This is a genomic window from Microbacterium sp. HJ5, assembly GCF_054824025.1.
In genome coordinates this window covers 57672-112814 of record NZ_JSYE01000019.1, presented here as the reverse complement: position 1 = coordinate 112814, position 55143 = coordinate 57672, and the positions used below count along the sequence as shown (strand labels likewise).

The 55143-nt window shown below is 68.1% G+C and carries 60 protein-coding genes (1 of these 60 cut by a window edge); 19 read left to right on the top strand and 41 right to left on the bottom strand.

Features of this window, described 5'->3' with window-relative positions:
- Window positions 1-76: 76 nt before the first annotated feature.
- Complete coding sequence (locus OB08_RS10650) at window positions 77-574, top strand: nitroreductase family deazaflavin-dependent oxidoreductase (protein WP_461474518.1); 498 nt, start codon at window positions 77-79, stop codon at window positions 572-574.
- Between the two features lies 1 nt (window position 575).
- Here the strand turns inward: OB08_RS10650 and OB08_RS10645 are convergent, their stop codons facing one another.
- Entirely contained in the window at window positions 576-1931 is a 1356-nt protein-coding gene (locus OB08_RS10645) for a multidrug effflux MFS transporter (protein WP_461474516.1), read from the bottom strand.
- On the opposite strand from OB08_RS10645, the gene OB08_RS10640 reads away from it, so the two are divergent.
- The 3 genes from OB08_RS10640 to OB08_RS10630 all read left to right on the top strand — a co-directional run bounded on the left by OB08_RS10640 (window position 1843) and on the right by OB08_RS10630 (window position 3640).
- Window positions 1843-2046, top strand: a complete 204-nt coding sequence (locus tag OB08_RS10640) for a hypothetical protein (RefSeq protein ID WP_461474561.1) — start codon at window positions 1843-1845, stop codon at window positions 2044-2046. The two genes, OB08_RS10645 and OB08_RS10640, sit on opposite strands and share 89 nt — an antisense overlap.
- A 188-nt stretch (window positions 2047-2234) precedes the next feature.
- Window positions 2235-2951, top strand: coding sequence for a DUF3105 domain-containing protein (locus OB08_RS10635; RefSeq protein WP_461474514.1), 717 nt, complete (start codon window positions 2235-2237; stop codon window positions 2949-2951).
- An 8-nt stretch (window positions 2952-2959) separates the two neighbouring features.
- Window positions 2960-3640, top strand: coding sequence for a DUF305 domain-containing protein (locus tag OB08_RS10630; protein WP_461474512.1), 681 nt, complete (start codon window positions 2960-2962; stop codon window positions 3638-3640).
- A 90-nt stretch (window positions 3641-3730) separates the two neighbouring features.
- On the opposite strand, the gene OB08_RS10625 is transcribed toward OB08_RS10630, so the two are convergent.
- From OB08_RS10625 to OB08_RS10615, 3 genes are all read right to left on the bottom strand, one after another.
- Entirely contained in the window at window positions 3731-4702 is a 972-nt protein-coding gene (locus tag OB08_RS10625; RefSeq protein ID WP_461474510.1) for a carbohydrate ABC transporter permease, read from the bottom strand.
- The gene (locus tag OB08_RS10620; protein ID WP_461474508.1) at window positions 4702-5835 is read right to left on the bottom strand and encodes a carbohydrate ABC transporter permease; all 1134 of its coding nucleotides are present in this window, start codon (window positions 5833-5835) and stop codon (window positions 4702-4704) included. Before OB08_RS10620 ends, OB08_RS10625 begins: the two co-directional genes overlap by 1 nt.
- Window positions 5836-5937: 102 nt before the next feature.
- On the bottom strand, window positions 5938-7278 hold the full coding sequence (locus OB08_RS10615) for an ABC transporter substrate-binding protein (protein WP_461474506.1): 1341 nt from the start codon (window positions 7276-7278) through the stop codon (window positions 5938-5940).
- Window positions 7279-7522: 244 nt separating this feature from the next.
- Here OB08_RS10615 and OB08_RS10610 point away from each other — a divergent pair, with 244 nt between their 5' ends.
- Window positions 7523-8560, top strand: coding sequence for a LacI family DNA-binding transcriptional regulator (locus tag OB08_RS10610; RefSeq protein ID WP_461474504.1), 1038 nt, complete (start codon window positions 7523-7525; stop codon window positions 8558-8560).
- Between the two features lie 81 nt (window positions 8561-8641).
- Here OB08_RS10610 and rplL read toward each other — a convergent pair whose 3' ends face one another.
- The 6 genes from rplL to OB08_RS10580 all read right to left on the bottom strand — a co-directional run bounded on the left by rplL (window position 8642) and on the right by OB08_RS10580 (window position 15602).
- Entirely contained in the window at window positions 8642-9031 is a 390-nt protein-coding gene (gene rplL / locus OB08_RS10605; RefSeq protein ID WP_461474502.1) for a 50S ribosomal protein L7/L12, read from the bottom strand.
- A 42-nt stretch (window positions 9032-9073) separates the two neighbouring features.
- Window positions 9074-9589 carry a 50S ribosomal protein L10 gene (gene rplJ, locus OB08_RS10600; RefSeq protein ID WP_461474500.1) on the bottom strand — a complete coding sequence of 172 codons (516 nt, stop codon included), beginning with the start codon at window positions 9587-9589 and terminating at the stop codon, window positions 9074-9076.
- A 276-nt stretch (window positions 9590-9865) separates the two neighbouring features.
- Window positions 9866-10864, bottom strand: coding sequence for a DUF4349 domain-containing protein (locus OB08_RS10595; RefSeq protein ID WP_461474498.1), 999 nt, complete (start codon window positions 10862-10864; stop codon window positions 9866-9868).
- Window positions 10865-10953: 89 nt separating this feature from the next.
- On the bottom strand, window positions 10954-12048 hold the full coding sequence (locus tag OB08_RS10590; RefSeq protein WP_461474496.1) for a DNA glycosylase AlkZ-like family protein: 1095 nt from the start codon (window positions 12046-12048) through the stop codon (window positions 10954-10956).
- Between the two features lie 28 nt (window positions 12049-12076).
- Window positions 12077-13585: an NAD-dependent succinate-semialdehyde dehydrogenase gene (locus tag OB08_RS10585; protein WP_461474494.1), complete on the bottom strand. Its 1509-nt coding sequence runs from the start codon at window positions 13583-13585 to the stop codon at window positions 12077-12079.
- A 103-nt stretch (window positions 13586-13688) separates the two neighbouring features.
- Window positions 13689-15602, bottom strand: coding sequence for an FAD-dependent monooxygenase (locus OB08_RS10580; RefSeq protein WP_461474492.1), 1914 nt, complete (start codon window positions 15600-15602; stop codon window positions 13689-13691).
- A gap of 154 nt (window positions 15603-15756) precedes the next feature.
- On the opposite strand from OB08_RS10580, the gene OB08_RS10575 reads away from it, so the two are divergent.
- Window positions 15757-16461: an IclR family transcriptional regulator gene (locus tag OB08_RS10575; RefSeq protein WP_461474490.1), complete on the top strand. Its 705-nt coding sequence runs from the start codon at window positions 15757-15759 to the stop codon at window positions 16459-16461.
- Window positions 16462-16477: 16 nt separating this feature from the next.
- Here the strand turns inward: OB08_RS10575 and OB08_RS10570 are convergent, their stop codons facing one another.
- A complete protein-coding gene (locus OB08_RS10570; RefSeq protein WP_461474488.1) occupies window positions 16478-16780 on the bottom strand; it encodes a hypothetical protein in 303 nt (100 codons plus the stop codon).
- Between the two features lie 147 nt (window positions 16781-16927).
- Here OB08_RS10570 and OB08_RS10565 point away from each other — a divergent pair, with 147 nt between their 5' ends.
- Both OB08_RS10565 and OB08_RS10560 read left to right on the top strand, forming a co-directional pair.
- A complete protein-coding gene (locus OB08_RS10565; RefSeq protein ID WP_461474486.1) occupies window positions 16928-18580 on the top strand; it encodes a thiamine pyrophosphate-binding protein in 1653 nt (550 codons plus the stop codon).
- Window positions 18581-18616: 36 nt separating this feature from the next.
- The gene (locus OB08_RS10560) at window positions 18617-18754 is read left to right on the top strand and encodes a hypothetical protein (protein ID WP_461474484.1); all 138 of its coding nucleotides are present in this window, start codon (window positions 18617-18619) and stop codon (window positions 18752-18754) included.
- Here the strand turns inward: OB08_RS10560 and OB08_RS10555 are convergent.
- Both OB08_RS10555 and OB08_RS10550 read right to left on the bottom strand, forming a co-directional pair.
- Window positions 18744-20375 carry an amidohydrolase gene (locus OB08_RS10555; RefSeq protein WP_461474482.1) on the bottom strand — a complete coding sequence of 544 codons (1632 nt, stop codon included), beginning with the start codon at window positions 20373-20375 and terminating at the stop codon, window positions 18744-18746. The genes OB08_RS10560 and OB08_RS10555 overlap by 11 nt on opposite strands.
- Complete coding sequence (locus OB08_RS10550; protein WP_461474480.1) at window positions 20372-21802, bottom strand: purine-cytosine permease family protein; 1431 nt, start codon at window positions 21800-21802, stop codon at window positions 20372-20374. Before OB08_RS10550 ends, OB08_RS10555 begins: the two co-directional genes overlap by 4 nt.
- A gap of 98 nt (window positions 21803-21900) precedes the next feature.
- Between OB08_RS10550 and OB08_RS10545 the strand changes: the two genes are divergently transcribed.
- The gene (locus OB08_RS10545; RefSeq protein WP_461474478.1) at window positions 21901-22536 is read left to right on the top strand and encodes a TetR family transcriptional regulator; all 636 of its coding nucleotides are present in this window, start codon (window positions 21901-21903) and stop codon (window positions 22534-22536) included.
- Between the two features lie 299 nt (window positions 22537-22835).
- Window positions 22836-23834 (top strand): hypothetical protein, encoded by a 999-nt coding sequence (locus tag OB08_RS10540; RefSeq protein ID WP_461474476.1) that lies wholly within the window; start codon window positions 22836-22838, stop codon window positions 23832-23834.
- 62 nt (window positions 23835-23896) lie between these two features.
- On the opposite strand, the gene OB08_RS10535 is transcribed toward OB08_RS10540, so the two are convergent.
- The 6 genes from OB08_RS10535 to OB08_RS10510 all read right to left on the bottom strand — a co-directional run bounded on the left by OB08_RS10535 (window position 23897) and on the right by OB08_RS10510 (window position 27862).
- Window positions 23897-24364 (bottom strand): hypothetical protein, encoded by a 468-nt coding sequence (locus OB08_RS10535; RefSeq protein WP_461474474.1) that lies wholly within the window; start codon window positions 24362-24364, stop codon window positions 23897-23899.
- Between the two features lie 200 nt (window positions 24365-24564).
- Entirely contained in the window at window positions 24565-25044 is a 480-nt protein-coding gene (locus OB08_RS10530) for a hypothetical protein (RefSeq protein WP_461474473.1), read from the bottom strand.
- A 339-nt stretch (window positions 25045-25383) separates the two neighbouring features.
- Window positions 25384-25764, bottom strand: coding sequence for a hypothetical protein (locus tag OB08_RS10525; protein WP_461474471.1), 381 nt, complete (start codon window positions 25762-25764; stop codon window positions 25384-25386).
- A 105-nt stretch (window positions 25765-25869) separates the two neighbouring features.
- Window positions 25870-26946, bottom strand: a complete 1077-nt coding sequence (locus tag OB08_RS10520; protein ID WP_461474469.1) for a DUF4062 domain-containing protein — start codon at window positions 26944-26946, stop codon at window positions 25870-25872.
- A gap of 256 nt (window positions 26947-27202) precedes the next feature.
- Entirely contained in the window at window positions 27203-27445 is a 243-nt protein-coding gene (locus OB08_RS10515) for a hypothetical protein (RefSeq protein WP_461474467.1), read from the bottom strand.
- A gap of 3 nt (window positions 27446-27448) precedes the next feature.
- On the bottom strand, window positions 27449-27862 hold the full coding sequence (locus tag OB08_RS10510; protein ID WP_461474465.1) for a hypothetical protein: 414 nt from the start codon (window positions 27860-27862) through the stop codon (window positions 27449-27451).
- Window positions 27863-28216: 354 nt separating this feature from the next.
- On the opposite strand from OB08_RS10510, the gene OB08_RS10505 reads away from it, so the two are divergent.
- Complete coding sequence (locus tag OB08_RS10505) at window positions 28217-28582, top strand: hypothetical protein (RefSeq protein WP_461474463.1); 366 nt, start codon at window positions 28217-28219, stop codon at window positions 28580-28582.
- A 44-nt stretch (window positions 28583-28626) separates the two neighbouring features.
- Here the strand turns inward: OB08_RS10505 and OB08_RS10500 are convergent, their stop codons facing one another.
- The 11 genes from OB08_RS10500 to OB08_RS10450 all read right to left on the bottom strand — a co-directional run bounded on the left by OB08_RS10500 (window position 28627) and on the right by OB08_RS10450 (window position 39743).
- Window positions 28627-28992 carry a hypothetical protein gene (locus OB08_RS10500; RefSeq protein WP_461474461.1) on the bottom strand — a complete coding sequence of 122 codons (366 nt, stop codon included), beginning with the start codon at window positions 28990-28992 and terminating at the stop codon, window positions 28627-28629.
- Window positions 28993-29221: 229 nt separating this feature from the next.
- Window positions 29222-29581 (bottom strand): hypothetical protein, encoded by a 360-nt coding sequence (locus OB08_RS10495; RefSeq protein WP_461474459.1) that lies wholly within the window; start codon window positions 29579-29581, stop codon window positions 29222-29224.
- A gap of 995 nt (window positions 29582-30576) precedes the next feature.
- Window positions 30577-30927 (bottom strand): hypothetical protein, encoded by a 351-nt coding sequence (locus OB08_RS10490; protein ID WP_461474458.1) that lies wholly within the window; start codon window positions 30925-30927, stop codon window positions 30577-30579.
- 372 nt (window positions 30928-31299) lie between these two features.
- Complete coding sequence (locus tag OB08_RS10485) at window positions 31300-31902, bottom strand: hypothetical protein (RefSeq protein ID WP_461474456.1); 603 nt, start codon at window positions 31900-31902, stop codon at window positions 31300-31302.
- 227 nt (window positions 31903-32129) lie between these two features.
- On the bottom strand, window positions 32130-32723 hold the full coding sequence (locus tag OB08_RS10480; RefSeq protein WP_461474455.1) for a hypothetical protein: 594 nt from the start codon (window positions 32721-32723) through the stop codon (window positions 32130-32132).
- Window positions 32724-33041: 318 nt separating this feature from the next.
- Window positions 33042-33608 (bottom strand): DUF1963 domain-containing protein, encoded by a 567-nt coding sequence (locus OB08_RS10475; protein ID WP_461474453.1) that lies wholly within the window; start codon window positions 33606-33608, stop codon window positions 33042-33044.
- Window positions 33542-34186, bottom strand: coding sequence for a hypothetical protein (locus OB08_RS10470; protein WP_461474451.1), 645 nt, complete (start codon window positions 34184-34186; stop codon window positions 33542-33544). Before OB08_RS10470 ends, OB08_RS10475 begins: the two co-directional genes overlap by 67 nt.
- A 216-nt stretch (window positions 34187-34402) precedes the next feature.
- On the bottom strand, window positions 34403-35503 hold the full coding sequence (locus tag OB08_RS10465; protein WP_461474449.1) for a hypothetical protein: 1101 nt from the start codon (window positions 35501-35503) through the stop codon (window positions 34403-34405).
- 736 nt (window positions 35504-36239) lie between these two features.
- Window positions 36240-36956 (bottom strand): hypothetical protein, encoded by a 717-nt coding sequence (locus OB08_RS10460; RefSeq protein ID WP_461474447.1) that lies wholly within the window; start codon window positions 36954-36956, stop codon window positions 36240-36242.
- Between the two features lie 285 nt (window positions 36957-37241).
- Window positions 37242-37727, bottom strand: a complete 486-nt coding sequence (locus OB08_RS10455) for a tetratricopeptide repeat protein (protein ID WP_461474445.1) — start codon at window positions 37725-37727, stop codon at window positions 37242-37244.
- Window positions 37728-37835: 108 nt separating this feature from the next.
- Window positions 37836-39743 (bottom strand): alkyl/aryl-sulfatase, encoded by a 1908-nt coding sequence (locus OB08_RS10450; RefSeq protein WP_461474443.1) that lies wholly within the window; start codon window positions 39741-39743, stop codon window positions 37836-37838.
- Between the two features lie 110 nt (window positions 39744-39853).
- On the opposite strand from OB08_RS10450, the gene OB08_RS10445 reads away from it, so the two are divergent.
- Together OB08_RS10445 and OB08_RS10440 are read left to right on the top strand one after the other, a co-directional pair.
- Window positions 39854-41695 carry a SulP family inorganic anion transporter gene (locus OB08_RS10445; RefSeq protein ID WP_461474441.1) on the top strand — a complete coding sequence of 614 codons (1842 nt, stop codon included), beginning with the start codon at window positions 39854-39856 and terminating at the stop codon, window positions 41693-41695.
- An 8-nt stretch (window positions 41696-41703) separates the two neighbouring features.
- On the top strand, window positions 41704-42375 hold the full coding sequence (locus tag OB08_RS10440; RefSeq protein WP_461474439.1) for a GAP family protein: 672 nt from the start codon (window positions 41704-41706) through the stop codon (window positions 42373-42375).
- Between the two features lie 810 nt (window positions 42376-43185).
- On the opposite strand, the gene OB08_RS10435 is transcribed toward OB08_RS10440, so the two are convergent.
- Window positions 43186-43644 (bottom strand): Lrp/AsnC family transcriptional regulator, encoded by a 459-nt coding sequence (locus OB08_RS10435; protein WP_461474438.1) that lies wholly within the window; start codon window positions 43642-43644, stop codon window positions 43186-43188.
- A gap of 99 nt (window positions 43645-43743) precedes the next feature.
- On the opposite strand from OB08_RS10435, the gene OB08_RS10430 reads away from it, so the two are divergent.
- The 6 genes from OB08_RS10430 (at window position 43744) to OB08_RS10405 (ending at window position 46512) form a co-directional block, all read left to right on the top strand.
- Window positions 43744-44160: a rhodanese-like domain-containing protein gene (locus OB08_RS10430; protein ID WP_461474436.1), complete on the top strand. Its 417-nt coding sequence runs from the start codon at window positions 43744-43746 to the stop codon at window positions 44158-44160.
- Window positions 44157-44642 carry a GNAT family N-acetyltransferase gene (locus OB08_RS10425; RefSeq protein ID WP_461474434.1) on the top strand — a complete coding sequence of 162 codons (486 nt, stop codon included), beginning with the start codon at window positions 44157-44159 and terminating at the stop codon, window positions 44640-44642. The genes OB08_RS10430 and OB08_RS10425 overlap by 4 nt, the downstream gene beginning before the upstream one ends.
- 201 nt (window positions 44643-44843) lie before the next feature.
- A complete protein-coding gene (locus OB08_RS10420) occupies window positions 44844-45149 on the top strand; it encodes an NIPSNAP family protein (protein ID WP_461474432.1) in 306 nt (101 codons plus the stop codon).
- A 162-nt stretch (window positions 45150-45311) separates the two neighbouring features.
- Window positions 45312-45545, top strand: a complete 234-nt coding sequence (locus OB08_RS10415) for a hypothetical protein (RefSeq protein WP_461474430.1) — start codon at window positions 45312-45314, stop codon at window positions 45543-45545.
- A 55-nt stretch (window positions 45546-45600) separates the two neighbouring features.
- Window positions 45601-45912 (top strand): pyrophosphatase, encoded by a 312-nt coding sequence (locus OB08_RS10410; protein WP_461474428.1) that lies wholly within the window; start codon window positions 45601-45603, stop codon window positions 45910-45912.
- A gap of 198 nt (window positions 45913-46110) precedes the next feature.
- Window positions 46111-46512, top strand: a complete 402-nt coding sequence (locus OB08_RS10405; protein WP_461474426.1) for a hypothetical protein — start codon at window positions 46111-46113, stop codon at window positions 46510-46512.
- 308 nt (window positions 46513-46820) lie between these two features.
- Here the strand turns inward: OB08_RS10405 and OB08_RS10400 are convergent, their stop codons facing one another.
- The 10 genes from OB08_RS10400 to OB08_RS10355 form a co-directional block, all read right to left on the bottom strand.
- Complete coding sequence (locus tag OB08_RS10400) at window positions 46821-47582, bottom strand: enoyl-CoA hydratase/isomerase family protein (RefSeq protein WP_461474425.1); 762 nt, start codon at window positions 47580-47582, stop codon at window positions 46821-46823.
- Between the two features lie 10 nt (window positions 47583-47592).
- Window positions 47593-48789, bottom strand: a complete 1197-nt coding sequence (paaE, locus tag OB08_RS10395; protein WP_461474423.1) for a 1,2-phenylacetyl-CoA epoxidase subunit PaaE — start codon at window positions 48787-48789, stop codon at window positions 47593-47595.
- Window positions 48789-49310, bottom strand: coding sequence for a 1,2-phenylacetyl-CoA epoxidase subunit PaaD (paaD, locus tag OB08_RS10390; protein WP_461474421.1), 522 nt, complete (start codon window positions 49308-49310; stop codon window positions 48789-48791). The genes paaE and paaD overlap by 1 nt, the downstream gene beginning before the upstream one ends.
- A complete protein-coding gene (paaC, locus tag OB08_RS10385; protein WP_461474419.1) occupies window positions 49304-50125 on the bottom strand; it encodes a 1,2-phenylacetyl-CoA epoxidase subunit PaaC in 822 nt (273 codons plus the stop codon). Before paaC ends, paaD begins: the two co-directional genes overlap by 7 nt.
- Complete coding sequence (paaB, locus tag OB08_RS10380) at window positions 50122-50427, bottom strand: 1,2-phenylacetyl-CoA epoxidase subunit PaaB (protein ID WP_461474417.1); 306 nt, start codon at window positions 50425-50427, stop codon at window positions 50122-50124. Before paaB ends, paaC begins: the two co-directional genes overlap by 4 nt.
- A complete protein-coding gene (paaA, locus tag OB08_RS10375; protein ID WP_461474415.1) occupies window positions 50427-51407 on the bottom strand; it encodes a 1,2-phenylacetyl-CoA epoxidase subunit PaaA in 981 nt (326 codons plus the stop codon). The genes paaB and paaA overlap by 1 nt, the downstream gene beginning before the upstream one ends.
- Window positions 51408-51483: 76 nt before the next feature.
- Window positions 51484-52011, bottom strand: coding sequence for a hydroxyphenylacetyl-CoA thioesterase PaaI (paaI, locus tag OB08_RS10370; protein ID WP_461474413.1), 528 nt, complete (start codon window positions 52009-52011; stop codon window positions 51484-51486).
- A 2-nt stretch (window positions 52012-52013) separates the two neighbouring features.
- Complete coding sequence (gene paaZ, locus OB08_RS10365; protein ID WP_461474411.1) at window positions 52014-54092, bottom strand: phenylacetic acid degradation bifunctional protein PaaZ; 2079 nt, start codon at window positions 54090-54092, stop codon at window positions 52014-52016.
- A complete protein-coding gene (locus OB08_RS10360) occupies window positions 54092-54952 on the bottom strand; it encodes a 3-hydroxyacyl-CoA dehydrogenase family protein (protein WP_461474409.1) in 861 nt (286 codons plus the stop codon). The genes paaZ and OB08_RS10360 overlap by 1 nt, the downstream gene beginning before the upstream one ends.
- On the bottom strand, window positions 54949-55143 hold the 3' portion of the coding sequence (locus OB08_RS10355; protein ID WP_461474407.1) for an enoyl-CoA hydratase/isomerase family protein. It continues 543 nt past the right edge of the window; the window shows 195 of its 738 coding nt (coding positions 544-738); its start codon lies off the right edge, out of view; it ends in the stop codon at window positions 54949-54951. Before OB08_RS10355 ends, OB08_RS10360 begins: the two co-directional genes overlap by 4 nt.

Sequence of the window (55143 nt, the reverse complement as noted above, 5' to 3'; positions counted from 1 at the left end):
CCGTCGCGGGCGTGGCGCCCAACGCGTTGCGGCCGCGCCCTCCCCCTGCTAGGTCGCTCGGGTGGAGGATGGCGGCATGACCCGCGTCGTCGACATCGTCCGCGCGTTCGTCGCGCCGCTGACTCGGACCCGAGTGTTCCGACGAGTGCTCGGGCCCCTCCTGCTGCCGCCCATCGAGCGATTCGTCACCTGGATCTCGCACGGCCGCGTGCAGGTGAGCGGACTGCTGGTGCCCTCGCTCGTGCTCCACACCGTGGGCGCCAAGTCGGGCGAGCCGCGCGATGCGCCGCTGATGTACTGCCCCGACGGCCGAGGGCGGGCGATCGTCGCCGGCACGAACTTCGCCGGGGAGCGGCATCCGGCGTGGACGACCAATCTGCTCGCGCATCCGGATGCCGCGATCACCGTTCGCGGCAGGCGCATGCCCGTGCGCGCCGAGGTCGTGCCCGACGATGAACGCGACGCCGTGTGGGCGCGCATCGAGCAGCAGTGGCCGGGCTACCGCAACTACGAGCGCGCGTCGGGCCGCACCGTGCGCCTGTTCCGTCTGCAACCGGTGCGCGGGACCGCCTGACTCAGGGCGCGAGGCGCTCGACCGTGCGCGGCCGCACGATCAGCCACAGCGAGACCGCACCGATCACCGCGCAGCCGACCATGACCGAGGCCATCGTCGTCGCCGTGATGCCCGACCCCGCCGACACCCAGCCGACGACGGGAGTGATGACGCCCGCGACGCCGAAGTTGGTCGCGCCGATGATGGACTGCGCGGTGCCGGCGGCCTTGCCGTGGCGGTCGAGCGCGAGCACCTGCACGCAGGGGAACGTGAAGCCGCACGCCGTCATGAAGACGAACAGCGGCACGACCGTGCCCCACAGGCCGAGGCCGAGCTGGTCGGTGATGATGATGGCGGATGCCGCGACCACGAGCACGCCGGTCGACCACGCCATCACCCACTGCGGCCCGAAGCGCGCGGCCAGTCGCGCGGCGATCTGCACGCCGACGACGACGCCGAGCGAGTTGGCCGCGAAGAGCAGGCCGTACTGCTGCGCGTTGAAGTCGTAGGTCTTCTGGAACAGGAACGAGGACGCCGAGAGGTAGGAGAACAGCCCACTGAAGGTCATGCCGCCGATGATGAGCACGCCGATGAACACGCGGTCGCTGAAGACGCTCTTGTAGCGCTGCCAGACAGTCGTCGAGCCCTTCTCGTGCCGCCGCGCCGGCGGCAGTGTCTCGGGGATGAAGATCGCGGCGGCGACGAGCATGACGCTGCCGTAGACGCCGAGCACGACGAAGATCCCGCGCCACGGCATGAACGCCAGGAGCGCAGAGCCCACGAGCGGCGCGAGCACCGGGGCGACGCCGGACACGAGCGCCAGGCGCGACAGCATGACGACCAGGCGGCGACCGCCGAACAGGTCGCGCACGACGGCTGCCGCGATGACACCGCCCGCGGCGGCGCCGGCGCCCATGAACACGCGCGCCAGCGAGAGCAGCTCGAGGTTCGGGGCGAGCGCCGCTGCAATGCTCGCGAGCACGTGGAGCGCGGTGACCACGAGCAGCGGCGTGCGACGGCCCACCTTGTCGCTGAGCGGTCCGACGATGAGCTGGCCGAGCGCGAAACCGACCATCGTGCCGGTGAGGGTCAGCTGGATGGCGGCGGCCGTCGTCTGGAACTCCGACTGCAGCACCGGGAACGCCGGCAGGTAGAGGTCGATCGTGAACGGCCCGAGGGCGGTGAGCGCGCCGAGCAGCACGATGTAGAGCACGCGGCGGCGGTGCGGGATCGAGTCGCCCGGGTGGAGGACGATCGGCGCGGTCGCCGGGTTGGGTCCGAGGGTGCTGATGGCGCCCGTCGAGGACGGCGCGGGCACGCGCGGGGTCGAGGAGGTGTCTGCGGGGCGCTGGGTGGGGATGGAGGCGGTGTCGAGCAAGGTCACATTCGTTTCGGCGGCGATGCGGGAAGGCGTCGACGCCGAAGAACGGCTCAGGCGCACAGCGGGAGAGGGAATCGTCGAGGCGACGTCGAATCGATTCGAGAACCCATGATACCGGATGCCCCGGCCCGGCCCGCAACCCGCGGGACACGGCATCCGCTCGCCTCGGTGTCATCTGCGGACCCTGTGGGCGCCTTCCCAGCCGCCGTTCGAATGCGCTCGAATAGGATTGCGGGTGTCCTGTCCCTTGCCCGCGGCGCCCTCTGCGTCTCGCCGGGTGCCCGAGCCGAGATCACGCACATGACCCCGACACCCCCGAGCCCCTCCGACAAGCGCGCGAGCGGCAACCCCGCCAAGCAGGCCGAGATCAACCTCACCGTCAAGCAGCAGCGCGAGCAGAAGCGGCAGGAGAAGCTGGCCGAGTACCAGAAGCAACTCGCCAAGCGCCGCCGCAGCAAGCTCGTGTGGTGGGTCGTCGGCGTCACCGCCGCCGTCGTCATCGTCGGCCTCATCGTCGCCTCGATCGTGTTCGCGCCCGCACCGCCGGCGTCGTACACGCCGGGCGGCGAAGGAGCCGAGATCGAGGGCGTCGAGACGTACGAGAACACCACCCAGCACGTCGAGGGCACCGTCGAATACGAGCAGTCCCCGCCGGCCGGCGGCCCGCACAACGCCGCCTGGCTCAACTGCGGCATCTACGACCAGCCCGTCCCGAACGAGAACGCCGTCCACTCGATGGAGCACGGCGCGCTCTGGGTGACCTACAACCCCGACGACATTGCCGGCGAAGACCTGGAGACCCTCGAGTCGCAGCTGCCCTCGACGTATGTCGTCCTCTCGCCGTACGAGGGCCTCGACTCCCCCATCGCCGTCACGGGCTGGAACCACCAGCTCAAGGTCGACTCGGCCGACGACGAGCGCATCGCGCAGTTCTTCGAGGAGTATTGGCGCAGCTCCGAGGTGCCCGAGCCGAACGCCGCCTGCACCGGCGCGATCGACGCTCCCGGCAAGCGCTGAACCTCGCGATGAGCGACGAGCCGACCACCCCCGCGCCTGCGCCCGCGCAGCGCTGGTGGGTGGTCGTGCTCGTCCTCCTCGCCGTCGCCGCCCTCGCCTTCGCGATCGGCCGCTTCTCCACCTTCGGAGCGCAGTCGCAGGGCAGTGCCCCGGCGACGACGTCGCCCGAGGCGGGGTTCGCCCGCGACATGCAGGTGCACCACTCGCAGGCCATCGAGATGGCGATGGAGATCTACCGCAAGACCGACGACCCCGAGCTCCGCATTCTCGCGTACGACATCGCCACGGGCCAGTCGGGGCAGCGCGGCGAGATGTACGACTGGCTGGTGCAGTGGGGGCTGCCGCAGTCCGGCGAGCCGATGATGACGTGGATGAGCGGCTCCGACGCCGGCCACGCGCACGGCGGCACCGGCGAGGAGCCCCTCACCGACGAAGAAGCCCACGCGGCCATGGGCATGGCCACGGCGGCGGAGATCTCCGCGCTCGAGGACGCGACCGGTCAGGAGGCCGACTGCCTGTTCCTCGAGCTGATGATCCGCCACCACGAGGGCGCGATCCCGATGGCGGATGCCCTGCTCGAACTGGGCTCGGAAGCGCGCCCCCTCCAGGTCGCCCAGACCATCAAGGACGGCCAGACCGCCGAGATCGACGCGATGGAGTCCATCCAGACGCGGCTCGGCTGCGGCTGAGGCATCCGCTCCGTTCCTCCCGTTCGGACGCACACGCGACGCGGCGCACGTGCCCCCCGGTACGTGCGCCGCGTCCTGTATGCGGACTCGTCAGCCCTTCGTGCTGCCTGCCAGGAGCCCTCTCACGAAGAACCGCTGCAGCGAGATGAACACGATGAGCGGGACGATCAGGGCGATGAACGCCCCCGCCGTGAGGAGGAACCAGTCCTGCCCGCGGTTGCCCGTCATCTCGGCCAGCAGCTTCGTGATCGGCGCCACGTTGCCGTCGGCGAAGATCAGTGCGACGAGCAGGTCGTTCCAGACCCAGAGGAACTGGAAGATCGCGACCGACGCGATGGCCGGCATCGTGAGGGGCAGGATGATCCGGAAGAAGATCTGCCCGTGACCGGCGCCGTCCACCCGTGCGGCCTCGATCACCTCGTGCGGGATCTCGGACACGAAGTTGTGCAGCAGGAAGATCGTGAGCGGCAGGGCGAACATCGTGTGGGCGATCCAGACCTGCGCGTAGCCCGCGGAGCCGATCGCCTCGATCACCGGGAAGCCGAAGATCGTGCCCTGCGAGAACAGCTGCAGGAGCGGGATCAGCGCCATCTGGATCGGGACGATCTGCAGAGCGAAGACCAGCACGAACAGCATCCCCTTGCCGCGGAAATCCATCCACGCGAACGCGTAGGCGGCGAGCAGGGCGATCGAGATCGGGATGATGGTCGCGGGGATGGTGATCGCGAACGAGTTCACGAACGCCTGCGCCATCGTCAGCTGGCTGTTGCCGGCCTGGAGCGCCGTCGCATAGTTGTCGAGCGTCCACCCCCAGTTCTCGAAGATCGTCCACCAGCCGGTCGTCTGGATCAGCTCCCGCGGACGGAACGAGCTGATCAGCAGCCCGAACGTCGGGATGGTCCAGAGGAGCGCGATGATGAGGGCGGCCAGGGTCGCCCACCGCGATGTCAGGCGCTTCTTCGTCGTGCCGAACATGTCGCGGTCCTGCCGGCGGGCACCGCGAGAGAGCTCCTTCTTGCTTTCGTCGTCCATCGGCAGGTCGACGGGCATGACAGCACTCATCAGCGGGCCTCCCTCTGCTTCTTGAGCTGCACGGCGTTGTAGATCACGATCGGCATCACCAGCAGGAACAGGATCACGGCGAAAGCGGCCGAGCGCCCCGCCTCGAAGCTGCGGAACTGCGTGTACATCTCATTCGCGATGACCGACGTGTTGTTGGCGCCCGCCGTCATCGTGCGCACGATGTCGAACACCTTCAGCGAGGCGATCGAGATCGTCGTCAGCACGACGATGAGAGCGGGACGGATGCCGGGGACGATGACGTTGATGAACTTCTGCCAGCCGTTCGTGCCGTCGAGCTCGGCGGCCTCGAGCTGCTCGGCGGGGACGCCCTTGATCGCCGCCGACAGGATCACCATCGCGAAGCCCGTCTGGATCCAGATGAGCACGACGATGAGGAACAGCGTGTTCCACGGTTCGACGGCGAGGAAGTTGACCGGCTGCCCGCCGAACCACACGATCACCTGATTCAGGAAGCCGATCTGATCGGTGTCAGCCGGGCGCGCGGTGTACATGAAGCGCCAGATGATCGAGGCGCCGACGAACGAGATGGCCATCGGCATGAACACGAGGATCTTGTAGATCCTCTCGCCGCGGGTCTTGTCGATGAAGTACGCGTACGCGAGCCCGGCGATCGTGGAGACGATCGGGGCGACGAGGACCCACACGATGGTGTTGAGGATCACGCGCACGTTCTGCGGCTGCGAGAAGATCCACTCGAAGTTGTCGAACCCGACGAAGGCGGTGCCGCGCGAGTTCATGAACGCCTGGAACCACGTCTGGATCGTGGGGATGATGAGCCCCACCACCAGCAGCAGAATGGCCGGGGTCATGAAGCCGAAGAGCTGGAAGAGAGACCCTTCGCCGCCCTTGGCGCGCTTGTCGATGAAGAAGAACACGAGGCCGAGGACGGCCGCGGCGGCGATGGCCCACTGGTAGGACTGCAGGAACCAGAGGAACAGCGCAGGGAACGCCACGCAGGCGGCCAGCCGGATGAACGTGTACACGCGGCCGGGGCGAGGGGCGATCTCTATGAAGAACAGGATGAGCAGGACCACGAGCAGGAAGACCCCGACGATGACGAGGATCTCCAGCCACGGGTTGAGCGTGCTCACCCATCTCAGGAAGTCGGACATGGGTTCCTTTCGAGTGCGTCGTCGGACTCGGGCAGGTGCTCAGGGGTGGGTGGGGACGGGGCCGCCGTCGTCGCCGGCGACCCCGTCCGCGTCACGCGCCCGTCATTCCGACGGCCAGCCCGACTCGATCTGCTCCAGCACGGTGTCGAGATCCGTGCCGTTGACGTAGTCGACCATCCCCTTGAAGAAGGTTCCGGCGCCGACCGCGCCCGGCATCAGGTCTGACGCGTCGAAGCGGAACGTCGTCGAGTCGTCCTGCAGGATCGAGATGGCCTCCTGGAGGATCGGGCTCGAGGCGCTCGCCGGGTCGAGACCCTTGTTGGCGCTGATCACGCCGCCGAGCGAGACGCGGCTGTTCGCCCACTCGGGGCTCGACAGGTACTCCTGCACCTTGACGGTCGCCTCGGAGTCGTCGAACGCTGCGACGATCTCGCCGCCGCCCGTCACGACCGATCCCTCGGCTGCGCCGCCGCCGGCGAACGGCGGGGTCAGGAACGCCCAGATGTCGCCGTCCTCGCCCACCTCGACGCCCGCGTCGACGAGGAAGCCGTCGAAGAAGGATGCCTGGTGGTGCAGATAGCACGAGCCGTCGGCCATCGCGGCCGCGGGGTCGGTGCCGAACGGCGTGGTGACGATCGTGTCGATGCCGCCGAATCCGGCGTTGACGTACTCGGGGTTGAGCGCGATCTTGCCGAACTCCTCGAACGCCGACTTGATCTCCGGCGCGGTGAAGGGGACCTCGTTCTCGACCCACTGGTCGTAGACCTCGGTGCCCGACTGCCGCAGCACGATGTCTTCGACCCAGTCCGTGCCGGGCCAGCCGGTGGCGGCGTCGGAGTTGAACCCGATGCACCAGGGCGCCTGGCCGGTGTCGGACTGGATCTGCGCGGTCAGGTCGAGCAGGCCCTGCCAATCGCTCGGGACCTCCCAGCCGTTCTCGGCGAACTGCGCCGGCGAGTACCAGACCCACCCCTTGACGCTGGCCATGAGCGGTGCGCCGTAGAGCGTGTCGTCGACCGTGCCGTAGCCCGCCCAGTCTTCCGTCCAGTACTCGGCGACGTTCGCCGCGACGCCCTCGGGCGCCGGCAGCACGAGGTCGCGGCTGGCCATGTCGGCGAGCAGGCCCGGCTGCGGGAAGATGGCGAGGTCGGGGGGCGTGCCGCCCTGGGCGCGCACGGCGATCTGCGCCTCGAACTCCTTCGACCCCTCGTACTGGATGTCGATGTCGTTCTCCTCCTCCCAGGCGGCCCAGGACTCCTCGAGGAGCTCCTGCTCGGGGGTGACGATCGTGCCGTAGACGGTCACGACGTTGTCGCCGTCGCCGCCGCCTTCGCCGCCGCCGTTGTCGACTCCCGGACCGCCGCTGCAGGCGGCGAGGGTGAGACCCGTCGCCCCGGCGAGTGCGAGTGTGCTGAGGATGCGGCCTCTTGGTGATGACTTCATTCGTCCTCCTCATTGAGTGCGCGGACCGGCGGGTTCGCCGAGAGCCGCGCGGGGATCATAGGGAACCGATTCCATGCTCACGCTAGGGGATGCTCGGTGCCGATTCAATCGCCGTTCATCACAACTCGGTAAATCCGGGCGAGAGGGTGGCGGATCCCCTCGCTCGACGGCACAATGTGGATGGAACCGGTTCCACAATTCACGCCGAGGCGGCGTGGAGCCGCCTGACTGTCGAGGAGGGCCGATGGCGGGCATCGCCGACGTCGCGCGCGCCGCGGGGGTGTCGAAATCGACGGCGAGCCGCGCCCTCACCGGGGCGGGCTACGTCTCGGAGGAGACGCGCGGGCGTGTGCAGGACGCGGCGGTGGCACTCGGCTATGTGCCCACGACGAGCGCCGTGAGCCTGGTGACCGGACGCACCCAGACGATCGGCGTCGTGGTCCCCACGCTCGACCGGTGGTTCTTCGCCCACGTGCTCGAGGGGATCCAGGACGCCCTGCTCGAGCGCCGCTACGACCTGGCGCTCTACGGCGCCCAGCCCGAGTCCGATGCCCGGAACGCGATGTTCGAGCACTTCCTCGCCCGCAAGCGGTTCGACGGGCTGATCGCTGTGGGGATAGAACCGAGCGCGCACGAGCTGGAGCGCCTGGTGGCGTTCGGCAAGCCCGTCGTCAGCGTCGGCGGCTACGACCTCGGCACCAACGCCGTGTCGATCGACGACCGGGCCGCCGGACGAATCGCCACCGAGCACCTCCTCGGCCTCGGTCACCGCGCGATCACCTTCGTCGGCGGTGATCCCGACGGACGCCGCACGAGCTTCGGCGACCGGCAGCGGCTGGACGGGTACCTCGGAGCGATGCAGGCCGCCGGGCTCGAGGCATCCGCTCGCCATGCGCCGTGCGAGGTGACCATGCCGGGCGGGTACGGCGCCGCCGTCGAGGTGCTCGGCGACCGCCGGACGCGCCCGACGGCACTCGTGGGGGTGTGCGACGAGGTGGCCGTCGGCGCCGTCATCGCCGCACGGCGGCTCGGCATCCGGGTGCCCGACCAGCTGAGCGTGGTCGGGATCGACGATCACGCCTACGCCGAGATGTTCTCCCTCACGACGCTGCAGCAGAAGCCCCACCAGCAGGGTCGCGCGGCGGTGCAGCTGCTGATGTGGCAGCTCGACGATCCGGATGCCCCGACCCATCGCATCTACGAGGCGTCGCCTCTCGTCGTGCGCAGCTCGACCGCGGCGATCGACGACGCGTCGTCGGCGATCGTGGGCGTCGGGCCCTGACGCAGCGCGAGCCTCCCGGAGCCCGCGCACGACGAAGGCCCCGGATGCAGAGCACCCGGGGCCTTCGTGGGAAGAGCGAGATTACTTGAGGGTAACCGTCGCGCCGGCCTCTTCGAGAGCGGCCTTCGCCTTGTCGGCGGTCTCCTTGTTGGCGCCCTCGAGGACGGCCTTCGGAGCACCGTCGACGACGGCCTTCGCCTCACCGAGGCCGAGCGAGGTGAGCTCGCGGACGACCTTGATGACCTGGATCTTCTTGTCGCCGGCGGCCTCGAGGACGACGTCGAACGAGTCCTTCTCCTCGGCCTCTTCGGCGGGGGCGCCACCGGCCGGCGCGCCAGCGGCGGCGACGGCGACGGGGGCGGCAGCGGTGACGTCGAACGTCTCCTCGAACGCCTTGACGAACTCGGAGAGCTCGATGAGGGTGAGCTCCTTGAACGCGTCGAGCAGCTCTGCGGTGCTGAGCTTAGCCATGATGATTCTCCTTGATTGGGGTTGTGCTTAGCCGGGGCCGGTTCAGGCCGCGGACTCCTGCTTCTCACGCAGTGCGTCGACCGTGCGAACGGCCTTCGACGGCAGTGCGTTGAAGACGTAGGCCGCCTTCGTCAGCGAGGCCTTCATCGCGCCGGCGAGCTTCGCCAGCAGGACTTCACGGCTCTCGAGGTCGGCGAGCTTGCTGACCTCCTCCGCGGTCAGGGGGTTCCCGTCGAAGAAACCGCCCTTGATCACGAGAAGAGGGTGTGCCTTGGCGAAGGCACGCAGACCCTTCGCGACGGTGACCGGGTCACCGTGCACGAACGCGATGGCCGACGGACCCTTGAGGTCGTCGTCCAGCGACGTGATCCCCGCGTTGTTCGCGGCGATCTTGGTCAGCGTGTTCTTCACCACGGCGTACTCCGCGTCCTGACGAATGCTGTTGCGCAGCTCCTTGAGCTGGGCAACCGTCAGACCGCGGTACTCGGTCAGCAGAACGGCGGTCGAGTCCTCGAAATTCTTCGTGAGCTCGGCGACCGATGCTTCCTTCTGCGCCATGGCCACTCCTTGTGTGTACGAGACGCTCCGCGATGGCGGGGCGTCGGCCTCGACATCCGCTCATCGGATCTCGTCACGGCAAAGAAAAAAGCTCCGGCGCAAGCGCACGGAGCAGGATTCAGTGAATCATTCGTGTCACCTGCGCGGGCCCCTGCGATGCAGTGCTTCGATCTTCATGCGCTCGCGCGCACGTCGATGACCGGCGGTCTTCGGTTGACACCAGTGTACGTGACCCCCGGGGAGCCGCCAAATCGAGACGGCACCCCGGGGACGACCTCACGCCGGGGGCATCGCCCCGACGGGGGCGGGAGGCTGCTGCGGCTGCGCCGGCATCGCCTGACCGGGCGGCGGAGCGACCGGGGGCTTCGGCGAGCGGCGCCGCCGGATCCATCGCACGAAGAGGATGATCGCGACCGTGACGATGCCGAACCCGAGCAGCCACGGCAGGGCCACGCCGAGCACGACCAGGAGCCCGCCGAGGAACGCCGTGAAAGAGGACCAGCCGACGCCGAGCCCCGCCCAGAAGGTGGCCGGCGCCTCGGCCGGCGGTGCCTGCGACGACAGCGTGAGGGTCAATGTCGAGAACGAGACCCGCTCGGCGATCTCGGCCTGTCGCGTCAGGTAGCCCTCCAGCTCCGCCTGGCGCGCGGAGACCTCCCTCTCGATCGAGAGCAGATCGGGCACCGAGCTCGCCTCGGCCTGGAACGACGTCAGTCGCGCGATCGTCGTCTCGAGCGCCGCGATGTGGGCGTCGATGTCCTGCACATCGGCCGTGACGTCGACGGTCGAGGTGTTCAGCGACTCGACAGTCCCCAGCGCACGCAGGTCGTCGATGGCGGCATCGAGTGCTTCCGCCGGAATGCGCAGCACCAGCGTGGACGAGGCCGTCGCTCCCCCGGCATCCTCGTCACGCCACTCCTCGCGCCCGTCGATCCGACCGTCGGCGGCGTCGACGATGCGCGTGGTGCTGGCCGTCGCGTCTCCCACGTCGTCGACGACGATGTACATCTGCCCCTCGATGACCACGGAGCGATCGGCCTCGGCGGCCTCTTCTCCGCCGCCGTCACCGGCGCCCGCACCGCTGACCCCGCCCCCGGCGTCGCCGCCCTCGACGACCGCCGGCCCGTCGGCGCCGCTCTCGTTCGAGCCGCCGGCCGAGCATCCGACGAGGCCGAGGGCGAGCAGCGCCAGCACCGCGAGCGCCGTCTGGCGCGTGGCGCGGCGCGGGCGCGGCATCGGCTGAAGGGCGGTTCTCTCGTGTGCGAGGAGGCTCATGGCCACACGGTAATCGCTGTCCGACCGCGCCGGAACACGGTGCCGTGTCGGTCGGATAACGATGCGGACGCGGCGGCCGCGCGTCGTGATCAGGCCGTGATGAAGTCGCGGTACCGATCGAGTGCGGCAGCCACCTCGGCGTCGGTCGCCGCCCCGGGCGTGAACAGCTCGGGCACCGGGGTGTCGGCGTGGCGCCCGACCGCGATCGAGTGCGTCCACACGCCGATCGCCTCGCCGCGGGCGACGATGATCGGCCGCACGATGCCGTTCATGCTCGGCCCGATGGCCTTCAGGAACTCGGGCGCGCACGGCACCGACCTGTCGACGTACGACAGGTAGTACTCCTCGAACGGCGGCAGCGCGACGACGTCGGGCGCGGTGGCACTGCGCCGCGGGCGCTCCCCCGCGGCCGCGTAGAGCGGCTCGGGCAGGTCGTCGACGACGACGAGGCGATCGGATGCCCGTTCCGCCGCCGCGCGGGAGACACCGAGCGGCAGACCCGTCCACCACGCGAAGTCGCGGGCACCGGCGGGGCCGTGCGAGGAGATGTAGCGGAAGAACAGCTCGGCGAGCGGATCGGCGGGGGCCGCGGCATCCGTCACCCATTCGTCGTGCAGCACGAGGAACTGCTCGCGCGTCGGCCCGCTCTCGCGCGGCACCACGGGACCCTGGCAGACGACCGTCCGCAGCGAGAGCGCGACGAGCAGGTGATAGCCGCGCTGTCGCGCGGTGCTGACGCCACCGGCCTCGAAGACGTCGAAGAGCTCTTTGCGGGCAAGGCGGTTGCCGCCGCGGAGAGCCGCGCGGGCGAGGCGCTCGGCGCGTGCGATCTCGTCGTCGTCGATGGCCTCGGCGCGGCGCACGGCGGCGGCCTGGCGCGCCTGCCGCTCGCCCGTGATCCCGAGCACCCACGCCAGGTCGCGTGCCGGGATCAGATGGATGGTGCCGCGCTGCGTCCATGAGCGCACGATCTCGCCGCGGTCGAACGCCGCGTCGACATCGCGGACCGTCGTGCGACCACGCGTGCGAGCCGCGATCGCCCACCGCCCACCCCAGAACTCCTGCGCCTGGGTCGCGAGCATGTGGGTCGCCGCGCCGAGGACCGTCGGCGCGGGAGCGCTCAGCCGGTGCGACCGGAGCCGTTCGTGGCGGAGCGTGGCGACTGCGGGGGGCGTGGACACCATGCCCCCATCATGGCGCGGTGATCCGACGTCAGGCGAAGGGGCTGGCGGTGAGCGTGTACTTCGTCTGGAGGTACTCGTGGATGCCCTCAGCGCCGCCCTCGCGACCCAGGCCCGACATCTTCCAGCCGCCGAACGGCGCGGCGGCGTTGGAGACGACGCCCACGTTGAGGCCCATCATGCCGGTCTCGAGCCGCTCGATCATGCGCTGACCGCGCGAGAGGCTCTCGGTGAACACGTACGAGACGAGGCCGTACTCGGTGTCGTTGGCGATGCGCACCGCGTCGTCCTCGGTGTCGAACGGGATGATGGCGAGCACCGGTCCGAAGATCTCCTCGCGCAGGATGTCGCTGCCGGGCTGCACGTCGGTGACGACGGTGGGCTCGTAGAACGTGCCGTCGCCCTCGACCTCGTTGCCGCCGGTGCGCACCTGTGCGCCGCGCTTGACGGCATCCGCCACGAGCGTCGCCGCCTTGTCGACCGCGTCCTGGTTGATGAGCGGTCCGATCGCGACGCCGTCCTCGGTGCCGCGGCCGATCTTCATCGACTGCACGCGCTCGGTGACACGACGGGCGAACTCGTCGGCGACCGAGCGCTGCACGATGAAGCGGTTCGCGGCCGTGCACGCCTGGCCGATGTTGCGGAACTTCGCGAGCATCGCCCCGTCGACGGCCTTGTCGAGGTCGGCGTCCTCGAAGACGACGAACGGCGCGTTGCCGCCGAGCTCCATGGAGGTGCGCAGCACGCCCTGTGCCGCCTGCTCGAGCAGGCGCTGACCGACCGACGTCGATCCCGTGAACGACAGCTTGCGCAGGCGGGGGTCGCGGATGATCGGCTCCGACACCTTGCCCGACGTCGAGGTCGTGAAGACGTTCACGACGCCCTTGGGCAGCCCCGCGTCCTCGAGCAGCTTCGCGAACGCGAGGGTTGTCAGCGGCGTGAGCTCGGCCGGCTTGATCACGACGGTGCAGCCCGCGGCGAGCGCCGGCGCGATCTTGCGGGTGGCCATCGCGAGCGGGAAGTTCCATGGGGTGATGAGGAAGCACGGACCGACGGGGTGCTGCGACACGATCATGCGGCCGGTGCCCTCGGGGTTCGCGCCGTAGCGGCCCTGCACGCGGGCGGTCTCCTCGCTGAACCAGCGCAGGAACTCGCCGCCGTAGCCGACCTCGCCGCGCGCCTCGGCCAGCGGCTTGCCCATCTCGATCGTCATCAGCAGCGCGAAGTCCTCCTTGCGCTCCTGCAGCAGGTCGAACGCGCGACGCAGGATCTCGGCGCGCTCGCGCGCCGGCGTCGCCGCCCACGCGGGGAAGGCGTCGACCGCCGCGTCGAGGGCCGCCTTGCCGTCCTCTGCCGACGCGTCGGCGATCTCCTTCACCGTGTGGCCGGTCGCAGGGTCGTAGACCTTGAGCGTGCGGCCGCCGCTCGCGGCACGCCACTCGCCTCCGATGAACAGCCCGTCGGGGACGGACGCCAGCAGCTCGGTCTCACGGTTCTCGGTCACGGGGACTCCCTTGTCGTCGAGCGGATGCCTCGGCATCGGTGGTCTGAGTGGTTCGAGGGCAATTCTGCCCGGGGCCGCGCACCGCGGCCGATATACGTGGTGTACAGGGTGGAGGTCACTGTCGCCCCGGTGGACAGCGCTAGGAAGCGTCTGCCATCGCCGCGCGCTGGTCGCGCAGCGCGCCCGCGAAGAAGTCCGCGAGCTCGTCGGTCGCCGTCAGCGGCAGCACCGCCGCGACGTACTGGTCGGGACGCACGACGACGACGACGCCGTCGCGCGAGAGCCCTCGCTCGGCGAAGATGTCGGCCGTGCTCCACGCGCTCGGCCCCGCGGCGTAGACCTTCTCCCAGTCGGTCAGGCCGAGCGGCCCGGTCTTCGGCAGGAAGAGGTTCGGCGCCTGCGTGACCTCGATGGCGTCGTAGGGCTGCTGGTAGATCGCCTTCACGTCGAAGACCGCGTCGATGTCGGCGCCGGCCGGGGTGTGGCGCGCGATCGGCGCGTCGTCCGACGCCATCCACTCGGCCCAGCTCGTGAGCGCCGACTGCTCGCCGGCCGGGGCGGCGTCGGCGAAGGCGTACACGCGCCACCGCCCGTCGGCCTTGGCGTGGTGCCCGAGGTGCACGACGTTGCCATCGCACACGCGCACGACCTCGACGGATTTGAAGCGCTTGCCGAGGGGGAAGCCCTCCGCGAGCGCCTGGTGCGCGGCATCCGCCACCACTGCCGACCGGCCGTACTGCGTCATGAATCCGGACGGGAACTCGGCCGTCGCGAGGTAGTAGGTCGCGAGATCCTGCGGGTCGGTGATCTCCTCGGGCTTGCGGGCCATGAGGGCCGACCACTCCTTGTCGAAGTCGATGAGCTGCTGCGCCACCGGCTGCCGCTCGGCCGAGTAGGTCGCGAGCAGCGCCGGGTCGCTCAGCCCGGTGAGCACGTGGCCGAGCTTCCAGCCGAGGTTGAAGCCGTCCTGCATGGACACGTTCATGCCCTGCCCGGCCTTGGCGCTGTGCGTGTGGCACGCGTCGCCGGTGAGGAAGACGCGCGGGTCGTGCGCCTCGCCAGGGTCGACATCGTCGAACTTGTCGGTGACGCGGTGACCGACCTCGTAGACGCTGTGCCACGCGACCTGCTTCACGTCGATCGAGTACGGGTGCAGGATCGCGTTCGCCCGGCGGATGATCTCTTCGATCGGGGTCTGCCGCACGCGGTGGTCGTCGTCTTCGGCGACGGCGCCGAGGTCGATGTACATGCGGCTGAGGTAGCCGCCCTCGCGGGGGATGTGCAGGATCGCGCCCGCCTGCGACGTGATCGCGCACTTGGTGCGCCAGTCCGGAAAGTCGGTGTTGACCAGCACGTCCATGACGCCCCACGCGTGGGCGGAGATGCCGCCGACGTGCTTGCGGCCGATGGCTTCGCGCACGCCGCTGCGCGCGCCGTCGCAGCCCACGACGTACTTCGCACGGATCGTGCGCTCCTCGCCCGCGCGCTCCCCCGCCGTGTGCCGCACGCGCACCTCGACGGGGTACGCGCCCTGGTCGTGGAGGGTGAGCCCCACGAACTCGATGCCGTAGTCGGGCACGATGCGTCCAGGACCGTGCGCGGCGGCCTCGGCGAAGTAGTCGAGCACGCGCGCCTGGTTGACGATGAGGTGCGGGAACTCGCTGATCTTGAACGCGTAGTCCTCGGTGCGCGCCGTGCGCACGATGTTCGCGGGGTTCTCGGGATCGGGGCCCCAGAAGTTCATGTAGGCGATGTTGTAGGCCTCGGCGACGATGCGCTCGGCGAATCCGAAGGCCTGGAAGGTCTCGACGCTGCGCGGCTGGATGCCGTCGGCCTGCCCGAGCACGAGCCGCCCCTCGCGACGCTCGATGATGCGGGCCGAGACGTCGGGGAACTGCGAGAGCTGCGCGGCGAGGAGCATGCCCGCGGGACCCGACCCGACGATGAGCACGTCCATCTCGTCGGGGAGGCCGGCCGGCCGGTCGAGACCGATGCCGGCGGCGTCCTGCACGCGCGGCTCACCCGAGACGTATCCGTGGTGGTGGAACTGCATGGATCTCCTCCTCGGACGGCTGCGTCCAGATCGCGCGCGTCGTCGCTTGCGGGGCGGGAGGTCGTGTTCTATATTCGAACGCGACGTTCTACTATTGAACAGATCGTATACGACCTTCGACGATCCGGGCAAGGGTCCCTCGCGAGGAGGACGGATGGCGACCGACCCGCAACCCGCGTCGCAGACCCTGAGCCGCGGCATCCGGATCCTCGAAGTGCTCTCCGACGCACGCGGCCCCCTGACGATCGACGAGGTCGCGACCCGGCTCGGCGTGCACCGCTCGGTCGCCTATCGACTGGTGCGCACCCTCGAAGACCACGGGCTCGTCACGCGCGACCCCAACGGGCACCTCGCGCTCGGCGCGCGCATGGCGGCGCTGGCCGCCGGCGTCGCGCACGATCTGCAGGCCGAAGCGCTTCCCGAGCTCACCGACGTCGCGAACGAGCTAGGCATGACGTGCTTCCTGAGCGTCCTCGACCACGACGAATGCGTCACGCTCGCGAGCGTCGAGCCGCGGCACGCGGTCGCGTCCGTCGCACAGCGGCCGGGGACGCGGCATCCGGTCACGCGCGGAGCCCCCGGCAAGGCGATCCTGTCGCTGATGCCCGAGGCCTCGTGGCCCGCCGATGTCGGCACGGCGCTGCGCGCGGAGGTGACGGATGCCGCATCCCGCGGCTTCTTCGAGAGCCATGACGAGGTCATTCCCAGCCTGCGCGCGGTGGCGGTGCCGCTCGTGCTGCGCGGGCGGGGCCCGGCCGCGATCGCGGTGGTCTACCTCGCGAGCACGTGGGAGCCGGCCGAGGTGGCGGCCCGGCTGAAGCGCTCCGCGGCCGTCATCCGGGGCGCGCTCGGGGGCTGAGCGCCGACGCCGGGGGTCAGGCGGGGTACTCGGTGACGAAGCGGATGTTGTACTCGGCGACGCGCTGCGGAACGCCGGCGAACGCCTCGGCGCGGGCGTCGGACGCCATGTACTCCTTCTCGAGGGCGAGGAACCCCGCTTCGTCGCCCTCGGCGCTGACCGCCCACACGAACTCGTTGGTCTCGCGGAGTCCGTACGCGAACTCGATCGCGAAGCCGGCGGCGGGCCGCACGCGCGGCATGCAGCCCTCCCACCAGGCGACGAAGGCGTCGTACTCCCCGTCGACGAGCGTGTACCGGCGCAGCTGGATGGTCCTCATGCGTCCATCCTGCCGTCGCCCGGTGCTGTGGCATACTCGTCACGTCCGGCGGGGACGAACCCGCCGGTGCTCGAAAAAAGGGCACGCAGCGCGAACGCGCGAGACACATACGGCCTCACACCCGTTCCGTCTTGCAGGAGTTCCCGCATGCCCACTGTCTCCGCGCACGTCGCCCTCACGCTCGCCCGCCACGTCGACCACGTGTTCGGCGTGATGGGCAACGGCAACGCCTACTTCCTCGATGCCCTCGAGCGCTCGACCGCCGCCACGTTCACCGCCGTCCGGCACGAGGCCGGGGGCGTCGTCGCCGCCGATGCCTTCCACCGCGCGTCGGGCCGCCTCGCCGCGGCGACCGCGACCTACGGCGCCGGCTTCACCAACACGCTCACCGCCCTCGCCGAGGCCGTGCAGGCGCACGTCCCCCTCGTGCTCGTGGTCGGCGACGAGCCGACCTCGGGCCCGCGCCCGTGGGACGTCGACCAGATCGCCCTCGCCTCGGCCGTCGGGGCGCGCACCTATACGGTCGGGCGAGCGGATGCCGCGGCCACGACGGTCATCGCGATCGAGCACGCCCTCACCTACCGCGTGCCGACCGTGCTGGCGATCCCCTTCGACGTCGCGGCGCGCGACGCCGGGCCCGTGCCCGAGGCACCGGAGCCGCGCCTGCCGGCACCGCTCTCCCCCGCCGGGCCGTTCGCCGCCGGCGCGATCGACGACATCGCCGCCGCGCTCGCCGGTGCGAAGCGGCCGTTCCTGCTCGCCGGCCGCGGAGCCTGGATCTCGGGCGCCCGCGACGCGCTCGGTGAGCTCGCCGACCTCACCGGCGCGGTGACCGCGTCGACGGCGCTCGGCCGCGGCGTCTTCCCCCGCGGCGCGTTCGACCTCGGCGTGACGGGCGGCTTCGGGGCGGAGGGCGCGATGGAGCTCGTGCGCGAGGCCGACGTCGCCGTCGTGTTCGGGGCATCCCTCAACCAGTTCACGATGCGGTTCGGCGACCTGTTCGCTCCGGGCACGCGCGTCTTCCAGGTCGACGTCACTCCCGCGGCGACCCATCCGCACGTCGGCGGATTCGTGCGGGGGGATGCCGCGACCGTCGCGGGCCTGCTGACCTCGGCCCTCCGCGACCGCGGCGCCGCGCCGAGCGGGTGGCGCGAGTCGGTCGACATCGCGGACGCGCGCGGCTACGACCGCGGCGACGGCGTCGCGCCGGACGGGCGCCTCGACCCGCGCTCGGTCGCCGCACGCATCGCCGAGCTGCTGCCGGCCGACCGCGTCGTCGTTTCGGACGGCGGCCATTTCATCGGCTGGGCGAACATGTACTGGCCGGTGGCCTCGCCCGATCGCATGATGATGGTCGGCACGGCGTTCCAGTCGATCGGCCTGGGCTGGCCGTCGGTCCCCGGCGCGGCGCTCGCGCGACCCGAGTCGACCGTCGTGCTCACGTCGGGCGACGGCGGCGGGCTCATGGCGCTGTCCGACCTCGAATCGGCGGTGCGCGTCGCCGGCGGCCGCGGAATGGCCGTCGTGTGGAACGACGCGGCCTACGGCGCAGAGGTGAACCTGTACGGGCTGAAGGGCCTCGCGAAGGAGCCGATGCTCATCCCCGAGGTCGACTTCGCCGCGCTCGCGGCCGGCGTCGGAGCCGAGGGAGTCGTCGTGCGGACGATGGCCGACCTCGAGCGTCTCGCGTCGTGGGCGGCCGAGGATGCGGCATCCCGCCCCTTCCTCGTGCTCGACTGCCGCGTGTCGGGCGAGGTCGTCGCGCCGTACCAGCACGAGATCATCCGCGTGAACTCGTAGCCCGCGAGTCGGGCCGTGGCCGTCGCGGAACACTCGATGGCGGACCGCGCATCGGTCGTGCGCGAGCTTCACCTCATCGGCCGCGTGGCGGATCGCGGGATCCGAGATCACTATCAAGATGAGGACGGCGCTGCGGCGGCCGCGCGGACCATCGAGGCCGAGCTCAGCCCCTGACGGAGGCTCGCCCGGCGACGAACGTCTCGACGACGCGAGCCGTCAGCAGCGACCGTCCGCCGGCAGCGAAGGGGTCGGTGTCGAGCACGACGATGTCGGCCACGAACCCGGGCGCGATGCGACCCCGCCAGTCCCCGTCGCCGACGGATGCCGCGGCATCCCGCGTCGCGTGCCCCAGGGCTCGCTCGAGCGGGAGCGCATGCTGCGGCTGCACGGCCTCGACGGACGGGTCGAGGGCCGACGCGCGCGTGCTCGCGACGTACATGTTCGCCAGGGCGGAGTAGGGAGCGGTCGGCGCATCGGTCGAGAAGGCCAGCAGCGCGCCGGCATCCTCGTACTCCTTCCACGCGAAGGCACGCTCGACGCGGTCGTCTCCGAGCATCGCCACCCAGTTCGCGAAGATCGCCGGATCCGAGTGCACCGGCTGCATCGATGCGGTCACGCCGAGCCGGGCCATCCGCTCCGCCGTGCCGGGTGCCGCATATTCGAGGTGCTCGATGCGGTGACGCCGGGGCCTCTCGCCGTTGCGGTCGATCGCGTGCTCGACCGCGTCGAGCGCGATCTGGCTCGCGTGGTCGCCGATCGCATGCATGGCCACCTGCAGTCCGGCTGCGTCGGCGGCCGCGACGACGGGATCGAGCTGCGCCGGCGGCCAGATGGGGTCGGCATTCGAGCCGTCGGCATACGGGTGCCGCATCGCAGCCGTGCACGCGTCGATCACCCCGTCGAGGATGAGCTTGATCCCGACGACGCGCAACCAGGGCGTCGATTCGCCGTCGGCGAGCTCGGCTGCGCGTGCGACCTGTGCGAGGTTCGCCGCGTCGTCGCCGGTGTTCTCGACGAGCCAGTGCGCGGCGACGCGCAGGGGCAGCTCGCCGCCACGACGATCCTGCGCCCGCTGGAACGCGGCGAGGCCGTAGTCGTCGAATGCCATGTCGACCACGCCCGTGACTCCGGCAGCGAGATAGGCCTCGAGCACGCGCTCCACGTCGGCATCGCGGTCGGCGTCGTTCGTCGTCGCGTCGCGGTGGGCCCACGCATACTGCGTGGCCGCGGTCTCGAGCAGCAGGCCGGTGGGCTCGCCGTCGTCGTCGCGCACGATCTCGCCCCCGAGCGGATCAGGGGTGTCGCGCGTGATCCCGAGCACGGCCAGGGCGGCCGTGTTCACCCAGCACGAGTGGTAGTCGTTCGCGTCGAGGAAGACGGGGACGTCGGCGACCGCGGCATCGATCATCGCGGCGGTGGGCCTGCCGCCGGGGATGGCGTCGAAGAGCCACCCGCGACCCCGGAGGTCCTTCGCATCGGGGTCGGCCGCGCGCGCGTCGCGCAGCAGACGCTGGATGTCGTCGAGGGTGCGGGCGTCGGTGAGCGGCACCTGCCCCAGCGAGGCCCCCGTCATGAGCAGGTGGGTGTGACCGTCGGTGAATCCCGGCAGCACGAGGCGTCCCCCGAGGTCGACCGTCTCGCGGGCGGCGGGCGCATCGGCCGACAGTCCGACCCAGCCGATCGTCTCGCCGTCGACGATGAACGCCTCGGCGAAGACCCCCGCGTCGCCGTCCGCCGTGAAGACGCGACCGTTCGTGTAGAGAATGCCGGCGCCCCCGGTCGCGCGCCCGGTCACGGACGGCCCGCCTTTCCGAGGGCCGAGCGCTGGAGCAGCGCGTACAGGCCCGCCGAGACGATGATGCCCGCCGGAACCGACAGGTCGACGTACCCGGTCGCCTCCGCGATGGGTCCCGCCCAGACGCTCGTGGCCAGGCACAGCGCCGTGACCAGCCCGCCGACGAGCAGGGCGGCGATGCCCGGGATGCTCCAGCCACCCTGGTACCAGAACCGCCCGCCGCGGTCGGTGTCGAAGAGCTCGAGCCCGTCGTACGCGTAGCGCCGCATGAGGGCGTCGATGGTGAAGATGGCCATTGCGGGGCCGGAGACCACGACGAGGAACTGGAGCATGAGGTTGGCGGCGTCGACGAGGTTGGACGAGAGCACCAGGTAGATCGTGAGCGCGGTGCCCACGATCCCCACGATGACCGTGGCAGGGATGCGCTTCAGGCGCAGTCCGATCGCCTGCAGAGCCATGCTCGAGGTGTACGCGGTCATGCCGTTGAGGGCGATCGTGTTGATCACGACCCCGATGACGAGAACCGGCCCCAGCCAGACGGGCAGCAGGTCGAGCAGGGCGACATCGAGTCCGGCGTCGATCGACTCAGGGGTGAGCGCCGTCGCCAGCAGGGCACCGATGATGGTGAAGACGACGAACGGAACGCCGCCGCCGAGTGCGGTCGCCGCAGCGATATGCGAGGGCTTCGCCGACCGAGGCAGGTACCGCGCGATGTCGGGGCTGTTGATGAACGACAGCGGCGTCGACGCGAGGATCGTGAACCCGATCGACATCGCCGACCACAGCGCCACGCCCTCCAGCGGCTCGGCCGGCGCGTACTGCCAGTTCACCGAGGGGAGGATGAACGCCGCCGCGAGCAGGAAGATGACGAACACGGCTGCCGAGAGGAAGGGGAACAGGCGCAGGATCAGCCCGTGGCCGAAGACCGCGACCACCACCGTGACCGCCGAGACGACGAGCGTGACGCCGATCGGCACCCACACCGGATCGGTCAGGCCCCACCGCCGCAGCAGATCGGCCCCGAGGAACGACGACGCCAGCCACGTGAGCGAGAGGAACACCGCGCCGATGAACCAGCCGACGAAGACGACGAACAGCCGGTTGCCGACCACGCCGTACATCGCCCGCGTGATGACCGACCCCGAGGTGCCCGCCGCCGGGCCGCTCGCGGCGATCAGCCCGGGGAAGATCCAGAGCAGCGCCGCCGCGAGGACGACGATGATCGCCTGCCACATCTCCAGGCCCAGCAGAATGAGCGTCGCGCCGATCGTGAGGCTCAGGATGCTGACATTCGGCGCCGCCCAGACCAGGAAGAGGTCACGCGCGCGCCCGTGGCGCTCGTCGTCGCCGATGAGCTCGATGCCGCGGGTCTCGGGGTGCGCGGCGGAGTCGGCCGTCCGATCGCCGGGAGGCTGGGTCTCGATCATGATGTCCTCTCGTCCGGGCCTCATCGCCCGGAAGCTCCGGAGACTATTGGTCGCATGCCCAATAGACTATTGGTCACACATTCAATAGCATGAGGGTCATGACGTCAAGTGCCGTGTCGTCCCGATCTCGCAAACGCCCGGAGGAGCGGCGAGCCGAGATCCTGGCCGCCGCCGCCGACATCGCACTCGAGGAGGGTCTGGAGCGGATCACGCTGCGGGCCGTCGCCGACCGGCTCGGTGTGCGTCCGGGCTTGATCACGCACTACTTCCCCGCCGCCGACGAACTCGTGCTCGAGGCATTCGAGCGTGCGGCCGTCGGAGAGCGCAGCCGGTTCTTCCCGACTCTCGGCACACCGGTGCAGCGGCTCGCGCATTTCATCGAGCACGTCGAGAGCGGGGCATCCCTCGCCCTCGCCCGCCTCTGGCTCAACGCTCGCCACCTCTCGCGCTTCAGTCCGGCCCTCGACACGCTCCTCCAGGAGCAGGACGCCCTCGACCAGGCGCAGCTCATCGCGCTGATCGAGTACGGGATCGCCCACGGGGACTTCGCCGATGTGGATGCCGAGACCGCCAGCATCCGGATCTTCATCGCCGTCGACGGCGGCGGGTCCTACGTCAACACCGCCGCCGTCATCGACCACCCGGCGCACGTTCACTTCTCCCGCGACGTCGCGGAGTGGACCCTCGGCCTCGCGCCCGGGACTCTGGAGAACGCGCAGGGCGTGAAGGGTTGACGCGAAGGCCGCTCGCCGACCGCGCCCGGTGTGAGAGCCAGAAGATATGCGCTTCGCAGGACGCGAGGAATGCTTCCCGACGACGCTTCAGTTCGCGCGAGTGTGCGGCGCCATCCCCTTCTCGCTGCACGAGCGCGGTCGGCGAAAGAGAGCGCGGACGTGCAGGTGAGCGGCGGGACTTGAACCCGTTACTCACTCGACCGCATGCCGGTGCCTCTGCGGGCGCGGCGCCTCAGACCTCATGGGCCGAGGGTTGCGCTAGCATCTGGCGCAAACATCGACCTAGATTGCGGGTCCGCATGTCCTGGATCGACTACGTTGTTCGCGCCTTCCACCGGCGCGGGATCCCGTCGTGGGTAGTCTTCGTGGTGGGCTTCGCGGCGCTCTCCTTCGTCATCAACCTCGGCAAGTGGCAGGACGGCACGTCGGAGTTTCCGGCCATGCATCCGGCAGCTCTCAATGGGTTCTACTTCCCGTTCGCGATTGCGGCTTACGGCCTGCTGACACGTGCGGCCGGCCGAGCCTTGAGCCGGATCGAGCCGGGGCTGAAGGATGTCGACGTTCCGCGCGCCCGTCAGCGTCTGACGACGATGCCGATGTGGCAGAGCATCGTCGCGTTGCTGCTCGGTGCGGCGATGGCGGGCGCGCTGATGCTGTTCGTTCCCGCGTACACCGAGAACGTCGCTTCCCCGCTGCTTCCGGTGCTCATCGTGGGGGTCGTCGGCTTCGCGATCAGTTACGGGACGACGGCCGTCGTCGGCTGGCAGTGTCTGCGGATCATCGCGACCGTTGTCCACCTTCACCGCCATGTGCCTGTGGTCGACTTGTTCCGGCCAGGCTCGGCGCACGCCTTCGCTCCCGTTACAGCGGGCGCGGGAATCTATCTCATGTCGAGCATGCTGTGGACTGGGATCAGCAACCCCGCCTCGCTGGCAGCGCCCGTGACGATCGCGCTCATTGTGCTCGCGGTGGTTACGGCGGTCGCTGCGTTCGTGCTGCCATTGATGGCCATGCGGGAGCGACTTCTGGACGCGAAGCGCGCTCTCGCCGACGAGAATGAGGCACACGCGGAGGCAGCCACCGAGGATCTGTACGCCGCGGTTGAAGCCGACGCCTACGAGACCGTCGGCGGCATCCAGAGCGCGCTCGACGCGCTTGCCGCGCGAAGGGAGCAGATCCGTCGCGCCTCAACCCTGCCCTGGGAGGGGCGTGTCGCGAGCGCCTTCGCCACCACGCTGCTCGCCCCCATCGCGATCTGGCTCATCACCGCATCCGCAGGACGCCTACTCGGGTTCTAGCGTGATCGCGGAGGGGTCAGTCACCGCGCGCGAACGGGGCACCGATGCGCGTGAGACGAGGTCTACTGCGTGTCAGGCCAGTCGGCTGGAATCTCGCGCGACTCGGGCGCAGGTATCACTCCTTGTAGTCCTGTAATCGTGTCGGCGACGCCCTGGCCGGAGTCGCGCAAGAAGAGCATCACCTCACCGTCGGTATCGAGCGGGTCGCCGTACGGGTACGGGCTTCCGGATTCACAAGTCCGAGGGGAGGAGACCACTTCGATCGCCTTTTCTCCGTTCCCCACGATCCACTCAGACACCGAGACGCGCCAGACATTCGCGGTTTCGCCGTATCGCTCGCGGGTCCCGGCAAGCCTGTCGACCGTTCCAATGGCAACCCGGTCCGCGTCAGCTGCGGCAGCATCTGGAGTGTCGAACCACACCCAGTCCACGCACGTGGAACTGGTGGGCGGGACCGCGACGCATCCACTGAGTACGGTGGCGAGTCCGATAACCACGGGCAGGATGCAGTTCCAGCGTCGACAGGTCATGTCTCGAGGATGGACCAAGTGGCTGTAGCCCAACAACGCCGCGGGCCAATGGTCGGTCCTCCAGCGAGCGGCTTGTGAGGGTGCGAATAGCATGGCGGATTTGCATAGACAGCGGCTGCCTCCGCGGACGCAATTACGCCCCGCGCCAGAACTGCCTGGCGGCAGAGGTCTCGTCGATCCCCCGAGGCCAATCGCTGCGGCTAACGCGCGTCTTCAGCGAGGAAGATTTCCGTCGGGTCCGAGGTGTGAGTGGAGAGCTTCGCGCGTGAACTTGGCATGAAGAAGGTTGCCACCGCTGCGATGAGCGTCGCCCCGATGGTCAGCACCGCGGGTAGCCAGGGGATGTCGAAAAGGAACTCCCAACCGACGGGAAGATGCTCCACGCTTGACAGAAGGAGCCAGCCCAGCCACGTGCTGAGAAAGGTGAGCAGCACGAACAGGCCCTTACCCCAGGCGGTGTCGAGTCGCCAAGCTGTCACTAATGTTCCGAGGATGACCATCAGGGTCGTTGCCAGCCCCACTGCGACGCCGCGGGCGCACGCGTCCAGTACGTACTCCCACCCGATCTCGTTCCCAAAGACCAGGTAGTAGACCATCAGGAACGCGACGGTTGCCACGGTTCCGACGATGGAGCTGTAGGCGATCACCTTCCAGTACAACACCATCGTCGACCTGGTCATGCTTCGAGACTAAGCCGGACTGTGCCACTTCAAGATGATTCGCGTGGACCTGGCTGGCACGGAATGAGAGCCGTGGACCTACATGCCACCGCTCGACCAGCGGTTCAGATGAGGGGCACATCGGCGTACTGACCCGGCCGACCGATAGCCGGTCGTCGTGCGGGCGACATACGCAGCGCCAACGCGAACAGTGTCGAGCGCGTAGGCGTGGCTTTCGCCGCTAGCTGGGTTCCTTCAGCCATCCAACTCGGGTGCGCCGCTGTGATGACGGTGGCACCCTCGGCGGCATGAACGAAATACAGATCGGCTACGCCAGGGTCTCAACAGCGGATCAGGACCTCACCTCGCAGCGAGACGCACTCCTGCGACTGGGAGTTCTCGATTCAGCACCTCCTCGGGCTCGCCGCTGAGGTTCAACGACCACCGCCCCTGCTCGACGCTCAACACCACCTCCGTGGCGGCGTCGATCTCGCGCTTCCGCTCTGCAACGCGATCCTGCCACTTAGCTTCCCGGGCGTCGTCATCGGTCATATAGTCGTAGTCGCTGAGGAACTTCTTCCTTCGCGCTGGCTCGCCCTCACGGTCTGCGGCGGTCAGCTTGTCGCGAATGTACCCGGCGAGCTCTTCGACTTGTTTGATCAGTTGCCGCGGGGCTGGGATGTCCCCGACCCAGACCGCTTGTTGCACACTGCCTTTCGCGCGCTTACTCGTCGTCGGCACTCGACCTCCCCATTCACTCGATAGTGACGATATCGCCCGGTGCGGACGTGGCGACGACAGACTCCCGAGCAGCCGCGCGTCGCCCACTTGCCCGACGCGGGAGCGCTACTCGCGGCGAATCGCCCGGAGTTTCATTATCTGATCCTGGCCGAGATCAGTAAGTGCCCAGTATTTGCCCTTGTCGCTCACCGTTCGCTTCTTCACCCCGCGTTCAATCACGCCGAGCGCGAAAAGCTGCACCACGACATCGGCTACAACATCCGTACCCAGAGTGGGAACGGCCGTCTGCTTGCCAAAGTTCGACGGTCGAAGCTCGGCGTTCTTGTCACGCCACATCTGTCGGGCGTATGCCTCAAGTACTTTGCTCATCTCCGGCTCACTCGACTCATGTAGGAGCGTCGGGCCAACAGTCTGGAGGATCTCGTTCCACGTGGTTGGCACGGTGATGGTCCACAGGTACTGGGAGGTGTTCCAGTCTCCATCGCCGTCTTCATCTAGGTCTTCGACCCGGTACCCAGTGACGATGAACTTGAAGGAGTAGACGTCATCGCCTTGCGCAAGGTCATCAGAGGCAATTGCCCGACGCGAGCCCTTCGACTCATTCTCCTGTGTCAGTTCAGCGACCCGTGCGCGTAGCTCAGCAATCTCGGTCTTTGTCTCTGGCGTCATCGCCTGACTCGCGCGGACCCAGCCCTCAGCCGGGTAGTGCTCGCGAGTCTCCATCAATGCAAGCGCGACGTGGCCGGGTAGCTCGGCAGGCGTGTTCCAGTACTTCACAACCCGCGCCGCCTCAACCTTCGCACGGAAGGCGTCCAGCTTCTCGCGCCGCTCCTTGTCGAGTTCGATCTGGTCGCCGGTCAACTTGCCCGGAGTGCCATGAAGGAACGCCATGATCGGTTTCCCGATCGACTCGGCGTAGTCGAACTCCATCTCGGTGTAGCTGAGTTCGGTCGTCGGGTCGAGCGAACCGTACTTGCCACCGATCACGAGGACGTAGTAGTCGCACTCATCAATAACGCGCTGAATGAGCCGCCACTTCTCATCGTTACCCGCGGGGAACAACTCCATGCCCGCGGGAATGCAACCGGCGATCAACAGGGCCTGAATGACCGACTGACGCTCTTCCCGCAGATCAAGATAGGTCGAACTGACGAAGACTTGCTCACGACGATCCCCAGGCATGGTTTGAGGTTACCGAGCCACCAAGGCTTCACAGCAGGAGCCACACCGTAGTAGAGGCCAGCGCGCGGCGCTCCGTGGGGTCTTCCTTGAACTTGTCAGGGTCCGCCGGTATTCGTGGGGGTTCCGGCGCTCCCAGGTCGCCGGAGAGGCGTCCGCGACCGCATGCCACCGAGACACGACGAGGCCCCCGGTCGCCTGAGCGATACCGAGGGCCTCGTGATCAGGTCGGGTCAGACCTGGAGCACGCCCAGCTCGATCATGTGGTCGAGCGAGCGCAGACGCTCCTGAGTACCACGCCGTCCGCCGACGCCGACACGATCGCCGCGTAGCCCTCCGGGTCGGACTGCTGGAGCGCCGAGTGCTGCGCGAGCGTCGGCTCCCCGATCACCGAAGCGGCCATGAACTCGCTCCACGCATCCGCCTGGTCGAGGATCGCCGTCTGCGCGTGCGCGCTCACCGCCGCGTCGTCCCCGACCTCCACCAGGCGCTGGAAGGCCACCTCCTACACCTCGCGGATGATCGAGTCGGCCTCGCTCGACTTCAGCACTTCGGGCCGAGTCGGCAGGCCGTCGAGGATCGCGGCCAGGGTCGCCCGGTCGGCCGTCGTGACCAGCGTGTGCAGCGACTGGCCCGCGTCGAGGCGTTTCTCGATCTTCGCCCAGGCGTGCTGGATCTGCGCGATCTCGTCGGCGGTCTTCGGCGCGAGCCCCGCGATCACCGCGGCGCGCGGGTCGTCGCCCTTGCGCTCGATCTTCGGCGGCACCGCTGCGCCCAGGGCCTTCCGCGCCTCGGCCACGCGGCGGGCACGCTCCCGCGTAATCCCGTTGTTGGTGTAGTCGGGGTGCGTCCACCGCACCGCCGCGTTCACGGCGTCCTGGAACTGCTTGAACGTCTGGACGTTCTTGGCGTTCGTCATCATCTTGTTTCTCGTTTCCCTTGTTGGGCGCGCGGGCCCTTGGTGGGCCGGTCTGACGATTGACAGACCGGGGTCTGAATCGTCAAGCGGCGCGCGGAAGCGCGACCTCAAACGGGAACTTCGGGAGGGTGGGAGGGGCGCTAGACGCAAGCCCACCGAGTAGGGACGAGGGTAGGGATCACCTCGCGCGGCTCGCAGCCCGGCCGCCCGCAGTCCGGTCCCTGAACGAGCATCGCGCGGATGGTGCTACTTCGGGCCTTATCAGCGGAGGAACCCGAGCAATCCGCGTCCGGACCGTCTCTAGCCAGTTGATCGGGATCTGCGATCGGCGACGCCCTTCCCCTCACCCCCGAAGTGGCGGTCAGCTCTATCTCGATCTTCGCGGCGATCCTCATGCACCTCCGCGGCGCCGAATCCCAGAAACGCCCCGCTCGTCGTCGATACACTCCGCTCACGGATTCTGCGTACGTCGTGGGCTGGGTAATCGGGTACGCGATTGGTGTAGGTATCTGGTGCCTTCTGACGTTCTGGGTGGTGCGTGGCGCGATCCTGTCGGCGCTCGCCGAGAACCGTCGGCGCGAGGCCACCGACGCGCGCTTACATCGTGAGTACGAACTGCGCGAACAGATCGGGGCGCGTAGAGCCACGCCCGCCCAACGGGCCCGCCCAGAGCCGAACGGTCACTGGCTCGGGGACCCGCCCGAAGGCGCGTCGCTCTGACCGGACCCGAGTGAATCGCGAAGCTCGCCTCGGCCAGCGTCTACCTATTGGTTCAGCTGCGCTTCGTAGCTGGCCGCTGCACGCATCATGTCGTCTTGAGTGACGAACGACTGGTCCGCGAGGAGGATCGGCCGGTCGTAGTCCACGCCGTCGGTGCATGCGACGTCGTCGTGCCAGTCCTCATTCATCGTGGGATCCCAGTAACAGGACCACGAGCCGGCGACGGGACCAGGATCAACTGGTTCCGGCTCGAGAATCTCGTTGTCGGTGGGGGGCGGGTCAAGCGGCTCCCGATAGCCCCCCATCCCGCTGAAGAGGAAGTTCATCACAAAGATCACACCGCCGAGGACAACGAGGGCGATGATGCCCTGAAAGAAGCCGCCGATCCCGCCGCCCGATCCTTGCCCCATCCCGTCCCTCCAAGTGGCCAACTGCCCCCTGCGAGGCCGCTTGCTCGGATGAGCATATAGCCGAGGTGCCACAAGACAGCGGTCTAGTCATCGCGTGGCCGAAGTCAAGCGGGCCATGACCGGTATATGCGAGTACGAGCCGCGTGCGCAGCGGGGTCGTTGAGCGCGCTGTTCTCGGGTGCGTGGCGGCGATCGGCCACGCCGACCGAAACGACCGGTGGCGGGCCGGCTATCGCGCCCAGACGATGTCGTCGATCTGTTCTCGCGTGTCGGTGATCACGACCCACGCGTCAGTGATGAGGAATCCGTCGGCGTGCGGGGACCCGTCTTCGGGTGCCAGCACCCAGGTCCCCTCCGCGTCGTCTTCAGTCCGATAACCGTTTTGCTCGACGAGCCCGATGAATTCCTCCCGCTCGCCTGAGTTCAGCCCAGCCCATGCGTAGTAGCGCTCGGAGTGCATGCTGTCGGGAGTGCCCCACGGGCACTCCAATGCAGCGGCCGTCGGCGTGAAGCCGAATTGCGTCCACGGCTTTGGTGCCGGCGTCAGCCCTTCGGCGCGCAATTGCTCGTCGACGACCGGGACGAGCATCGTGTCGCAGCTGATGTCGTCGGCGGTCGGGGGTGCGGCGCTCGGCGTCGGACTGACTGACGGGCTCGGCGAAGGTGCTTCCGCTGCGGGAACAGGCGAGGTGACCGCGGGAGTCGGAGGCGGGGCGGGCGAGTCCTCGGTGCAGGCGGTCAAGCCGGCAGCGCCGCAAACCAGTAGGACGGTGGCCGAGAGCCAGCGAAAAGAACTCACTCTGGCAACGTATCGGACGGCTGTTCTTGGCGAGTGCGCCGGTCTGCCCTAATGGGCAGAAAGCTCCCGAATTGGGCGTGTGCCGGAATCGCGCTGGGCATGGCAGCGTGCGTATGCCGGTCCGTCAACGCACGCAGGAGTCCACCCAACTGAGCCTGCGCACCAGCTAGACGCGTTCGTGCTGCATCGTCACGCGTATCGGTTCTTGTCCTACGACGGCGAGGAACGGAGCTGATGCAAGAATCCGGGACTCAAAGTCATCGGCTGCGGAGGGATCGAAGCACCACTCGTGCCCACGATCACGACCCTCAGTCGTCGGTGACGCTACGAACCTGGCGCTGAGCGACAGTTGGAACATCGTTCCATCTCGGCCTGGTCGAGTGAACTGCCGTGTGAGGTCGATCAGGAAGCCGGAGCCCGTGGCATCGTTACTCGGGCCCCACTGCCAAAGCAAGCCGTCACCGTCGTTGCGTGCGACCCAGCGAGGACGCCGCTCTGCGTAGAAGCCGATCATCACGGACACCAGCTCACCCGCATCTCGCGGCAGCCCGACGACTCCCCTTGCCGAGAAGAATTCGGTCAATGCATGCTCTGCGCGGGTCACCGAGAAGCGTCGCGCAGTCAAACTGTCTCCTCCAGCGGTGCCGCAACCTCCAGCGGGCTCTCCCAGCACTCTAACCATGGTCCGATCCGATCGGGCCCTACCCCTCAAGCCACGCCCGTGAGCCGGTCCCCCAGCGTCCGCGAAAGTCGCAGTCGTAGGAGATCTTGTCGGCCACGGACTGCTAGCCGAAGGTTGCACCGAGCTCGCTACAGGCGGATCGGATTGGTGCGTATCTCGTCGCGTCGATAGGGCCGAGTGTCTCCGCCGTGACCTTCACGTCCGACGCCCATGTTTCCATTGCCGTTCCGAGGTCTGTGGGCGTCGCCTCGCCGATCTCCTGCACTGTCCCCAGGAAGTCCTTCGCGGAATCCGGGTTGCCGGCAACGATCGCTTCTGACTGCGCTCTCACCGCGTCACTCAGCCGCATGCATGCGTCCCGGTCGGTGAGCGCTGCGGGGTCGCCGGCGCAACCGAGAAGCGAGAGAACGCTCGCGGCCAGCGCAAGCGTCGAACCGAGGCGGATGAACTTCACGTCAGCATCGTATTCCGCCATCCGGCACACCCTGCGAGCGGTGCGCAGCGCGGTCCTTCGACGCGCGGAAACGGCCCTTAGCGCAGAGTCCGCAGGTACCGCGCCGTCTTTGCTATCGCGACAATGCTGCCCTGCACGCCCCACTTGAAGTACTCGCGGTTGGGCCCGAACCCTTCGTTCCAAAGTCTCACCTGCGCGCCGAACCTCGTTGCAGCGCTGTAGATGTCTTTGATCTGAGCGTCCGTCAGAGGCCCCGTCTGAATGATCCTTCTCAACACGGGGTCAGAGTAGTGCCTGCGAGCCACCGGGCGCGTACCGTAGTCGGTCCATCACCGGGCGTCGCGCGGGAGTGGGCGGCTTTCGTAGTACGGCTCAGTCTCCGGCGCTCCCAGGTAGGACGTCATCCGCTCGGACTGACGCTGAGTCCAGTCGAGGGTCGTCGCGCAGCTGCCGGAAGACCGGCAGCTCGGCGGCGATGATGAGCGAATCCGGATACAGCCGGCCGCCCCATGCCAACCGATTCTCGACGTCCCAGGCGAACTCGGGCACCCGGCGCCCGGCTTCCACGTCAACTGGCATCAGATCGGCTGCGAAGTAGTCCTCACCGTGCACGCGCATGGGCGAATCGGTGGGCACTTCGCCGTATCCCACCCAGCGGAGGCATCGAAGCGTCAAGTCGCCGATGACATCGCGCAACGCTTCAGCGGTCGAGCTGTCGAGCACGCCCATGCACGAGACCAGTTCCCGGACCTCAGGCTGGGTCGCGGTAAGGTGCTGCGTCGCTTCGAACCAGTTCACCGATGCCGGATGCTCGTCGACGTCGACGTACTGAGACCAACGCACGTGGTTGCCGGCGCGGTTGATGAACGGCAGATAGACGCGGAGCATCGGCAGATCCCGGTGAGACGCCGGGATGAAGTCGCGGGCGGGCGTGTGCCATCCCGACTGCTCCAACTCAACTGTCGTCTGCGCCATGCGTTGACCGTAGCGGAGGTCGCCGATTTCGCGTGCTCTCACCTGGCGGCGAGTACCGAGATGAGAACATGCTCCCACCGGACCGTAAGCCGGTCCCTGAGCGCGCGGGCGACTCGACCTGAGGGATTCGGATGCTGCCAGCGCGTGTCTATTACTCGCCCACAGCTTCGACGCCGACAAATAGCGCCGTCGCCCTTACACGTACAAGGTGAGGTTCGCGCTTGGCCTCAGTATCCATCGGATTCCCCTTCCGGATAGACCATCACGCCCACTTCCTGAAGCGTCTTGCTCAAACGCGCGCGCTCATCGCCCGTGTCATAGGCGTCGGTGAATACCACGTTGGGTGCGTCGGCGGATGTGAGGTTGTTCCCGGCTGCGCGGAGGGCGACGACGGCGCTGTCGGGGAGCAAGTACGCCTCCACCGACTCGGTTGGGGTTGTCATCCGCAGTGCGGCGCCGCGCGCATTGAACGAGTCCGCGCTCTGACACGCTGACCCTACTGCCCAGTCATCCACCGATACGTCGATGCTGCTGATCACGCACAGCTCGCCCGAGGCGCTGAACGCGGTGAATATCACTGCATGCCCGCTGGTGCCAACCAGTCGCAGCGTTCCTGGGTCAATCTCGTCCTCGAGATTGGCGAAGTCGAAGTCATCGGGCAAAGCGCTGGCCGGTGAGACGGTGTTGGCGTCGCTAAGCAGGGCGAGGTCGTAGCTGTCCGCCGAGTTGTCGGATCCCGGTGATGCACCGGCGAGCGCGGACGTTCCCACGATGGCTCCGGCGATCCCGGCGACCCAATAGAGTCGCGTACTCCTCTTCATGGCAGATCCCCCCTCAGAGAGGAACTCTTGCGATTACTGATGCGATCGGGCCCCTTCCCAGGTGATAGCAGTCACAGGTCCCCGCAGCAAGACCCGCGTTGACTGATCGGGAAGTTCGGGTGCTTGTCGTCGTTGCCTCCTGTAGGAATCTCCGGCTCGGGCCCCGGCCGCCATCACTCACATCGCGCGCACTCCTGACGGCATCGCGTCTCCGCCGACGGGTTCGATCGGCCCGCGCGACGGTCCTTGTCCGCGCACAGAGGTGGGAGCTTGCCGTCGCGGACTCGGTGTCCGTGAACTTGCCTCGGCTGAATGTCACTAGGACGCGTGGAGAAGCGAGACCAGCTCGTCGAAACGGTGCGCGCGAAGGTCGTTGCGTCTGATCCAGATTTCGAGCCGGCCGGGATCTCCGAACACGTTATCGAGCGAGAGTTCCGACGACACGTCGAACAGGAGCACGTGCCGGTCGTCGTCGCCGCGCAGTGGGAGCCGTTCGTGGAGCAGTGCGACGTGCTCTGGACGGGGCTGGTGGTGATGGTGTCCGACCCCGAGCACCCGCGTGATCGACTCTGCGACAGCGGTCAGCGGGTTGTGCAGCTCGTCCCACGAGAAGGAGGCTGACGGCTCGTCTCCCCGTACTCCGCGGTCAACCGCGCGTTGCAGCGCTTCGATCCGTTCCATCTGCTCGACGGTTGCCGTCGGTGTGGGTGCGAACGAGGGCGAAACGGTCGGGCGTGCGTCGAAGACGGGGAACATTACACAGTCCTCTGAGAGGCCGGAACGTTGCCGGCTCTTGAGCTGTTGCTCGGTGAAGTACCTCACCACGGCACCACCGTTGGGGGCATCCGGGTCGAGCTCAGAATCGCCGGTGGTGCTGTGGAACAACTGCAGCAGGCCGCCTCGCGGGAGGTCGATGCCGTGAGGAACGCGCCGTGCGGCGGGTGGGAGCCTTCGTCACGCAGCTGTTCGCCCAGGTCGAGCTGGCACAGGAACGGGGTCATCGGATGCGGGAACCCGGGGATGGCGGTCGGTGCGCCGCCGATGCGCGTCAGGTAGCGGTGCATGTCCGGGTCGGGAGTGTCGGAATCATAGGGATCCGCGCGTCCCCACCGAAGTCTCTCGACCAGGTAGATGGCGTAGTTCCAGCGCACCGCCTCAGGGGAAAGCGCGACGCGATTGTCCGCGAGGATCTGACTGACATGCTCGAAGTCGTAGAGCGGCGGTGAGGTGACTTCCCACAGAAGCTGCAGCGCGGCCGGATCGGACGTCAGGGAGCCCAGCTCTCGGGCCCGGGCGAGCAGGGCAGGTTCTGCGACCACCTCCTCCCGCGCGCGGGTGAAGGCATCGAACGCACGATTCCACCGCGCCGACCCGACGGCAAGCGGCGACCCAAGGGTCTCTCGAGCGTCGAACGCCCTCACGAGCCTCTGCCACCGGACGTCATCGATAAGGTCGAGCACCACTTGACTTCACTCCCTTCGACGGGGTCAGAGTTGGGACACCACAAGCGTGGAGCATCTTGATTCCAAAGTCATGCTGTCCTGGTACATCGTGCTCTTGAGCCGGTCCTCTCGCGCATACCCGCCGACGGGTAGCTTGTACTCGCTGCTAAGCCGTGAGGGCTACTGATATCGCCCAGACGCCGGGCATCTCGACGACTGAGGAGGCGAGTTGTCCGATCATCGGTGCTGGTCGGGAAGGTTCGCATAGAGGTCGAACCACTTCCGATCACCAATCGCTGATTCGCGGCCGCCCCATACTTCTCCGCTCCCGCCGCGATCCGCGACCCGCACTTGAGTGCAACCCTCTAGGGCTGCGGCGAGCTCAGTAGAACGCACGAAGTAGGACGGGCCAATGCTCTCTTCCGGGTTGAGATCCGAGTCCTCACGCCACGCGGAGGGGTGGAAACTATTCGACCCGCGGAGCGTGAGTGAGTCTCCAGAGCGAGTGAGTGAGCTGACCTGACGGATTTCCTGCCTGTCGCTATTGACCGACACGGGCATGTCTCCTGCATCCAGGAGCTGGGCATGCAGCCTGGACACGACTTCATGCCGGAGCATTAGCCATCGCGCATCGACGAAGTTGCTGACCGCATCAATACCGTCGTAGGTCGTCACCTTGAGTTCGATATCAGGTGGTAGCAAGCCTCTTAGGCGCTCGACGACCGGGGCCGGATGTGGGTCGCAAACGGTGACTCTCAGGGCCCGCTTGTGTCGAAGCGATTCCCGTAGGAGGCCAAGAGTCGTCAAGTCGGTTACGGGCATGGAATAGCCCATGATCACCAGTTCATCGCTGGCTGTGAGAGCACCGCTAGCCGCCTGCCATAGATGCGTGGTCAGGGGTCCCCCGTAGAAGACGGACTTTGTCGCCACCGGTGGAACGATGTACGGTTCACGACCTGGTAACCAACGAGCCGGGTCAAAACTCCGCTCGCCCTCGACTGCGCCGTCGAAGAGTGGAACGCGTTCCAGGGTTGCCCCGCTGGAGTCTTCGGGCACCCAGTACCAGTTGACTGAACCGTGCAGTTTCAACAACTGGAAAGACGACCAGGCAATGTTGCGACTGTCTTCGCCGATGGACTTGTCGTTGCCGCCCGGCGCGAAGTTGATCACTGTCGGCCACGGCAGGACCAACCGCTCGTCCGGATCGTAGAGGCATCCTCTTCTGGCAGCGATCTCGGCTAGCGTGTCGTAGTTGAAGGTTGCGACCGAAGCTTTTGTGGCGTGCCAGATCTGGACCAGACGCTCGAGCCAAACCGGTAGATCACCGCGCGTAGCCATGACCACCTCGTCTTGGAGTACTCGGCCGACTTGCCGAACGGCCCGCGAGTAGAGGCCGAGCGATTCGTGATTCTCAGCGCGGCTTCGATACGGCTCTGCAGTCGCGACTAGCGACATCCAAGTCTCGAAGTCCTCGATCTCATGGCTGGCGACACGCTCACGGAGTACAGGATCCCCATCGTGGACTCGACGGCCGAGCTCATTGAGCAGTGGCATGGATCCGGAGATGGCCCGCGAAAAGCCAGCACCCAGCAAGTAAGTGGTTGCAGACCGTGCCGACCCCCGAGCGAAGCCAACGGTGGTTGCACTCGCGCGTGTTTTCATGAGGTGAGACTAGGGCTTCTCGCCGTTCGGATGGCTTCGTGTACCTGGCACGCCTGAGCAAAGCGTTCGTTGAGCGAGCGATTGCCGGTCCTCGTGCGGGCGCCGGCTCGATAAGGGACTGCCCCCCGGCCATCAGATCGCGTCACCGGCTCACGGTCCCGCTGCCTTGGCTTCGTCTGTGGGGGGTTAGGGCATCCTCGTTTCCGCGCGCCGGCACGATGAGGGAGGTCAGTCGTGCTTCGCCGTACCGGGTGACACTTACGAGGCGACGGTGAAGCCACAACCGGAGTCCGCAGCTGGAGCCGACCTCAAGCGTGTTGCAGGACGCACACTATGCCCGGCTGCGAATCGCACCCGGGACAAGGCTCTGGATAGGAATGGACTCGGGCGGATTCACGATTCAAGTAGCTACTTACCTCTCGTCTTGCGGCGCCTCTATCACGCCATCCTTGCCTTCGAGGAGCTCAAACATCTGCTTGGGGTCGCTCAGAATCTCCTCACTCAACCGGTTTGACGCGACCTGCTTCGATCCAAGGACGCGCGCGCGGCCATGCGTTTCACCGTTGTCGTCCGTCCATTGCACATACTGCAATGGACCGGAGTCGAACGAGAAAGACTTCATGTGCTTCGTCTTTTCCGCAAGGTCGGCCGCTGACTTGGCGTGCATGGCAGTGTTCTCGGCTTGCGGACGTTCTGCCGCCCATGCTTCACCGGCGCCAAGGAGTTGGGTCGCCAGCAGCCTCACTTTCCGCTTGTCTGCAATCCGCTTTGCCCATTGCTGGAACTTGACGAGAACGGATCCGGGCCTCACATCGATCCACTCGAGACGCTCGGTGCCGGCGTCTCGAAGGAAACGCTCGAATGCGATCAGAGCATCAACGGCCATGAACGCGTCCTCGGTATCAAGATAGATACTCCCCTGAAACCCGACTATCTGGGGCGCGCGTTGAGATCCGACCGGCATAGCCACCGGCACCATTCGCCCGGTAGTTCTGTCGCGGATAGCTCCCTTCGCCTCCGAGTCACCCTTCATCGGAATCGCGATCGACTTGCCGTGGCGAGTGATGATCTTGTAGCTTTGCCCGCCCTTCACGACGACCCGTGGTCGGTTGGAATTAGCCTTGGCCATGAGACGAATCTAGTGGCGTGCATTCCGGACAACCGCAGTTTCGACCTTGCAGACGCCCCCTGACCCTTGGCGAATCGAACCCCCGAGTGCTGCGACGGCTCCGTGCGGGCTACACCGACTTTCGCTGGTGCCTTCCCCCTGAGCCATGGCGACCCGGCAGCGCGAGCTGATCCCAGCGCGCGCTGCTAGACGGCGGACGCGAGGCCTGGCATTGCCGCAAGAACGACGCCGTCATCGGCGAGCCGCGGCGCGAATACCGGTCCCCATACGGGCGTTGGTTGCGACTCAGCTACGGCGTGTGAGGTCGGCAGCGTATGCGGCGAGGGCGCGGTTGTACCGGGGTAGGTGGGGTGCGAGCGCGGCGAGGGCAGTCTGTAAGGCTTCATCGGCGCGGCCGGCGCTGTGAAGCGCGAGGGCGAGGAATGCGGCGGGAGCGTCGCCCAACTCCGGTGCGTCGAGCTCCTCGAGGAGACGGATGGACTCATCGTGATCACCGAGGTTGCGGAGGGTGCTGGCCAACTGGAGCGTGACCTGGTGCTCGTCAACGGGATCGAGGCCCGCAGCGAGTGCGTCACGGTAAGGATTAACGGCTTCTTCCTCGAGGCCGAGCGCGTCGTGGACGCCACCCCATTCTGCGAGTGCAGCCGCGTCTCCGGCAGGGCGCTCGTCGACGAGGGCGCGCATGTCCGCGAGCATCCGGGGACAGTCGGTCTCGTCGAATGTCGTCCAGAAGGCGTCGATGCGGGCAGTCCAGTCTGAATCATCGCTCACCTGTCAACGCTATCTACATGCGCCGCCAGTCGATGACGGATCGGGCGCCGATGGTGGTCTCGCGGCGTACGCCGCGCGGTCGGGTGGGAGCTGGCGACCGGTGGGGCCTCAGGGCGTGACGATAGCGAAGTCGGGGTCGAAGTCGTCCAGGAGCGCGCCGAGGCGATCCAGCGCGGTCGCGTCGCCGTCGAGGACGACGCGACCGGCTGCTGCGAGCTGGGTTGCGGCGGCTGGCTTGAGCAGTACGCCGACGAGGTCGCCTTTGGTTCCGGTGACGGCGAGTTCGGCCTTCGCTGACACGCCTGCGCGGGCGTTGAGCACTCCGTTGCGCACCCACATGTTCCATGTTTCGCCGGCGTCGGTGAAGGTGAAGTCGATGCGTACGTCCGCATCGGCGGCCCTGTCTCCGTTGATGTGCACGGCGGCGAAGTCGAAGAGGATGTCGAGCGGCATGGCCAGGATGGTGTCGGGGCTTGCGGTGGCGAACCGGGCCGGGACGATCCCGTCGCGCAACTCCTTCGCGGCGGTGAGGTAGATGCCGCGCCACTGCGGCCCCTCAGCCTGGTAGCCGAGCTGTTCGTAGGCGTCGGCTTGCAATTCACGTCCTTCGGTGTCGTCGGGGTCGGCGAACACGAGGTTGTGGAGGATCTGCGCTGCCCACCGGTAGTCGGCGGCGGCGATGGCACGGTTGCCCTCGGCGATGATCGCGTCGCGCCCGACCATCGCGACCAGCCGTTTGGCGGACGCCTCCGGGGTGTGGGGGTGCAAAGACACGGGGTCGCCGTCCCACATCCCCAGTTCCTTCGTGAACACCGCACGGACATCGTGGTGCAAGGTGCCGTGGTAGCCGCGGTTGAACCAACGCCGACCGAGCGCCTCGGGGAGCTCTACGACCTCAGCTGCCTCCAACGGCGTGTAGCCCTGGTTGGCGAGGCGCAGTGCCTGGTCGTGGATGTACTTGTAGGTGTCGCGCTGCGATTCGAGGAACTCGACTACCTCGGCGTTGCCCCACACCGGCCAGGTGTGCGGGCCGTAATGCACCTCGACCTCGTCGCCCCACCGGACGAGAGTCTCATCGAGGTACCGGGCGAAGTTGCGGGCGTCGCGAGTGCGGGCTCCGCGGAGGGTCTGGATGTTGTGCAGCGAGTGGTTCGCGTTCTCGGCGCAGGTGAGCGCTTTCAGTTCGGGAATCCAGATGTGCATCTCCTCGGGCGCCTCGGTATCCGGGGCATAGAGGAACTCGAAGGTGAGGCCGCCGAGGGTGCGGGTCTCGCCGGTGCGGGTGATCGGGTCCGTGGGTGACAGGTACGAGACGGTGATGTTGTGCCCGCCGATGGATGCGATGCCGTTGGTGATCATGGCGAGGGGGCCGCTGTCGATCAGGTTCCCGAATGCGTACGACGCACGCCGGCTCATCGCGTTGCCCGCGATCACGTTCTCGCCGATGGCGTACTTGTCGAACGACGCGATGGTGCCCGGGGCGATGATCGGGACCTTCCCGGCGGCGACGTCCGCCTCGTCGACGACGCCCTTCACACCGCCGTAGTGATCGATGTGGGTGTGGGTGTAGATCACCGCGATCACCGGCTTGTCGGCCACGTGCTGGCGGTACAGGGCAAGCCCGGCCGCGGCAGGCTCGATGCCGGTCGTGCAGTCGATAATGATCAGGCCCTCGTCGCCTTCGACGATGGTGAGGTTGCCGATGTCGTGGTTGCGGACTTGGTGGATGCGGTCGGTCACCTCGTAGAGACCGGGCTGGTAGATCAGCTGCGACTGCCGCCACAGGCTCGGATTGACGCTCTCGGGGGCGGGTCCGTCGCCCTCGAGAAAGCCGAATCGGGCGACGTCGAACGCGATCGACCCGTTCTCGGCGACGACCTTGCCGTTCGGCAGCGGCGCAATCAGTCCCCTCCTGGCCGTGGTGAAATCCGCGACGTCGTCCATCGCGTAACGCTCGCGGGCCTTCGCATTCAGGTCGGTGGTCGCGGCTGTAGCGGGCTTGGGATCGATCGCCATCAGAACCTCTCAGAATATTCATGGTCACCAACAGCTCGCTGGCCGCCGCTTGCATCTTGACTGGCGGCCTTAGTGTGTCGCAATAGGTTTCTGGTGAATTGAATCGACGCGTGCTTGTTGTGGCGATCACGGAGTCGGCGCCGCTAGCGTTGGGGGCTCGGTGTACCAGGGGAAGCGCCGACGGTGAAGGAGTGGGTGTGCAGAAACCTCTCGCGGGACTGCATCGACGCAACCTCGCGCGCGAGCTTCTCGCGGGCGTGACACTTATTGCGATAGCGATCCCTTTGAACATCGGGTACGCGCAGATCGCGGGTCTCCCGGCGACGGCCGGCTTATACGCTCTGGTCGTCCCGACGATCCTGTATGCGTTGGTGGTTTCCTCGCGGCAGGTCGTTGGGTCCCCGGATGCCGCCGCCGCCGCGCTGGTCGCGTCATCGGTCGGGGGACTCGCGGTCGCTGGTTCCGCGAACTACGCCACATTGGCGATGGCCCAGGCGGTGATCTGCGGCGTCCTGTTCGCCGCGCTCGCCGTGTTCAAGCTCGGCTTCCTCGCGAACTTCCTCTCCAAGCCGATCCTCGTCGGGTTTGTCGGCGGGCTCGCACTGGGCATCCTCGTGTCGCAGTTGGCGAAAATGCTTGGCGTCCACATCGACAGCGGCGCCGAGTTCATCGAGAAGACCGGACAACTGGTCGCAGGGCTGGGAACCGTCAACGGCTGGTCGGTGGCGATCGCGGCAGCATCCGTCGCCGTCCTCCTCATCGGTCGGCGTCTGCTGCCCGCGGTGCCATGGGCCCTCATCGTGCTCGTGATCGCCACCGTCGTCGTAGTGTCCACCCGGGCGGATCAGGCTGGGGTCAATGTACTCGGGGAGGTGCCGGCCGGTCCGCCGACGCTCACCTGGCCCGTGATCTCATGGGCGGAGTGGCTGGCGCTGGTCCCGTCGGCGATCGCGATCACCATGGTCACCGTCGCCGAAGGGCTTCTCGTCGCCCGCTCGTACGCCGACAAACGGCACTATCCGACCAGCCCGAACCGGGATTTGCTGGCCTTCGGGGTCGCGAACATCGCGGCCGGGGCATCGGCGAGCTTCTCGGTAGGCTCGTCCACCAGCCGCACGGCCGCGATGGACCAGGCTGGATCCCGCACGCAACTACCATCCCTCATCCTCGCCGGCGGCACTCTGCTGCTGCTGCTCTTCGGCACCGCCCTGCTGGCCGACATCCCCTCTCCGGCCATCGGCGCCATCGTCGCCGTCGCCATCCTGCCCCTGCTCGGCATCCGCGACTTCGTCGCCCTCTGGCGGCTCGATCGATTCGAGTTCTGGATCGCCGCGGTGTGCTTCCTCGTGACCCTGCTGATCGGCTCAATCCCCGGAATCCTGGTCGCGTTCGTGCTCGCGCTCGTCAATCTTGCCAAACGCGCCGCCAACCCCGCCATCGACGTTCTGGCACGAAACGACAACCCGGCCGATTCGCTCCTCGACGAGGCCCCCGCGGGCGCGGTGACCGCGCCCGGCATCATCGTGGTCCGCATGGCCGCACCGCTGTTCTTCGCCAACGGCACGATCTTCACCGAGTCAGTGAAAAAGGCGGTCACGTCCGTCGGTCAGCCCGCAGTCCGGCATGTCGTCATCGACATGGAGGCGGTGACTGACGTGGACGTCACCGCCGCAGAGGCCTTCGACGGGCTCCGCGACTGGCTGGATCAGCACCACATCCGTCTGTCGTTCAGCCGGGTACGATCCGGCGCGCTGCCCCGGCTACGACACTTCGGCATCATCCGGGATGCCCCCGTATATCCCACCAACCGCGATGCAATCGCGGCGCTCACCCCGCGAGAGCGCTGGACTGACAAACTCCGCCACCGGTTCGGACTCGCTACGCACCTCGACGATCCACCTCACTCGAAACGCCACGCGCAGTCTGACAACATCACCAACCGCAGCGTCTGAGGAGACCCGTGAACAACACCTTCGGAGCCGTCCTGCCCCTCGCTCTCGGGATCGCTGTCAGTCCGATCCCGATCATCGCCGCGATCCTCATGCTGCTCTCACCACGAGCACGCGTCACCAGCATCGGATTCCTGCTGGGATGGATCGGCGGGATCATCATCGCCGTCACCGTCTTCACGGTGCTCGCTTCGGTTATCCCCTCATCAGCCCCCGATGCCGCACGCCCCATACAGGGAGTCGTCCGGATCGTCCTCGGCGCGCTGCTACTGCTGCTGGCGCTGCGACAGTGGCGCGGCCGGCCCCGGGCTGGTCAGTCTCCAACGATGCCGAAGTGGATGGCCGCGATCGACAAGATCACCTTCCCGGTCGCGATCGGCCTGGGGTTCCTGCTGTCTGCAGTCAACCCGAAAAACCTCCTCATGGCGGCCGGCGCTGGAGTCGACATCGGGACCGCCGACCTCGACCTCGGATCGATCATCCTCGTGATCGCCATCTTCACCGCCATCGCCGCCTCCACCGTCCTCGTCCCCGTCATCGGCTACCTCCTCGCGGCCAACAGACTGCGCACGCCGCTGGATGCTCTCCGAGGGTGGCTCGAAAAGGAGAACGCCGTCATCATGGCCGTACTCCTGCTCGTCATCGGCGTCGTCCTCATCGGAAAAGGCATCGGAAGCTTCTGACCAGAAACCACCGCGAGCGACGGTCGGCGACAGTCTCCGCGATACGAGTTGCCTCACGGCGTGGTCGAGCGTGATGCGCGTCGCACCTGCCAACGGCCGGCGCCGAGGGCTTCGGCCGGGGCGGTGCCGGCCGGGCCGGGCTGTGAACTAACGAGCGGGCGACGAGCACGGGTCCGAACGAGCCTGAGCTGACTAGTGTGTGCTCGTCGAGGGCGAACACGAATTGGCCTGCAGTGTTCAGTGCGTACGTGTCGGGCATGTCGAGCTGCGTGATCTGCGGTCCGGTCTCCCAGTCGACGCCGATGATCTTGTATTCCCCCGTGTCGAGGGTGTTCAGGTAGACGGCGTTGCTGAGGGAGGAGACGGGGCTGAGGGTCCAGCACTTGGGCGTTCGGTGTACCGCCCAGGCGCGGCGGAAGCGTCGTCGGTGTCTCACCGGAAACACTGCGCGCCGCGGGGTGCCGCGCGCGTGAAGCCGAGGGACAACAGGGTGACGCGCTCAAGGTGACCGCGATCGCCATGCCGTCGGTGACCTCGCATCGCGCACGCCGCTATCGGGACACGCGGTCGGCTCCGATTTCGGGGCACGCGAACGCCGGTGCTCGGACGAGGTCCTCCCGCGCGGTCCGAGCGAGAGCGATCGGCATGCGCAAGCGTGTGATGCTCGCCGCTGATGCCCGACCAGGTAACGGGCCAGCCGGTGGGGCGGGCGGCGGACGGAGCGGTGGTAGCGCGACATCACCGAGCTCCCTTGGCTGGATTGGCGCAGGGAGAATGCACAGAGGTCGCACGAGTAGTCAGACGCGACCCCTAGGCAGGTGTGATGTGGCGGGATGGTACGGGGCTGGAGTAGACGACGTTGGTGGTGATGCCGCCGAGGGTCGCCAGTCGGCCGGTGATGCGTTCGAGGTCGCGCATGGATCGGGCGAGGACCTTGATGATGAAGCAGTCGGCGCCAGTGACGTGGTGGGCTTCGATGATCTCCGGGGTGCCGTCGACGAGGTCATGGAATGGCTTGTAGTTGCCTGAGGGATAGGCCAAACGAACGAACGCGGTCACGGTGTAGCCGAGGGCTTCGGGGTCGACGGTGATGGAGTAGCCGGTGATGATTCCGGCATCGGTTAAACGGCGCAGCCGCTCGGAGGTTGCGCTGGCGGACAGGTTTACTGCTCGCGCGAGCTGCGCGACACTCATCCGGCCGTCGAGTTGCAAATGCCGGATGATGGCCTCGTCGGTGGTGTCCAGTGCTGCCTGAGGAATCATCGACATACCTCCCAATCTAGCGTCGCTTCAGCGGCAAAACGTCCCCGATGCCGCTGGATGTGTCTTCCCGACCGTGGGCAGCCGCGATTTCATTGAAGGGTGAATATGACCTTCTCCGCTGCAGATTTCTTCGCCGCCAAGCTCTCCTTCGAAACCGACCCCTCCGACCTCGCCGCCGATCGATCAAGCGGCAGCGCGCCGCTGGTGATCGACGTGCGGAACGACGTCGCGTGGCAGCAAGGGCGGATTCCGGGCGCTGTCCACGTGCCGAATTCCGAGCTTCGGACCCGCGCCAAAGACATCGCTCCTGAGAAGGACGCGGCCATCGTCGTGTACTGCTGGGGTCCGGGATGCAACGGCAGCACACGCGGTGCGCTCACGCTCGCCGAGCTCGGGTACACGAACGTCAAGGAGCTGATCGGCGGGTTCGAGTACTGGGCAAGAGAAGGACTCGCGATCGTCTCGGACGCCGGCCGGTCCCGACGCGACCCGGACCCGCTGACCGCGCCCGTGGCCGCGTGAACTCGATCGGCGTCGTCCGGGTCGAGACCGAAGCGGAATGTATCCCGGTGCGGCGCCTCGCGATCGCGCATGCCCGGTACGAGCGCAGCGACACGCGGATCCCGGACGACTGGGGCGCTCGGGTCGCCGGTCTCATCGCCTGCGGCGATCTCGACATGTTCGTCGCGACCGCCGAAGGGCGACCAGTGGGGTACGCGACCCTGACCTCGGATGTGGCGACCTGGACGGGTGAGCGATTCGGCCACCTCGACTGCCTCTTTGTCGACGAAACGGCGCGCGGCGCAGGTGTCGGCCGCCGGCTCTTCGATGCGGTCTTCGAACGAGCACTGGTCCGAGGCCTCGACCACTTGCAATGGCAGACACCGTCATGGAATGAACGCGCGACCGCGTTCTACGAACGTCTCGGCGCGCAGCGCTCCTCCAAGCAACGATTCACGCTCGACATACGCGATCGGGCGCACGGAGGTCGCGACATGGCATGAGGCAACGGGCGGCCCTCGTTGTGACGAGGGTCGCCCGAAGCGTCAGAGCGCGGCCGTCAGGGAGTCCTCCGTACACTGGCGACTTCCGGGTTTGCCACGTTCCGAGCCTTCTACGTCGACCTTCGCGAGCCCGGGGCCACGGTCCCACCATCGCTCTATACCGACGACGACTCTCGGTCCGCCTCGACAAATGGAACCTCGATGATCACTGTTCATCTTCGCTATGAGATAGATCCCGACAAGCTCGATGACTTCACCGGATACGGCCGCGCCTGGATCCGTCTTGTCAACAAGCTCGGCGGCACCCACCACGGCTACTTCCTTCCCAGCGAAGGCGACAACGACGAAGCGTTCGCGTTGTTCACCTTCCCATCGCTGGCCGAGTATGAGGTCTACCGGAACGCATCGAAGACGGATCCGGAGTGTCAGCAGGCGTTTGAGCTCGCGCGGACCACAATGTGCATCCGTCGTTACGAGCGCCGGTTCCTCTCGCCGATGTTCTCCTAGCGAGCGCACACGCCGGGAAGAAGGCCTACCAGCGCGCGGCAGTCTCGGCTGCTGCACGGATAGAGAACGTTGCCGGCTGCGTGATCCACACCGATAGAGGCTGCCAGTTTCGTAGCCGGAAGTTCCTTCGCGGGATCACCCATCACCTGATGGGTCGGATCTATGGGCAGTGTCGTCGCCGCGGGTGACGACGCCGCGATGGAGTCATTCTTCGGCCTGCTGCAGAAGAACGGGTTCAACTGCCGCTCCTTACTGACGCGTGAGGGGCTGCAGATCGCGATCGCGACCAGGCTCGAGCGGAGCTACCACCGACGCCGCCGACGGCCCCGTCTGGGCCGTTTCACCCCGGTCGAGCTCGAAGCCATTATGAAGTTGCCAGCCGCTCTCGCGGCGTGACGAGAATCTGTCACCCATCCATGCAGCAGTCCTGTGAGTCTGCCAGGCTCGCTCTATGGAAGTCGCCATCATGCAACATGAGGTCGAGGCGGTATCCGCCCTATATGCGGAGCGATTCGACGTGGACCGCACCGATGACTGGCTCATTCTCAAACTCAATGAGGAGGTCGGGGAGCTGACGAAGGCATACTTGGCGCGCACGGGACAGACGCGGAACAGAGACCGAACCGCAGACGAAATCGAGCATGACTTTCAATCCGAACTCGCTGACACGCTGGCCCACGTCCTACTGATCGCAGAACGCTTTGGTGCCGACCTCACCGCGGCGGTGCAGAAGAAGTGGCTCGCTTGGAACGCGACGCGCTGACAGGACCTGGGTGCGCGGTTTACGGTCGATCTGCGGGCCGCTTGGACATGCGAAAGCCCGATGTGCACCGCCAGCTCGACCCCGATCTCCACAGAGCCAGCGCGCCGCGAATGCAAGATCTCGACGGCGCCGGAAGACTCGGCGTGAAGTGTCGGCAGTGAGCGAGATCCGGAGAGGCGCGTGCGTCAAGAAACAGCCATGGCATTGTCCGCGGTGTTCCCGCTGCTCATGGTCACGATAGCCATCGAGCATCGGCGTGTGATTCGCGCCATCGTGCGGGGACAGAGGATCTTCGACAACCTGATCGAGATCACGATGGGAGCCGCGCTCGTGGGGCTTGTCATCAGCGTCATCGGTGTGCAACTGGGCGAACTGGCAACGGCTTTCGCGGTCGTTGTGTGGATCTGCTTCGGCGTCGGACTGTTCGGCGTGTTCTTCATTCTGATCGGCAGCGTCTCGGTCGATCGCGATGAGCATGACAAAGAGGTGGCTCGGCACGTCGAGGAAATGCGGCTTGCCGCGGTCGAGGAGGAGAACCGCAGGCAACGATCGCCGACGCTCTGGCAGCGCTTCAGATCCGTCTTTCGTGGCAACCAATGAGTTCGTGGCAACCATTTAGTTGTCGTGGCGGGAATCCGGCTGGCCGCCGTGGCGGCTGAGCAGCCCCCGTCCGCAAGCCGGTCCGCTACCGGCGCCACCGCGCGACGGGGCTCCGCTGCGCTCCGCTCCCCCGCCGACAGCGGCGCGATGCCCGTTTGCCCCGAGCGGCCCGCTGCACACTCAGCGGACCGTGAACGCTCACCCAGAGGACGACCCAATAGTCACGACACCGGTAACGCGGTTCCCAGCGGAAGTTGCATAACCCGAACGGCTGCAACCGCACTCCCCGCGCGCGCAGCGAGACGAGGTCAGGACCCGGTGAACCCCGGCGTGCGCTTCTCCTGGAACGCGGCGAAGCCCTCGCGGTAGTCGGCGGTGTCGCGCAGCTCCGCCTGCGCGCGGTTCTCCTCGGCGACGACGCGCCACAGCGCCTCGTCGCGCAGGCGGTCGATCAGGCGCTTCGACGCGAGGAACGCCTGCGTCGGCCCGGCGGCGACCTTCGCCGCGCGCTCGCGCGTGAAGTCGAGCAGCTCGTCGGCGGCGAAGGCCCGGCTGAACAAGCCGGCCTCGACCGCCTCGGTCCCGCTGAGCAGCTCACCCGTGTAGATGAGGTCGAGCGCGCGGTGGGCGCCGACCCGCTCGTAGAGCAGCGCGTGCCCGCCGGAGTCGAGCATCGCCCCGATGTTGGCGAAGGGCGACCCCACCTTGGCCGTCTTCGCGACGTAGACGACGTCGGTCGCGATCGCGAGACCGAGCCCCACACCGAGGCACGCCCCTTGCACCGCGGCGAACGTCGGCGCGGGGAACGCGGCCATGCGGCGCATGAGCGACTCGACGGCGCCGAGGTATCCGAGCACGTCATCGGTCGCCGGGTCGACTCCCGCGATGTCGCGCCCCGCGCAGAACGCGCGGCCCTCGCCCCGCAGCACCAGGGCACGCACGCCGGCCGCCTCGGCCTCGGCGTACGCGGCATCCAATTCGCTGATCGCCTCGAGCGACAGGGCGTTGAGCTTCTCGGGCGCGTCGAGGACGATCTCGGCGACGGCGCCGTCCACAGTGGACTTGATCACGAGGGGCCTCTCAGACGTCGTAGTCGACCACGACACGGTCGGTCGTGGGGTGTGACTGGCAGGTCAGGATATAGCCGCGCTCGAGCTCGTCGGGTTCGAGCGCGTAGTTCTCGGTCATCGCGACCGACCCCTCGCGCAGCAGCGCGCGGCACGTGCCGCACACCCCGCCCGCGCACGCGAACGGCGCGTCGGGCCGCACACGCAGCGCGGCGTTCAGGATCGACTCGTGAGCCGCGACCGGGCTGTCGACCGTCGCCGACTGACCGTCGAGCGTCACCTCGATGCGGTGCACGGGCTCGTCGGCCTTCACCTCCACCGGGCGTCCGGACGGCGCCTCGACGCGCCCGCCCTCCCCTGTGGTGAAGAGCTCGTACCGCACGTGCTCCGGTGCGACCCCGATGTCGGCGAGGGTGTCGCGGCACAGCTGCACCAGTTCGAACGGCCCGCAGAGGAACCATTCGTCGACGGTGTCGGGAAGGACGAGCGCGTCGAGGATGCGACGCAGCCGCTCCTCGTCGATGCGGCCCGACAGCAGCGGCGCCGCGCGCTGCTCGCGCGAGAGCACATGGTGCAGCGCGAGCCGCGACGGGTAGCGGTCCTTCAGGTCGGCGAGGTCCTCGAGGAACATGACGTCGGTGGTCGAGCGGTTCGTGTAGACGAGCGTGAACCGCGACGTCTCGGAGCGCGCGAGCACGGTCGCGGCCAGCGCCATGAGCGGCGTGATGCCCGAGCCGGCCGCGATGCCGGCGACATGCGCGCCGTCGAGGTCGGCGAGCGTCGACGTGAACGTGCCCTGCGGGCTCATGACGTCGAGCTCGTCGCCGGCCTTCAGCTCGGTCTGCGCCCATGTCGAGAACCGGCCGCCCTGATCGCGCTTGATGGCGACGCTGATGGTGAGCGGGCCGTCGCCGTCGCCGCCCGCGTCGACCGCGCGGCACAGGGAATAGGAGCGGCGCACCTCATGGCCGTCGAGCGTCGTCCGCAGCGCGACGTGCTGACCCGCGAGGTAGTCGAAGTCGCCCCGCGCCTGCTCGGGGATTGCGAACGTCACCTCAATCGACGCGTCGGTGAGCGGCCGCACCGCGGCGACCCGCAGGGTGTGGAACCGTGCGCGCCGCTTGGCCCCGCGCGGTCCGCCGACCGCGCTCGTGAGCAGGGCCTCCGCGATGCGCTCGCGCTCGCGCGCCCCGAGGTTCTCGGCGGCCATCAATGCACCTTGAAGTGGTCGAAGGGCTCGAGGCACGCGCGGCACTCGTAGAGCGCCTTGCACGACGTCGACGCGAAGCGCGCGACCTCCCGCGTGTCGAGCGACCCGCACCGCGGGCACTTCACAGCGAGCTGCAGGCGGATCGGCCCGGCGACCGGGGCACGCCCTGTCGGCGGCGCGATCCCGTACTCACTCAGCTTCGCCTTGCCGGCGTCGCTCATCCAGTCGGTGGTCCACGCCGGTGCGAGCGTGAGCTTCACGTCGACCTCGCCGAAGCCGGCGTCGGTGAGCGCGAGCACGACGTCGTCGGCGATCGTGTCCATCGCCGGGCATCCGGAGTACGTGGGGGTGATGGTCACGGCGACACGGTCGCCGTCGACCGAGACGTCGCGCAGCACGCCGAGGTCTTCGATCGTCAGCACCGGCACCTCGGGATCAGGCACGGCCGCGGCGATGCGCCAGGCGCGGGCCGCGGCATCCGCCACCGCATCGCGGTTCTGCAGGTCGGCGAGCGTCACCATGTCGCCCCCGGATGCTGCCGCGCGAGCACCTGCATCTCGGCGAGGACGTAGCCCAGCGTCGAGAAGTGACGTCCCTCGCGTCCGCCGCCGGCGCTCACGAAACCCGCGGGCACCTCGAGCTCCGCCTCGGCGAACACCGCTGCGACGACGGCGTCGAACGCCGGTCGCAGCGAGGACGGCCGCACCGCGACGTCGCCGAGGGCGTCGATCAGCGCATCGTCGCGGAAGAGCTCGTCGACGTACGGCCACACGTCGCCGACGGCGCGGATCATGCGGGTGCGCGAATCGTCGGTTCCTCCGGCGAGACGCAGCGTCCACTGCACGGCGTGGTCGCGGTGGTACTCGACCTCTTTCACGGCCTTCGCGGCGATCGCGGCGAGGGTCGGGTCGGTCGACGCGGCGAGCGCCGTATACAGCTCGAACTGGTAGACGGATGCCGCGAACTGGCGCGCGATCGTCTGGGCGAAGTCGCCGTTCGGCTGCTCGAACAGCCATGCGCAGCGGAACTCCCGCTCGTCGCGCCAGTACGCGAGGTCGTCCTCGGTGCGGCCGTCGAACGTGCCCGCGTACCGCAGGAACGACCGGGCGTGGCCGAGCAGGTCGAGGGCGATGTTGCCGAGCGCGACGTCCTCTTCCAGTTCCGGCGCACGGGCGATCCATGCGCCGAGCTGCTGCGACAGGATCAGCGCGTCGTCGCCGAGGCGCAGCGCGTACTCCGCCACCTCGGCGGTCTCGGCCCGGCCTTCCTCGCCGGCGAGCTCGGCGGAGAGCTCGATGCGGTCGACGGTGACGTCGCCGTGAAGGTCGGCGCTCACAGGTGCGGCACCCCCTCGGACGCCGTGTAGTACACCGCGTGCCGGTAGTTCTTGCCCGCGGGGCTCTCGAAGAACGCGCCCTTCGAATCAGCGTCGCTCGTCGTGATGGCGTCGGCGGGCACGACCCACACCGACGTGCCCTCGCCGCGCCGCGTGTAGAGGTCGCGCGCATTGCGGAGGGCGAGCTCGGCGTCGGGTGCGTGCAGCGACCCGGCGTGCACGTGGCTGAGGCCGCGCGACGCGCGCACGAACACCTCCCACAGCGGCCAGGTCTCGCGCTCGGAGAATCCCGGAGTAGCCATCACGCCACCTTCCCTTCGGCGCGGGCGGCCTGCTTGCGGGCGTACTCGGCGGCGGCCTCACGCACCCACGCGCCGTCTTCGTGCGCGTTGCGGCGGTTGCGCAGCCGCTCGGCGTTCATCGGGCCTCGGCCGCGGAGCACCTCGTGGAACTCCGTCCAGTCGATCTCGCTGGTGTGCCAGCGCTGCGCCTCTTCGTCCCAGCGCAGCTCGGGGTCGGGGAGGGTCACGCTCAGCACCTCGGCCTGGGGCACCAGCATCCCGATGAATCGCTGCCGCAGCTCATCGTTCGAGAAGCGCTTGATCTTCCACGCCATCGACTGCGCCGAGTTGGGCGACTCGTCGTCGGGCGGGCCGAACATCATGAGGCTCGGCCAGTACCAGCGGTTCACGGCCTCCTGCGCCATCTCGCGCTGCGCCTCGGTGCCCTGCATGAGCGCGAGGAGGATCTCGAAGCCCTGCCGCTGGTGGAAGGACTCCTCTTTGCAGATGCGCACCATCGCCCGCCCGTAGGGGCCGTACGAGGCGCGGCACAGGGGCACCTGGTTGCAGATCGCGGCGCCGTCGACCAGCCAGCCGATGGCGCCCATGTCGGCCCACGACGGGGTCGGGTAGTTGAAGATGGACGAGTACTTGGCCTTGCCGTCGATGAGCTGCTGCGTCATCTCATCGCGCGTGATGCCGAGCGTCTGCGCGGCGGAGTAGAGGTACAGCCCGTGGCCCGCCTCGTCCTGCACCTTCGCCAGGAGGATCGCTTTGCGCTTGAGGCTCGGCGCGCGCGTGATCCAGTTGCCCTCGGGCTGCATGCCGATGATCTCGGAATGCGCGTGCTGCGAGATCTGCCGGATGAGCGTCTTGCGGTAGGCCTCGGGCATCCAGTCGCGGGGCTCGATGCGCTGCTCCGCGGCGATCAGCGCGTCGAAAGATGCCTGCGCGGCCGCCTCGTCTGCGTCGACCACGGTCAGGTCGGGTGCGGTGGTCATCGTCGACTCCTCAATTACAGACCGTTCGTTCAGTAAGTTTAGCTCCGGGATGCTGCGCCCACAACCGAGCGTCGGCTCAGCCGTCCCCTGGTGCGGACCGGCGCGTGGTCAGCGAGCGGCCGCGGAACTCGGCGACGAGCGCCCCGGTCTCGTCGGTGATCGTGACGTCGTACAGCCCGGCGCGGCCGACGAGCGCGCGGCGGCGCGCATGCGCGGTGAGCGTCTGACCCACCCGCGTCGCGGCGAGGAACGCGATGTCGGCGCCGGCGGCCACGGTCACCCCGTCGTCCTCGTTGCACGCGATCGCGAAGGCCGTGTCGGCGAGCGTGAACACGAGCCCGCCGTGGGTGATCGCGAAGCCGTTGAGCATGTCGTCGCGCACGCGCATCGACACCACGGCCTCTCCCGGCTCGTCGCGCTCGACGACCATCCCCAGCGCCGCCGAGGCGTTGTCGCGCCGCAGCATCTCCCGCTCCCCCGCGAACCACGCCGCCGGGTCGGGGCGCGGCACGTCGTGCGAGTGATCCTCCTCGGCGTGCACCGGGGTGGGCGGCGTGATGGTGGGCGGCCGTTCCGGGTCGTCCGGGGGCGCCGCATCCGTCATCGTCACACCTCCGCCGGCTCGGGCGCCGGCTCCTTGGCGACCAGCGTCAGCACGTCGTAGGTCGCGACGATCTCGTCGGACTGGTTGTAGATCACGGCATCCCACCGCACCTCGCCGTACTCGTCGGTCTCGCGCGGCGTGATCTGCTTCGCGGTGAGTACGACCCGGATCTCGTCGCCGGGTGACACCGGCGTGACGAAGCGCAGGTTCTCGAGGCCGTAGTTGGCGAGCACCGGACCCGGCTCGGGGTCGACGAACAGACCCGCGGCCCACGACACGAGCAGGTAGCCGTGCGCGACACGGCCCGGGAAGAACGGGTTCGCCGCGGCGGCGTCCTCGTCCATGTGCGCGTAGAAGAGGTCGCCGGTGAAGTTCGCGAACGTCTCGATGTCGTCGAGGGTGACGACGCGCGACGGCGACGCGAGCTGGTCGCCGATGGCGAGCTCGGCGAGCGACTTGCGGAACGGATGGCGGTCGGAGCGGGATGCCGCACCCTGATGCCACACACCGGTGAGGGCGGTGAGCATCTCGGGCGAGCCCTGCACCGCGGTCCGCTGCATGTGGTGCAGCACGGCGCGGATGCCGCCGAGCTCCTCGCCGCCGCCGGCGCGCCCGGGTCCGCCGTGGACAAGGTGGGGCACGGGTGCTCCGTGCCCCGTCGAGGTGCGCGCGTCGGCGCGGTCGAGGAACAGCAGGCGCCCGTTGTACGGCGCGATGCGCGAGAGCAGCGTCGTGGCGACCGCGGGGTCGTTCGTGGCGACCGACGTGACGAGCGAGCCGCCGCCGCGCGCGACGAGGTCGGCCGCCTCGTCGACGGTGCGATAGGCCAGGACGCTCGCGACGGGCCCGAAGGCCTCGACCTCGTGGACGGCGTCGGCCGAGGCATCCGCGAACCCGATCAGCAGAGGAGCGATGAACGCGCCGTCGGGCGCCGGGCCGGTCGAGCCGTCGGCGCGCACGACGTCGGGCGCCTCGGTCGACCCGAGCACGACACGACCGCCCGCCGTCTCGAGGGCTGCGACGGCGCGGAGCACCTCGTCGCGCTGCGCCGTCGACACGAGCGGCCCCATCGTGACCGACGGCGCGTGCGGGTCGCCGAGCACCACACGCTCGGCGATCTTCGCGCGCACCGCCTCGACGAGGTCGTCGACCGACCCCTCGGGCACGATCGCGCGGCGGATCGCCGTGCACTTCTGCCCGGCCTTGGTCGTCAGCTCGACCATGAGCTGCTTCACGAACGCATCGAACTCCGGGGTACCGACGACCGCGTCGGGCCCGAGAACGCTCGCGTTGATCGAGTCGGTCTCATTGGTGAAGCGCACACCGCCGGTCTGCACGCTCTCATGCGCGCGCAGGCGGTCTGCGGTGGACGCGCTGCCCGTGAAGCCGACGAGGTCGCCGAGGCGCAGGTGGTCGAACAGCCCGGGCACGCTGCCGCTGATCAGCTGGAGCGAGCCGTCGGGCAGCAGGCCCGTGTCGACGAGAATCCGCACCCAGGCCTCAGCGACGTACGCCGTGGGCGTCGCGGGCTTCACGACGCTCGGCACGCCAGCGAGGAACGCCGGCGCGAATTTCTCCAGAGCGCCCCACATCGGGAAGTTGAACGCGTTGATCTGCACGGCCACACCGGGAAGGCGCGTGTACACATGCCGCCCGAGGAATGAGCCGTCCTTCGACAGCGGCTCGACCGGACCGTCGAGGTACACCTGACCGTTCGGGAGCTCGCGGCGGCCCTTCGACGAGTACGTGAAGAGCACGCCGATGCCGCCGTCGACGTCGTTGAGCGAGTCGCGCTCGGTGGCGCCGGCGCGCTTGGACAGGTCGTACAGGTCCTGCTTGCGCTCGGTCAGCGCGATCGCGAACTGCTTGAGCAGCAGCGCCCGCTGGTGGAACGTCAGTTCGCCGAGGCTCCGCTGCCCGGTCGTCCGCGCGAAGTCCATCACGGCGGCCAGGTCGAGACCCTCCGTGCTGATCCGGGCGACCGTCTCACCGGTCGACGCGTCGGCGACCGCGACGGCGGACGAGGCATCCGCCGGGGTCCACCACGCGCCGCGCACGTAGCTGGGAAGGATCTCCGTCATCACTCGCTCCATTCGTAGAAGCCGCGGCCGGTCTTGCGGCCGAGGTGTCCGTCGGCGACCATGCGTCGCAGCAGTTCGGGCGGCGCGAACCGGTCGCCCAGTCGCGCGTGCAGCTCTTCGGCGATGCCCAGGCGCACGTCGAGGCCGACGATGTCGGTCGTCCGCAGCGGGCCCATCGGGTGCCGGTAGCCCAGCTCCATCGCAGCGTCGATGTCGGCGGCGGTCGCCACCCCCTCCTCGAGCATCCGGATCGCCTCGAGGCCGAGCGCGACGCCGAGGCGGCTCGACGCGAACCCGGGGGCGTCGCGCACCACGACCGGCGTCTTGCCGATCGCCGACACCCAGGCGCGCGCGTCGTCGACGAGCTCAGGATCGGATGCCTCGCCCACGACGATCTCGACGAGCAGCGACGCCGGCACGGGGTTGAAGAAGTGCAGGCCCAGGAACCGCGAGGGGCGCTCCAGCGCGGTCGCGAGGTCGTCGATCGAGATCGAGGACGTGTTGGTGGCGAGGGCAGCGTCGTCGCCGAGCACGAGCTCGGCCCGGGTGAGCGCGTCGACCTTGAGCGCGCGGTCCTCGGGCACGGCTTCGATCACGAGTCCGCAGCCGGCCAGGGCCGCGGCATCCGTCGCCGTCTCGACGCCGGCAGCGAGCTCGTCGAACGGGCGCGAGGTCGTGCCGCGGTCGACGCTGCGACGCAGGCTGTCGAGAACGCGAGCGGATGCCGCGCCCGCCGCGTCGGCGTCGCGCTCGACGACCACCACCTCGGCGCCCGCGAGCGCGAAGGCGTGCGCGATGCCCGCGCCCATGCGACCTCCGCCGATCACGCCGACGCGCGACGGCACGGCCGGCGCGCTCATCGCTTCCGCCTCTCGAGGAAGGCGGTCATGCGGCGCTTCTTCTCAGGGCTTTCGAAGAGCTCGGCCTGCAGCTCGAGCTCGATGCCCGGGTGCGCGTCAGGCGCGGCGCCCAGCGCGGTCTTGGTGTGACGCGTCGCGAGGGGGTCGTTCGCGGCGATGCGGTCGGCGAGCGCGTGCGCGGCGGCGAGGAG

Bases quoted from the DNA above. Each gene is read 5' to 3' on its own strand.
- OB08_RS10560 (WP_461474484.1), top strand. From the start codon at position 18,617: ATGGCGGACCGCGCATCGGTCGTGCGCGAGCTTCACCTCATCGGCCGC.
- OB08_RS10570 (WP_461474488.1), bottom strand. From the start codon at position 16,780: ATGAGGACCATCCAGCTGCGCCGGTACACGCTCGTCGACGGGGAGTAC.
- OB08_RS10585 (WP_461474494.1), bottom strand. From the start codon at position 13,585: ATGCCGAGGCATCCGCTCGACGACAAGGGAGTCCCCGTGACCGAGAAC.
- OB08_RS10635 (WP_461474514.1), top strand. From the start codon at position 2,235: ATGACCCCGACACCCCCGAGCCCCTCCGACAAGCGCGCGAGCGGCAAC.
- OB08_RS10430 (WP_461474436.1), top strand. From the start codon at position 43,744: ATGACCTTCTCCGCTGCAGATTTCTTCGCCGCCAAGCTCTCCTTCGAA.
- OB08_RS10465 (WP_461474449.1), bottom strand. From the start codon at position 35,503: ATGGCTACGCGCGGTGATCTACCGGTTTGGCTCGAGCGTCTGGTCCAG.
- OB08_RS10420 (WP_461474432.1), top strand. From the start codon at position 44,844: ATGATCACTGTTCATCTTCGCTATGAGATAGATCCCGACAAGCTCGAT.
- OB08_RS10485 (WP_461474456.1), bottom strand. From the start codon at position 31,902: ATGGCGCAGACGACAGTTGAGTTGGAGCAGTCGGGATGGCACACGCCC.
- OB08_RS10590 (WP_461474496.1), bottom strand. From the start codon at position 12,048: ATGGTGTCCACGCCCCCCGCAGTCGCCACGCTCCGCCACGAACGGCTC.
- rplJ (WP_461474500.1), bottom strand. From the start codon at position 9,589: ATGGCGCAGAAGGAAGCATCGGTCGCCGAGCTCACGAAGAATTTCGAG.
- OB08_RS10575 (WP_461474490.1), top strand. From the start codon at position 15,757: ATGGCGACCGACCCGCAACCCGCGTCGCAGACCCTGAGCCGCGGCATC.
- OB08_RS10435 (WP_461474438.1), bottom strand. From the start codon at position 43,644: ATGTCGATGATTCCTCAGGCAGCACTGGACACCACCGACGAGGCCATC.
- OB08_RS10595 (WP_461474498.1), bottom strand. From the start codon at position 10,864: ATGAGCCTCCTCGCACACGAGAGAACCGCCCTTCAGCCGATGCCGCGC.
- rplL (WP_461474502.1), bottom strand. From the start codon at position 9,031: ATGGCTAAGCTCAGCACCGCAGAGCTGCTCGACGCGTTCAAGGAGCTC.
- OB08_RS10460 (WP_461474447.1), bottom strand. From the start codon at position 36,956: ATGGCCAAGGCTAATTCCAACCGACCACGGGTCGTCGTGAAGGGCGGG.
- OB08_RS10450 (WP_461474443.1), bottom strand. From the start codon at position 39,743: ATGGCGATCGATCCCAAGCCCGCTACAGCCGCGACCACCGACCTGAAT.
- paaD (WP_461474421.1), bottom strand. From the start codon at position 49,310: ATGGTGACGCTCGCCGACCTGCAGAACCGCGATGCGGTGGCGGATGCC.
- OB08_RS10565 (WP_461474486.1), top strand. From the start codon at position 16,928: ATGCCCACTGTCTCCGCGCACGTCGCCCTCACGCTCGCCCGCCACGTC.
- OB08_RS10640 (WP_461474561.1), top strand. From the start codon at position 1,843: ATGGCGCCCGTCGAGGACGGCGCGGGCACGCGCGGGGTCGAGGAGGTG.
- OB08_RS10410 (WP_461474428.1), top strand. From the start codon at position 45,601: ATGGAAGTCGCCATCATGCAACATGAGGTCGAGGCGGTATCCGCCCTA.
- paaA (WP_461474415.1), bottom strand. From the start codon at position 51,407: ATGACCACCGCACCCGACCTGACCGTGGTCGACGCAGACGAGGCGGCC.
- OB08_RS10580 (WP_461474492.1), bottom strand. From the start codon at position 15,602: ATGCAGTTCCACCACCACGGATACGTCTCGGGTGAGCCGCGCGTGCAG.
- OB08_RS10520 (WP_461474469.1), bottom strand. From the start codon at position 26,946: ATGCCTGGGGATCGTCGTGAGCAAGTCTTCGTCAGTTCGACCTATCTT.
- paaB (WP_461474417.1), bottom strand. From the start codon at position 50,427: ATGGCTACTCCGGGATTCTCCGAGCGCGAGACCTGGCCGCTGTGGGAG.
- paaI (WP_461474413.1), bottom strand. From the start codon at position 52,011: ATGACGGATGCGGCGCCCCCGGACGACCCGGAACGGCCGCCCACCATC.
- OB08_RS10545 (WP_461474478.1), top strand. From the start codon at position 21,901: ATGACGTCAAGTGCCGTGTCGTCCCGATCTCGCAAACGCCCGGAGGAG.
- OB08_RS10615 (WP_461474506.1), bottom strand. From the start codon at position 7,278: ATGAAGTCATCACCAAGAGGCCGCATCCTCAGCACACTCGCACTCGCC.
- OB08_RS10620 (WP_461474508.1), bottom strand. From the start codon at position 5,835: ATGTCCGACTTCCTGAGATGGGTGAGCACGCTCAACCCGTGGCTGGAG.
- OB08_RS10495 (WP_461474459.1), bottom strand. From the start codon at position 29,581: ATGCTCGTCCCGGTCGTCGACGAGCAATTGCGCGCCGAAGGGCTGACG.
- OB08_RS10405 (WP_461474426.1), top strand. From the start codon at position 46,111: ATGGCATTGTCCGCGGTGTTCCCGCTGCTCATGGTCACGATAGCCATC.
- OB08_RS10540 (WP_461474476.1), top strand. From the start codon at position 22,836: ATGTCCTGGATCGACTACGTTGTTCGCGCCTTCCACCGGCGCGGGATC.
- OB08_RS10360 (WP_461474409.1), bottom strand. From the start codon at position 54,952: ATGAGCGCGCCGGCCGTGCCGTCGCGCGTCGGCGTGATCGGCGGAGGT.
- OB08_RS10610 (WP_461474504.1), top strand. From the start codon at position 7,523: ATGGCGGGCATCGCCGACGTCGCGCGCGCCGCGGGGGTGTCGAAATCG.
- OB08_RS10535 (WP_461474474.1), bottom strand. From the start codon at position 24,364: ATGACCTGTCGACGCTGGAACTGCATCCTGCCCGTGGTTATCGGACTC.
- paaZ (WP_461474411.1), bottom strand. From the start codon at position 54,092: ATGACGGAGATCCTTCCCAGCTACGTGCGCGGCGCGTGGTGGACCCCG.
- OB08_RS10530 (WP_461474473.1), bottom strand. From the start codon at position 25,044: ATGACCAGGTCGACGATGGTGTTGTACTGGAAGGTGATCGCCTACAGC.
- OB08_RS10510 (WP_461474465.1), bottom strand. From the start codon at position 27,862: ATGACGAACGCCAAGAACGTCCAGACGTTCAAGCAGTTCCAGGACGCC.
- OB08_RS10415 (WP_461474430.1), top strand. From the start codon at position 45,312: ATGGGCAGTGTCGTCGCCGCGGGTGACGACGCCGCGATGGAGTCATTC.
- OB08_RS10650 (WP_461474518.1), top strand. From the start codon at position 77: ATGACCCGCGTCGTCGACATCGTCCGCGCGTTCGTCGCGCCGCTGACT.
- OB08_RS10625 (WP_461474510.1), bottom strand. From the start codon at position 4,702: ATGAGTGCTGTCATGCCCGTCGACCTGCCGATGGACGACGAAAGCAAG.
- OB08_RS10550 (WP_461474480.1), bottom strand. From the start codon at position 21,802: ATGATCGAGACCCAGCCTCCCGGCGATCGGACGGCCGACTCCGCCGCG.
- OB08_RS10630 (WP_461474512.1), top strand. From the start codon at position 2,960: ATGAGCGACGAGCCGACCACCCCCGCGCCTGCGCCCGCGCAGCGCTGG.
- OB08_RS10500 (WP_461474461.1), bottom strand. From the start codon at position 28,992: ATGGGGCAAGGATCGGGCGGCGGGATCGGCGGCTTCTTTCAGGGCATC.
- paaE (WP_461474423.1), bottom strand. From the start codon at position 48,789: ATGGCCGCCGAGAACCTCGGGGCGCGCGAGCGCGAGCGCATCGCGGAG.
- OB08_RS10480 (WP_461474455.1), bottom strand. From the start codon at position 32,723: ATGAAGAGGAGTACGCGACTCTATTGGGTCGCCGGGATCGCCGGAGCC.